Annotated in this window: 53 protein-coding genes and 1 tRNA gene (2 of these 54 cut by a window edge); 23 read left to right on the plus strand and 31 right to left on the minus strand. The window is 73.1% G+C overall.

Translation table 11 applies throughout. The annotated features are described in order from the left end of the window. On the minus strand, positions 1-914 hold the 5' portion of the coding sequence (locus CP967_RS03310; protein ID WP_150486479.1) for an MFS transporter. The gene continues 559 nt to the left of window position 1, outside the view; only the first 914 of its 1,473 coding nucleotides appear in the window; it begins with the start codon at positions 912-914; its stop codon lies off the left edge, out of view. Positions 915-1,072: 158 nt separating this feature from the next. Between CP967_RS03310 and CP967_RS03315 the strand changes: the two genes are divergently transcribed. Further along, a complete protein-coding gene (locus tag CP967_RS03315) occupies positions 1,073-1,852 on the plus strand; it encodes a helix-turn-helix transcriptional regulator (protein ID WP_150486480.1) in 780 nt (259 codons plus the stop codon). Between the two features lie 299 nt (positions 1,853-2,151). Beyond that, entirely contained in the window at positions 2,152-3,312 is a 1,161-nt protein-coding gene (locus CP967_RS03320) for a hypothetical protein (protein WP_150486481.1), read from the plus strand. Between the two features lie 57 nt (positions 3,313-3,369). On the opposite strand, the gene CP967_RS03325 is transcribed toward CP967_RS03320, so the two are convergent. From CP967_RS03325 to CP967_RS03340, 4 genes are all read right to left on the minus strand, one after another. After that, positions 3,370-3,669 carry a hypothetical protein gene (locus CP967_RS03325; protein ID WP_150486482.1) on the minus strand — a complete coding sequence of 100 codons (300 nt, stop codon included), beginning with the start codon at positions 3,667-3,669 and terminating at the stop codon, positions 3,370-3,372. A 206-nt stretch (positions 3,670-3,875) separates the two neighbouring features. Next, positions 3,876-4,124: a hypothetical protein gene (locus CP967_RS03330; RefSeq protein ID WP_150486483.1), complete on the minus strand. Its 249-nt coding sequence runs from the start codon at positions 4,122-4,124 to the stop codon at positions 3,876-3,878. A gap of 16 nt (positions 4,125-4,140) precedes the next feature. Continuing rightward, complete coding sequence (locus tag CP967_RS03335; protein ID WP_150486484.1) at positions 4,141-4,431, minus strand: hypothetical protein; 291 nt, start codon at positions 4,429-4,431, stop codon at positions 4,141-4,143. Between the two features lie 479 nt (positions 4,432-4,910). Beyond that, positions 4,911-6,323: a YVTN family beta-propeller repeat protein gene (locus CP967_RS03340; RefSeq protein ID WP_229888521.1), complete on the minus strand. Its 1,413-nt coding sequence runs from the start codon at positions 6,321-6,323 to the stop codon at positions 4,911-4,913. Positions 6,324-6,948: 625 nt separating this feature from the next. Here CP967_RS03340 and CP967_RS03345 point away from each other — a divergent pair. Beyond that, a complete protein-coding gene (locus CP967_RS03345; RefSeq protein WP_150486485.1) occupies positions 6,949-7,521 on the plus strand; it encodes a flavin reductase family protein in 573 nt (190 codons plus the stop codon). 106 nt (positions 7,522-7,627) lie between these two features. Here the strand turns inward: CP967_RS03345 and CP967_RS03350 are convergent, their stop codons facing one another. After that, a complete protein-coding gene (locus CP967_RS03350) occupies positions 7,628-8,494 on the minus strand; it encodes an IclR family transcriptional regulator (protein ID WP_208838894.1) in 867 nt (288 codons plus the stop codon). Positions 8,495-8,903: 409 nt separating this feature from the next. Here CP967_RS03350 and CP967_RS03355 point away from each other — a divergent pair, with 409 nt between their 5' ends. Further along, positions 8,904-9,401 carry a hypothetical protein gene (locus CP967_RS03355; protein ID WP_150486487.1) on the plus strand — a complete coding sequence of 166 codons (498 nt, stop codon included), beginning with the start codon at positions 8,904-8,906 and terminating at the stop codon, positions 9,399-9,401. A gap of 177 nt (positions 9,402-9,578) precedes the next feature. On the opposite strand, the gene CP967_RS03360 is transcribed toward CP967_RS03355, so the two are convergent. After that, positions 9,579-10,418, minus strand: coding sequence for an MHYT domain-containing protein (locus tag CP967_RS03360; protein ID WP_150486488.1), 840 nt, complete (start codon positions 10,416-10,418; stop codon positions 9,579-9,581). Between the two features lie 82 nt (positions 10,419-10,500). On the opposite strand from CP967_RS03360, the gene CP967_RS35070 reads away from it, so the two are divergent. Beyond that, positions 10,501-10,812 carry an SAM-dependent methyltransferase gene (locus tag CP967_RS35070; protein WP_341874679.1) on the plus strand — a complete coding sequence of 104 codons (312 nt, stop codon included), beginning with the start codon at positions 10,501-10,503 and terminating at the stop codon, positions 10,810-10,812. A gap of 461 nt (positions 10,813-11,273) precedes the next feature. Then, on the plus strand, positions 11,274-12,152 hold the full coding sequence (locus tag CP967_RS03370) for a septum formation family protein (protein ID WP_150486490.1): 879 nt from the start codon (positions 11,274-11,276) through the stop codon (positions 12,150-12,152). A gap of 94 nt (positions 12,153-12,246) precedes the next feature. Here CP967_RS03370 and CP967_RS03375 read toward each other — a convergent pair whose 3' ends face one another. Beyond that, a complete protein-coding gene (locus tag CP967_RS03375; RefSeq protein ID WP_150486491.1) occupies positions 12,247-13,068 on the minus strand; it encodes an SAM-dependent methyltransferase in 822 nt (273 codons plus the stop codon). A gap of 924 nt (positions 13,069-13,992) precedes the next feature. Next, positions 13,993-14,484 carry an anthrone oxygenase family protein gene (locus CP967_RS03385; protein ID WP_229888522.1) on the minus strand — a complete coding sequence of 164 codons (492 nt, stop codon included), beginning with the start codon at positions 14,482-14,484 and terminating at the stop codon, positions 13,993-13,995. A 319-nt stretch (positions 14,485-14,803) separates the two neighbouring features. On the opposite strand from CP967_RS03385, the gene CP967_RS03390 reads away from it, so the two are divergent. After that, positions 14,804-15,226, plus strand: coding sequence for a hypothetical protein (locus tag CP967_RS03390; RefSeq protein WP_150486492.1), 423 nt, complete (start codon positions 14,804-14,806; stop codon positions 15,224-15,226). Positions 15,227-15,289: 63 nt separating this feature from the next. On the opposite strand, the gene CP967_RS03395 is transcribed toward CP967_RS03390, so the two are convergent. The 3 genes from CP967_RS03395 to CP967_RS03405 form a co-directional block, all read right to left on the minus strand. After that, positions 15,290-16,909: a hypothetical protein gene (locus CP967_RS03395; protein ID WP_268253042.1), complete on the minus strand. Its 1,620-nt coding sequence runs from the start codon at positions 16,907-16,909 to the stop codon at positions 15,290-15,292. Positions 16,910-17,139: 230 nt separating this feature from the next. Next, entirely contained in the window at positions 17,140-18,069 is a 930-nt protein-coding gene (locus CP967_RS03400; RefSeq protein WP_150486493.1) for a hypothetical protein, read from the minus strand. A gap of 22 nt (positions 18,070-18,091) precedes the next feature. Then, on the minus strand, positions 18,092-18,484 hold the full coding sequence (locus CP967_RS03405; protein WP_150486494.1) for a hypothetical protein: 393 nt from the start codon (positions 18,482-18,484) through the stop codon (positions 18,092-18,094). A gap of 71 nt (positions 18,485-18,555) precedes the next feature. Between CP967_RS03405 and CP967_RS03410 the strand changes: the two genes are divergently transcribed. The 5 genes from CP967_RS03410 to CP967_RS03430 all read left to right on the plus strand — a co-directional run bounded on the left by CP967_RS03410 (position 18,556) and on the right by CP967_RS03430 (position 26,398). Beyond that, on the plus strand, positions 18,556-22,389 hold the full coding sequence (locus tag CP967_RS03410; protein ID WP_150486495.1) for a CHAT domain-containing protein: 3,834 nt from the start codon (positions 18,556-18,558) through the stop codon (positions 22,387-22,389). A gap of 67 nt (positions 22,390-22,456) precedes the next feature. After that, positions 22,457-23,191 carry a response regulator transcription factor gene (locus CP967_RS03415; protein WP_150491678.1) on the plus strand — a complete coding sequence of 245 codons (735 nt, stop codon included), beginning with the start codon at positions 22,457-22,459 and terminating at the stop codon, positions 23,189-23,191. Between the two features lie 85 nt (positions 23,192-23,276). After that, complete coding sequence (locus CP967_RS03420; RefSeq protein ID WP_150491679.1) at positions 23,277-25,223, plus strand: sensor histidine kinase; 1,947 nt, start codon at positions 23,277-23,279, stop codon at positions 25,221-25,223. A 101-nt stretch (positions 25,224-25,324) separates the two neighbouring features. Beyond that, positions 25,325-25,696 carry a hypothetical protein gene (locus CP967_RS03425; RefSeq protein WP_150486496.1) on the plus strand — a complete coding sequence of 124 codons (372 nt, stop codon included), beginning with the start codon at positions 25,325-25,327 and terminating at the stop codon, positions 25,694-25,696. 96 nt (positions 25,697-25,792) lie between these two features. Beyond that, a complete protein-coding gene (locus tag CP967_RS03430) occupies positions 25,793-26,398 on the plus strand; it encodes a class F sortase (protein ID WP_150486497.1) in 606 nt (201 codons plus the stop codon). Here CP967_RS03430 and CP967_RS03435 read toward each other — a convergent pair. From CP967_RS03435 to CP967_RS03465, 7 genes are all read right to left on the minus strand, one after another. After that, positions 26,391-27,332 carry a MerR family transcriptional regulator gene (locus tag CP967_RS03435; RefSeq protein WP_150486498.1) on the minus strand — a complete coding sequence of 314 codons (942 nt, stop codon included), beginning with the start codon at positions 27,330-27,332 and terminating at the stop codon, positions 26,391-26,393. The genes CP967_RS03430 and CP967_RS03435 overlap by 8 nt on opposite strands. Positions 27,333-27,376: 44 nt before the next feature. Further along, the gene (locus CP967_RS03440; RefSeq protein ID WP_150486499.1) at positions 27,377-28,390 is read right to left on the minus strand and encodes a questin oxidase family protein; all 1,014 of its coding nucleotides are present in this window, start codon (positions 28,388-28,390) and stop codon (positions 27,377-27,379) included. A gap of 127 nt (positions 28,391-28,517) precedes the next feature. Then, complete coding sequence (locus CP967_RS03445) at positions 28,518-29,399, minus strand: ABC transporter permease (RefSeq protein ID WP_150486500.1); 882 nt, start codon at positions 29,397-29,399, stop codon at positions 28,518-28,520. Then, complete coding sequence (locus tag CP967_RS03450; protein ID WP_150486501.1) at positions 29,396-30,175, minus strand: ABC transporter ATP-binding protein; 780 nt, start codon at positions 30,173-30,175, stop codon at positions 29,396-29,398. Before CP967_RS03450 ends, CP967_RS03445 begins: the two co-directional genes overlap by 4 nt. Then, on the minus strand, positions 30,169-30,972 hold the full coding sequence (locus CP967_RS03455) for a PIG-L deacetylase family protein (RefSeq protein ID WP_150486502.1): 804 nt from the start codon (positions 30,970-30,972) through the stop codon (positions 30,169-30,171). Before CP967_RS03455 ends, CP967_RS03450 begins: the two co-directional genes overlap by 7 nt. Positions 30,973-31,098: 126 nt before the next feature. Beyond that, positions 31,099-31,728: a DUF1796 family putative cysteine peptidase gene (locus CP967_RS03460; protein WP_150486503.1), complete on the minus strand. Its 630-nt coding sequence runs from the start codon at positions 31,726-31,728 to the stop codon at positions 31,099-31,101. Between the two features lie 54 nt (positions 31,729-31,782). Then, positions 31,783-33,012, minus strand: a complete 1,230-nt coding sequence (locus CP967_RS03465) for a class I SAM-dependent methyltransferase (protein ID WP_150486504.1) — start codon at positions 33,010-33,012, stop codon at positions 31,783-31,785. A 348-nt stretch (positions 33,013-33,360) separates the two neighbouring features. Here CP967_RS03465 and CP967_RS03470 point away from each other — a divergent pair, with 348 nt between their 5' ends. Further along, entirely contained in the window at positions 33,361-34,956 is a 1,596-nt protein-coding gene (locus tag CP967_RS03470; RefSeq protein ID WP_150486505.1) for an amidase family protein, read from the plus strand. Between the two features lie 156 nt (positions 34,957-35,112). Here CP967_RS03470 and CP967_RS03475 read toward each other — a convergent pair whose 3' ends face one another. From CP967_RS03475 to CP967_RS03500, 6 genes are all read right to left on the minus strand, one after another. Next, positions 35,113-36,636: a chitinase gene (locus tag CP967_RS03475; protein WP_150486506.1), complete on the minus strand. Its 1,524-nt coding sequence runs from the start codon at positions 36,634-36,636 to the stop codon at positions 35,113-35,115. A 323-nt stretch (positions 36,637-36,959) separates the two neighbouring features. Then, positions 36,960-37,349, minus strand: coding sequence for a D-ribose pyranase (gene rbsD / locus CP967_RS03480; RefSeq protein WP_150486507.1), 390 nt, complete (start codon positions 37,347-37,349; stop codon positions 36,960-36,962). Then, a complete protein-coding gene (locus CP967_RS03485) occupies positions 37,346-38,269 on the minus strand; it encodes a ribokinase (RefSeq protein ID WP_150486508.1) in 924 nt (307 codons plus the stop codon). Before CP967_RS03485 ends, rbsD begins: the two co-directional genes overlap by 4 nt. Positions 38,270-38,475: 206 nt before the next feature. Next, the gene (locus CP967_RS03490) at positions 38,476-40,440 is read right to left on the minus strand and encodes an ABC transporter permease/substrate-binding protein (RefSeq protein WP_150486509.1); all 1,965 of its coding nucleotides are present in this window, start codon (positions 40,438-40,440) and stop codon (positions 38,476-38,478) included. Then, complete coding sequence (locus CP967_RS03495) at positions 40,430-41,977, minus strand: sugar ABC transporter ATP-binding protein (RefSeq protein ID WP_150486510.1); 1,548 nt, start codon at positions 41,975-41,977, stop codon at positions 40,430-40,432. Before CP967_RS03495 ends, CP967_RS03490 begins: the two co-directional genes overlap by 11 nt. Next, positions 41,974-43,044, minus strand: coding sequence for a LacI family DNA-binding transcriptional regulator (locus tag CP967_RS03500; RefSeq protein ID WP_229888523.1), 1,071 nt, complete (start codon positions 43,042-43,044; stop codon positions 41,974-41,976). Before CP967_RS03500 ends, CP967_RS03495 begins: the two co-directional genes overlap by 4 nt. A gap of 396 nt (positions 43,045-43,440) precedes the next feature. Here CP967_RS03500 and CP967_RS03505 point away from each other — a divergent pair, with 396 nt between their 5' ends. Next, positions 43,441-44,163 (plus strand): class I SAM-dependent methyltransferase, encoded by a 723-nt coding sequence (locus CP967_RS03505; RefSeq protein WP_150486511.1) that lies wholly within the window; start codon positions 43,441-43,443, stop codon positions 44,161-44,163. Between the two features lie 131 nt (positions 44,164-44,294). On the opposite strand, the gene exaC is transcribed toward CP967_RS03505, so the two are convergent. The 3 genes from exaC to CP967_RS03520 form a co-directional block, all read right to left on the minus strand. Continuing rightward, a complete protein-coding gene (exaC, locus tag CP967_RS03510) occupies positions 44,295-45,818 on the minus strand; it encodes an acetaldehyde dehydrogenase ExaC (protein ID WP_150486512.1) in 1,524 nt (507 codons plus the stop codon). Between the two features lie 109 nt (positions 45,819-45,927). After that, on the minus strand, positions 45,928-47,181 hold the full coding sequence (locus CP967_RS03515; RefSeq protein ID WP_150486513.1) for a GAF domain-containing protein: 1,254 nt from the start codon (positions 47,179-47,181) through the stop codon (positions 45,928-45,930). A gap of 237 nt (positions 47,182-47,418) precedes the next feature. Next, on the minus strand, positions 47,419-48,246 hold the full coding sequence (locus CP967_RS03520; protein WP_150486514.1) for an SDR family oxidoreductase: 828 nt from the start codon (positions 48,244-48,246) through the stop codon (positions 47,419-47,421). A gap of 118 nt (positions 48,247-48,364) precedes the next feature. On the opposite strand from CP967_RS03520, the gene CP967_RS03525 reads away from it, so the two are divergent. The 7 genes from CP967_RS03525 to CP967_RS03555 all read left to right on the plus strand — a co-directional run bounded on the left by CP967_RS03525 (position 48,365) and on the right by CP967_RS03555 (position 52,140). Then, on the plus strand, positions 48,365-48,982 hold the full coding sequence (locus CP967_RS03525; RefSeq protein WP_150486515.1) for a TetR/AcrR family transcriptional regulator: 618 nt from the start codon (positions 48,365-48,367) through the stop codon (positions 48,980-48,982). 408 nt (positions 48,983-49,390) lie between these two features. After that, positions 49,391-49,597 carry a hypothetical protein gene (locus CP967_RS03530; protein ID WP_150486516.1) on the plus strand — a complete coding sequence of 69 codons (207 nt, stop codon included), beginning with the start codon at positions 49,391-49,393 and terminating at the stop codon, positions 49,595-49,597. After that, positions 49,581-50,114, plus strand: a complete 534-nt coding sequence (locus CP967_RS03535; RefSeq protein WP_150486517.1) for a DUF6879 family protein — start codon at positions 49,581-49,583, stop codon at positions 50,112-50,114. The genes CP967_RS03530 and CP967_RS03535 overlap by 17 nt, the downstream gene beginning before the upstream one ends. Next, a complete protein-coding gene (locus tag CP967_RS03540; protein WP_150486518.1) occupies positions 50,090-50,926 on the plus strand; it encodes a Scr1 family TA system antitoxin-like transcriptional regulator in 837 nt (278 codons plus the stop codon). Before CP967_RS03535 ends, CP967_RS03540 begins: the two co-directional genes overlap by 25 nt. Before the next feature lie 61 nt (positions 50,927-50,987). After that, positions 50,988-51,302, plus strand: a complete 315-nt coding sequence (locus CP967_RS03545; protein WP_150486519.1) for a hypothetical protein — start codon at positions 50,988-50,990, stop codon at positions 51,300-51,302. Positions 51,303-51,340: 38 nt separating this feature from the next. Further along, complete coding sequence (locus CP967_RS03550; protein WP_150486520.1) at positions 51,341-51,571, plus strand: DUF397 domain-containing protein; 231 nt, start codon at positions 51,341-51,343, stop codon at positions 51,569-51,571. Positions 51,572-51,663: 92 nt separating this feature from the next. Further along, positions 51,664-52,140 (plus strand): hypothetical protein, encoded by a 477-nt coding sequence (locus CP967_RS03555; RefSeq protein WP_150486521.1) that lies wholly within the window; start codon positions 51,664-51,666, stop codon positions 52,138-52,140. A 328-nt stretch (positions 52,141-52,468) separates the two neighbouring features. On the opposite strand, the gene CP967_RS03565 is transcribed toward CP967_RS03555, so the two are convergent. Beyond that, positions 52,469-52,556, minus strand: a tRNA-Leu gene (locus tag CP967_RS03565). A gap of 378 nt (positions 52,557-52,934) precedes the next feature. Here CP967_RS03565 and CP967_RS03570 point away from each other — a divergent pair. After that, positions 52,935-54,494 (plus strand): alpha/beta hydrolase, encoded by a 1,560-nt coding sequence (locus tag CP967_RS03570; protein WP_150486522.1) that lies wholly within the window; start codon positions 52,935-52,937, stop codon positions 54,492-54,494. Beyond that, positions 54,491-54,736, plus strand: coding sequence for a hypothetical protein (locus CP967_RS03575; RefSeq protein WP_190175165.1), 246 nt, complete (start codon positions 54,491-54,493; stop codon positions 54,734-54,736). The genes CP967_RS03570 and CP967_RS03575 overlap by 4 nt, the downstream gene beginning before the upstream one ends. A 100-nt stretch (positions 54,737-54,836) precedes the next feature. Here the strand turns inward: CP967_RS03575 and CP967_RS03580 are convergent, their stop codons facing one another. Together CP967_RS03580 and CP967_RS03585 are read right to left on the minus strand one after the other, a co-directional pair. Continuing rightward, a complete protein-coding gene (locus CP967_RS03580; protein WP_150486523.1) occupies positions 54,837-55,922 on the minus strand; it encodes a sugar phosphate isomerase/epimerase family protein in 1,086 nt (361 codons plus the stop codon). A gap of 53 nt (positions 55,923-55,975) precedes the next feature. Then, positions 55,976-56,537, minus strand: the 3' end of a protein-coding gene (locus CP967_RS03585) for an alkaline phosphatase family protein (protein WP_150486524.1). Its footprint extends 875 nt past the window's final position; only the last 562 of its 1,437 coding nucleotides appear in the window; its start codon lies beyond the right edge, outside the window — the gene reads right to left on this strand; it ends in the stop codon at positions 55,976-55,978.

A 56,537-nucleotide genomic window follows, 5' to 3' on the forward strand; every position in this document is an offset into this window, starting at 1 on the left:
CGGTAGCCCAGGACGGTCTGCAGGTGCACCATCAGCAGGAAGGCCATCGCGTACACGGCGGCGGAGAACAGCAGGGTCGCCCCGTTGGCAACCGCACGGAACCGGAAGGACAGGAACGGTAACGGCAGCAGCGGCTCGGCGGTTCGTGCCTCGACCACGACGAAGGCGACGGCCAGGAGCACGGCGAGAACCAGGGGCCCCACGGCGGCGGTGTCCCCCCAGCCCGACTCACCGGTCCGGAGCAGTCCGTAGACCAGGGACACCAGGGCGCCGGTGCCCAGCGCCGCACCGGGTACGTCAAGGCGTACCGCGTGTTCGGCCCGGCTCTCGGGGACCAGGCGCGGGAGCAGCACGACGGCCGCGAAGGCCACCGGCAGGTTGATCAGGAAGATCCAGCGCCAGGACGCGAGGCCGGTCAGCGCGCCGGAGATCACCAGGCCCATCGTGCCGCCCAGAGCCGCGATACCGCCCCAGATGCCGAATGCCCTGGCGCGCTCCTCGGCGCCGGGGAACAGGAGCGTGATCAGTGCCAGCGCGGCCGGGCTGGCCATGGCCGCGCCCGCGCCCTGGACGAACCGCCCGGCCACGAGCTGCCAAGGTTCCTGCGCGAGCCCGCAGACCAGACTCGCCGCACCGAACAGCGCCACACCGGTCAGGAAGACGCGTCTGCGGCCCAGCAGGTCGGCCATGCGACCGAACAGCAGCAACAGCCCGCCGAAGGCGAGGAAGTAGGCGTTGACGACCCAGGCCAGGCTCGCGGTACTGAAGCCGAGGTCATCGCGCATGCCGGGGAGCGCCACACTCACCACGTTGTCGTCCAGGACGAGCATGAACTGCACGAAACACAGCACCACCAGAGCCGGCCCGCGGCGCCCGGCCGGCTTGGCACCGGCCGTGGTCGATACCGGCGTCATGCTGAGCATCCTGTCCTCGTAGGCGGCTCGTTCACACTGCGGCAGCGCCCGTGGCGCGGATGACTGATTCGCATAAGGCGACGCTATGTACCCGCCGCGCGGGCCGCGATGCGCTACAGGGCCACGTCGTATCGCGTTGAGGACATACGCTGGGAGGCATGACCGACGCCGTCGTGGGGGCCGTTCCGGCAGGGGTGGGCGCCATCGTCGTCGGGAACTTTCCGCTGGCGTCCGGGCAGTGGTTCGTCCCGCACAGCCATCCGCAGCACCAGTTGGCCTGGGCGCGGCGCGGGGTGCTCGGCGTCGCCGTCGGCGATGCCTACTGGGTCCTGCCCCGGACACGGGCGTTGTGGCTGCCCGCGGGGGTCGTCCACCGGACCGGTGCGACCCGCGACGCGGTGCTGTGCAGCCTCTACTTCGAACCGGACAGATGTGATCAGGACTGGTCGGAACCCACGCCGGTCGGCGTCGACGGGCTGCTGGCCCACCTGATCACCTACCTCAGCCGCGAGAACCTCCACGACGACGCGCGTCTACGGGCCGAGGCGGTCGTCCTGGACCTGCTGCTCCCCCTGCCGGCCACGCCCATCGAGGTACCGAACCCCGCCGACGACCGCGTACGCGCCGTGGCCGACGCGCTGCTCGCCAACCCCGCAGACCCCCGGAGTCTCGAAGCGCACGCACGGGCCGTCGGGGTGAGCCGACGCACTCTGACCCGGCTGTTCGTCCACGACACCGGCGTGAACTTCGACCGCTGGCGCACCCGTGTACGCCTGCGTGCCGCCCTGCCCCTCCTTGCTGAAGGCCAGCCCGTCTCCCGGGTCGCGCACACCGTGGGATACGCGACACCGAGCGCCTTCCTCGCAGCGTTCCGGCGGACCGTCGGCACCTCCCCGGGGCGTTACCTCAGTGGCGACGCTTCGGATGGGTCCGTGTGAACGCTGCAACGCCCGGCAGCGGGGGCACGGTGTGCTCCCGCTGGGCGGCAGTTGATTCCTCGCAGAGGTAGGGACCGCGTACCTCGGAGACCGGGGAGGAACCGGGGCGTGCCCACCGTATGACGGCCGAAGTGGTCTGCGGAGCAGGTGCCACCGCCTCGTTCCGGGCGGGCTTCGCGGGATGCCCGGCAGGGACGATAAAGGCGGCGTATGCTCGGAATTGTAGTGCCATATCGGAAAGCGCGGCTCCGGCCCCGCCCCGAGAGGCCAGCGGGGCCGGGGGACCGGGAGGAATGGTCATGTCTGATCACTCGGGCAACAGCGAGGCACCGATCCACGCGGAAGAACCTCCGGCAGCACCCCCGGTACCCCCGGTAGTGCGTTCGCGGCGGGAGTTGGCCGAGCGCGGGGTGTCCTTCCCCGCTGCCGACGTCGCGCCCACCGTCCTCCCCATCACCTCCAGCGGCGCCACCTACCAGATGGCGCAGGCCCTGGCCTGGCTGGACGACCAGCACTTCGCGGTGGGCCGGTGGGACGGTTCACTGAGCATCTTCACGTACACCGGGACCGAGCCGTTCGCCGGGCCGCTCATCAGCAAAGCCGCGACGACCCCTTCCTTCCAGGGCGTACGCACGATCGTCCCCGTCGCGGGCAGGGCGTTCGTCACCTCCAACGACGACCGCTCCCTCTCGGTGTGGTCCGCCCACGAGGGTTCCTGGGCCGATCTCCGGCTGCGGGGGACCTTCACCTACGCACCCGCGCTCGGGGTCGCCACCGGCGGGCGCGCGGTCGCCGCCGCGGGCGGGACGGTGGTCATGGGGCACACGAGCGGGTTCCTGTCCGTCTGGAAGTACCAGGCCCAGCCGCCCCGGCTCTCTTTCGTACGTTCCGTCGACATCCGGAACCCGCAGCCGGTCAACCCCTGGGGGCTGCACGATGTGCACGCGGTCGAGGCGTTGAGCACGTCGGCGACGGCCGCCCGGGTCGTCACGGGCTCGGAGGACGGCTACGTCTGCGTGGTGGAGGTGCCGTCGGGCGATGTCCTTTCCCGGACGGTGTACAACCCCGGCGCCCAGCGCGGCATCAACGATCTCAACGTGCGGGGCGACTCGGTCCTCGTCGCGAACTGCTCGGTGGGCCCTGCGGACCACAACCTCTGGTACTTCACCGTCGACCGGAGCACCTGGGGAGTCACTCTCAAGGACAAGGCGAACCTGATCGCCGACAGCCAGAGGCCGCAGGTGTTCAACTTCAACACCGTCTGGGGGGAGTACTCCGGCGGACCGTGCTGGTTCGCCTCCACCGAGGAAGGCGCCCTCTGGATGGGCACCGCGGACGCTCAGCTGAACGTCATCGGCTACCAGGAGGTCACCAGCCCGCTCGGGTCCGCCCTGGGCTGGAACGACGGTCCCGGCCGGCTGGCGATGGTCGCGTACGACCTCTACGAATTCAACACCTGAGCCCGGGGGCGCCCGGGGTCTCGGCGGAACCGGGCTCCCTTCCGGACATGACAGGCGTTACACCTCCTGGAAGACGTCGATGTCCCCCAGGACCGTGATGGTCACGATCACGTCCAGGGGCGTCTCCCAGTCGACGTGGAGAAGGAACTCCACACCGCCGGTTCCGCCCTCGGGACCGTGCGGGCCGATGTTGGTCACATAGACGTTCGCAGCGCCCAGAAGCGGGCGGCAGTTGGCGACGCTGAATTCGGCTGCGGTGATCACCACTGCCGAATTCGCCTTGATGGGAGCCCAGTTGTGGTTCTTGCGGATCGTGCCTTTCTGTCCCCGGTACAGCAGACGAACAGACTGAGCCATGGCGATCTCCCGGTATGCCGATCGAACGGGCGGTGACGTCACGGCGAGAGCCGTGAATCGAGACGAAACGGTGGGCCGGCACGCGGTCATGGGCCGACGGGAAGGCACCGGCCGGCACACGGTCCTCACCGACGGGGGGCGCGGTCGGCGGGGTCCGGATCCGGTGTCCGCGCGGCCGGGCCGGTGACGGGCCCGCGTACCGCCTGTCAGCCCTGGTGGCCCTGGTGGCTCTGGTGGCCCTGCTCCAGCGGCACCAGGCTCCGGGACTCCATGTCCACCCTGTGCGTGAGCGGAAGGGCTTTGGCCTCGTCTTCCGAAATCACGGCCTCCACCACCCCGTGGGACTCCTTGGACACCAGCGGGATCACCTTGTCGCGGACGGATTCCTCAGGCTTCCCCACGGCGTAGATCCGCCCCTTCTCGTCATGCCATACGAACGACGTCGCGTCCTGCATGTTCTGTCACCTGCCTTCAGCTCTGCCTGAATCGGTGCAGTTTCACACTGATGAATGGTTGCGGTCCGACCGAGTTGTTCTTCACCCAGACGGTCCGGCCGATCGTTCCGTCCGGCGGGTGCGGCCCCGTGACGCCCAGTGTCATCTGGGCCTTCACGTCCACCGCCGCCGGTGGCACATTGCTACGGAGGCGGCAGGTGATGCTGTAGTTCACATACTCTTCCTCGCCGTAACCGTGGAGCCAGACCCCGACTTCTTCGTCCCAGAAGAGCTGTTGCCACTGGAAGACCCGCGCGACATCACCCATTCATCGCTCCTGACGGTGAGAGTGCCTGAGTTCACTTGGCCAGATATAACGCGCCTCACACCGGCCATGCGCAGCCGACGCCGGATTCCCCTGCATGGCCCAGCGGCCCGGCCCTTCCCGTGAAAGGGCCGCCCAAGGCTGTCCCGTGATCCCCGGCGGGCGTGCGACGGCAGTCACGGCACCTCGCGGCGCCGTCGGAACGTCCGCAGGCCGCAGGCCGTCGCCTGGCCGGCGGCCGTGAGGTCCTGGTGGCGGAAGAAGGCTTCCGGCGGGATCGGATCCGTCCGGCCGTGGCGGGTCGGGGCCGAACCGTCCGGCCGGTGCGCCGCGTCCGGCGCCGGTGCGCCCTCGTTCCCCGGCCCCGGGGTTCGCCTCCGCCCGGACGGAGGCGAACCGGAGTTCCGGCGGCGCACGGGATCACCGGGGATGCGGGGTCGCCGAGTGTGCGGGGTCGCCGGGGTGCGGGGTCGCCGCTCGGGTCAGGGGCAGGTGACGAGGATGACGGAGACGGCGTTGCAGGTGACGGTCGCGCTGTCGTCGGCGGGGTCGGGGTCGCTGGGGGCGGAGGCCGTGCGCAGGCCGGTGACCTTGACGGGGCCGAGGGTCAGCAGGTGGAGCGGGACGCGGAACGTCTTGCTCACACCGGAGTTGACGGCGATGGCTCCGTAGGAGCAGGTCACCGTGGTGCCGGCGGTGGTGCATCCGGCGGAGAGCCCGGTGGCGGAGGTGCCGGGCGGAAGTGTCGCCTTCAGCGTGGCCGAGGTGACGGCGGCAGGGCCTGTGTTGTGGGCCGTGAGGGTGTAGGTGAGGTAGGGCACCAGGAGGCCCAGGTTCGGCTGGGCGGTGAGGCCGACGGCGATGTCCGCCGCCGGCGGCGGCAGGGGGGCGAAGGCGATGCCGTACGGTTCGGCGAATCCGCTGATCGTGGCGGTGACGGCGTCGGTCGCGGTGTCGATCACCGAGACGGTGCCGTCGGTCTGGTTGGTCACGTAGACGTTCGCGCCGGACGGGGAGACCTCGGCCTTGGCAGGGCCCGCGCCGACCGGGACGGACGCGGTCACGGTGTTGCTCGCCGTGTCGATCACCTTCACGTCGCCACTGCCGGCGTCGGCGACGTAGGCCCGCGTGCCGCTCGGGCTGAACGCGACGCCGTTGGGGGCGGACCCGACCGCGATGGTGGCGCTGACCGTGTGGGTCGCGGTGTCGATCACCGAGACCGTGGTCCCCCCGTTGTTGGTGACGTAGACGGCCGCCCCCGAAGGGCTGACCGCGACCCCGGAGGGAGAACTCCCGACGGGGACGGTCGCGGTCACCGTGTCGGTCGCGGTGTCGATGACCGAGACCGTGGAGGTGGCGTTGTTCGTCACATAGGCGGTGGCTCCCGCCGGGTCCACCGCCACCCCGTTCGGGGCGCCTCCGACCGGGACCGTGGCACTGACCGTGTGGGTCGCGGTGTCGATCACCGAGACCGTGGAGTCCCCGATGTTCGTGACGTACGCGTCGGCCCCCGAGGGGGTGAGCGCCACCGTGAGGGGGCTGCTGCCGACGGGGACGGTCGTGGTGACGGTCTCGGTCGCCGTGTCGATGACCGAGACGGTGTTGTCGGCGAGGTTGGCGACGTAGGCGTACGTGCCGGCCGGGCTCACCGCTACGGTGGCGGGCTTGGCGCCGACGGTGATGCTGCCGGTGACGGTGTTCGTGCTCGTGTCGATGACCGAGACGGTGTTGCCCCCGAATTCGGCCACGTACGCCAGTGGGCCGGTCGCGGCGTGCGCGGGCTGAGCGAGCGCCACCACGCCCGTCAGCGTCAGGGCGCCGCCGGCCACGAGGGAGGTCAGCCGGCGTCCCCAGGCCGAAAGGGCCCGGCGCGGCCGGGAAGGTGCAGACGTCAAAAGGTTTCTCCTCCTTCGGGTCCGCACCCCGTCGGCGGATCCTGAGGACCCCGAGGACCGGCGGCGATGCGGTCACGCGGACCCCGGCCGGCGGCGGTCCGTCCCGCCCGCCGGACGACGGAGCCCTTCACCTCACGCGCCGTACCGTCAGCGGCCTCGCCCCTCGCCGCCGTGACGGTGCGCGTACCGTCACGGCGGACGAACAGGACGCAACAGCCTTCCCCTGTCCGGCCACCGGCGGTTCCGGCGGCGGCGGAGTCACCGGAATCATCCTGCTTCAGCGTCAGTTGTGGCATGAAACCGGGATAGCTGTCCGATATACAGCTAAAAGCTGACCTTCCAGCATCTTGACGCCACACCCTCCGAGGAAGCTGCGCGGACCGCGCGGCATCGGACCGGCTCCCGTCAACCGATGTCGCGGGGGCCGGAGTTCACGCCGGACGGTATACATCCCGGTGACCGGGACGTATACCGTCGCCCCGGTGCCGGCCGCGCCCGGCCGAGCGGGGCCGGACGGCGTTCCACTCATCGGGAGCCCGGCCCCGGGGGCCCTGGCGGGTGTCCTACTTTCGGCCCCTGCCCGAACCCCGGGCACACCGCCGCACCGTCCCCCGAGGTGAACCCGATGACCGCAGAGCCCCTGTCCGCGACCGAGACCCTCCTGGAGACCGAGCCGACGCCGCAGCTCATGCGCCGCACCATGGGGACCTTCGCGTCCGGTGTCACCGTGGTGACGGGTGTCGGCGCGGACGGCGTCCCGGTCGGTTTCGCCTGTCAGTCCTTCGCGTCGGTCTCCCTCGATCCCCCGCTGGTCCTGTTCTGTGCCGACCACCGGGGGCGCGCCTGGCCGAGGATCCGGGAGACGGGCCGGTTCGCCGTGAACATCCTGGCCGCCGAACAGACCGATCTCTGCGGCCGGTTCGGTTCGGGCAAGGGCCGTAAGTACGAGGGGCTGGACTGGGAGCTCTCCCGCTGGGGCACTCCCTCGCTGCCCGGTGTCCTGACCCGGGTGCACGCCGATGTGCACGACGTCCACGGCGCGGGCGACCACGACGTGGTGGTGGGCCGGGTCCTGGGGCTGGAGGCGGTGACGGACCGGGAACCGATGCTGTTCTTCCGGGGCGGGTTCGGTGTCCAGTCCCTGGCGCCGGCCGCGACGTCCCTCGACCCGTGGGGCTGGGGTGACAACTGGGGGTGACGGGCCGGTCCGGGCGGCGGGCCCGTCCCCGCTCCCGGCGGTGGTCCCGGCCGCCGCGTCCCGCCCCTCCTCGCAGGCGCCGCCCCTCCCCGCGGGCGCCGTCCGGCTACTGCCAGTCGCCGTACTGGCCCGCCGCGAGCAGCCGGTCCATCGCCTCCGGCGACCAGTTCTCCTCCGGGGCCGGGGCCGGGGTCCGGCCCATGGACCGTCCCGCCGCCGCCCGGCGCGGGGCCCTGGCCGGCGGTGCCTCCTGACCTCCGGGGAACAGTTCCAGGGAGACCTGCCGTGCCGCGTCCACGACCAGCGGCGCGACCTTCTCCAGCGGCGACCAGGCGTCGCCCACCAGGGAGATCGCGGCGACGGGCCCCTCGGGGCCGCGTACGGCGGTGGCCACGCACGCGATGCCGGGGAAGCACTCGCCGCGTTCGAAGGCGAGCCCGTGCCGGCGCCGGATGCGGTTGAGCTCCTGGTGCAGGGTGCCGATGTCGGAGATCGTGCGCTGGGTCAGCCGGCTGATGGATCCGGCCGCCCGCGCCTCGACGTCCTCCGGTTCGAGCCAGGCCAGCATGGCCTTGCCGAGCGCGGTCGAATGGGCCGGCGCCCGGCCGCCGACCCGCGAGGGGACGGTGGTGGCGAAGCGGCCGCCCGCCTTGTCGAGGTAGTAGACCTCCGCCCCGTCGAGGACGGCCAGGTGGACGACCAGGCCGGTCTTCATCTGCAGGTGGTGCAGCCGGGCGGCCGCGGCCTCGCGGATCCTGCTGTGCGCTCCGTCGCCCCCGCCGAGCCCGAGGGCACGGCGCCCGAGGGCGTAGCCGAGGCCGGTGTGTTCGAGCCAGCGCAGCCGCACCAGCTGGTCGAGTATGCGGTGGGCCGTGGACCTGGGCAGGTGCGTGGAGCGGGCTACTTCCTCCAGGGACAGCCGAGCCGTCCGGCCCTCGAACACGTCCATGATGAGCGTCATCCGCTCGACCATCGACGGCGGCAGCTCTCGACGGGCCGGTGCCTGCACGGCGTGAACACCCTCGTCGACAACCGTCATGGGAGCCTCCAGTCGCAGACTGAAATGAATTCTTGTTTTCCGGAATGTAACAGCGCCCCCCGAGCCCGGAGAAGAGATGTGCGGCAGGACTTTTCGGCCGCCCTCCCCCGCCACCCGGCGCGAGCGGCAGCCGTTTCGGGTGGGTAGGGCCATGTCTGCCCGTTACAGGGAGGCTGATCGCCTCGGCTTCCTCGTCGGCGTCCGTACCGGGGTACCGGGCCCTCGCCGGGCCCCTTCTGGCGGCGGACCGCCGGGAACGGGAAGCCGCACGGGCGCCGAACCTGCCGCATCACAGCCTTGAGCAGGCGGATCCCCCCGGCGCGGACTCCTTCCGAGCGGGTTCGTGGTCTCCGAAGGGGCGGACAAGGGCGAGCTGTACTCGCTGGAGGAGGACGGCGGGCGCAGGGACGAACGCATCCAGCTCTCCGACACCCTGGTGGTCCTCGGTCTGCTCCCGACGGGCATCGGCCTGACCGGCGGGAACGTCCGCGCGGCGTTCCGGCTGCGCGGTGTACGGCCCCGTCCTGTCCGCCGCGCGCACCTGCTCGCCCGTTCCGCCGCACTGGTCGCCGAGGACTACGCCCGGGCGGTACAGGCCGTACGGGATACCTGGGTCCCGGTGCACGACGCGCGCGTACAGGAGGAACTGGTCCGGACGCCGGCGGCGCGGGCGCTCCCGGAGAACACCGGGTGCCTGCGGGCCGGACCGCTGCGGCGCCGCTGCGCCCGCGCGTGCGTGCGTGGACGAGCTGCGGGTCCTGCTGGCCGAGGCCGAACGCCGGGACACCGCGCTCCGGTTCGCTCAGGGCTCGGTGGATCTGCTGCGCGGAGCGGACGATGACTCGGCCGGTCCGGCGGCCCGGGTGGACTTCGGGTCACGCTCCGGGGACTACCGGGCCCTGCTGGCCGGCGTCGCCCCGGAGCCCGGCGTGGCAGGCGGCCCGCCACGCCGGCCGGAGGTCCTCACGGGCCCGGTGAGAGGCCCGTCGCCCCCGCGCGATGAGCGGCCCGAGGGCTGTCAGTACCCGCCCGGACCGCCGTCCGGGCGGTGTCCGGCGTCCACGGGGTACCCGGCGGCCGGCGCCGGCCCGGAGGGAGCGGCCGGGTACGGGCGGCCCTCCTCCGTTCCCGCGAGCATCAGGTCCGGGTCGAACATCACCACGGCCGAGGCGAGTACGAGGAAAACGGCCGGCCCCAGCAGCATGGGGACGATCATGTCCGTGGCGGGAGTGCCGGAGGCGTGCGAGACGTGCCCGCCGTCCACTTCGAGCGCCGCCATGCCCGTGTAGTGCATCGCCGCGACGGCGGCACCGAAGATCAGGCTGGAGACCACACTCGCCCGGACTCCCGGGGCCGAGACCGCGGCCCGCAGGGCGACGGTGGCCGCGACGACCGCGATCACGACGGAGACGGCCACCAGGGGGAAGGAGTAGCGGAGTTCCGTCCCCACGTGCATTCCGGCCATGCCCACGTAGTGCATGCCCGCGATGCCGAGCCCCATCAGCGTGCCCGCCGGCAGCAGGGCCGCCCGGCCCACCCCCCGGTAGCCGACGACGAACACACCGATGCCGACGACCGAAACCGCCACCGCCAGGCTCGCCAGGGTGAGCCCCACGTCGTAGGAGACGCGTGCGCCGACGACTTCGAAGCCGAGCATGGCGACGAAATGCATCGTCCAGATCCCGACACCGATGCTGCCGGCTCCGAGTGCGAGCCAGCCCGCCTTCGGCCCCCCTGCCGAGCGCCTCGCCCGGTTCGTACAGCGCAGGCCCAGCGCCCCGCCGAGCCAGGCGACGAGGAACCCCGCGGCGGGGGTGACGAAGCCATGACTGAAACCTTCAATGGTCACGGACGGCATCGCCCGTTCCTCCTTAGATCAGCGCAGCACCATGTCCCCTTGTCTGCTGCCCACCGACCTTAACCAGCCACAATGGCCAGAAATGGCGGATGATCACAACGATGCAGTTACGAAGGGGTGTGCGTGCGCTGCGGACAGTAGCCCCGCGGACCGCCCCCGTTCCGGGGCCGGCGGCCGCCCCGTCCTCAACGACGGCTCGCGCGGGATCGGCGCCGCCCACGAGCGGGCCCAGGACGCGTGCAACGGCACCGGCGCGATCCCATACTTCCTGCGTCCCGTCGACCGGATCGCGGCCTTCTTCGACGGCCTCGAACTCTTGGAGCCCGGAGTCGCGCCGGTCCCCTTCCGGTGGCCCCGGACATCCGGCAAGAGCCGTGAGCCTGCGGCTTCCTGACGCCGGAGGACCCGGAGGACCCGGAGGACCCGGAGGACCCGGAGGGCCGGCGGCCGGCCCGGCGCGTCGGGCCGGCACCGCGTCGTAGGTCACGCCGCTCGCGAGGGTGTGCGGTGCGTCGCGGCCGGGCCGGCCGGTGCGCGGGCCGGAGACGGCCGGATCCTCGGCGGCGGCCACCGGCGGTGCCCTGAACCGGAACCCATCGCGGTTCCGCGGCCCGTGGCGCGGTCCGGCCGCCGCGCCTTCTCCGGGAACGCGACCGGCACGCGTGCCGCGGGGGCCGGGAAACGTGCCGCAGGGGCCTGGGCACGACTACACGTGCCACAAGAGGGCCGGGCCCAGGGCGTGCGGGCGCCCCGCCGGCCGGCCGCGCCCTCACCTTCCATGCACATGACTGTCACTGACGTGCCTTACGATGCGCACACCTGTTCACAACCTTTCCGCTTGAGGATGCATAAACCATGCGTTTCAGTACCAAGTCCCGCTCCCTGACCGGCATAGCAGCCGCAGTCGTCGTCCTCTCCGTCGGAGCGGCCGGGTGCGGCGACATCGTCGAGGAGGCCAAGTCCGGGGTGAAGAAGGCGGCGCGCACCCGGTCGGTCTTCTCGCTGGACACCGGCGACTGCTACAACCCGAGCAGCGGGAAGACGGAGGGTGAGGAGGTCAGCGTCGAGATCGTGCCCTGCGACGAGGCCCACGAGGGACAGGTCGTCGGCGGGTTCAAGATCGAGGGCGAGACCGCCTACCCCGGTGACGACGGTGCCGCCGCGATCGCCGAGAAGCGGTGCCCGGCCGAGTCGCTCACCTACGTCTCCGACACCTGGGCCGTCCCGGAAGGCGTCAGCCTCTTCTACTACTACCCCACCGCCGCGAGCTGGGCGACCGGCGACCGGTCCGTGAGCTGCACGTACGCCAAGGAGTCGGGCACCTTCAGCGGTTCGCTGAAGAACGAGTCCCTGAACGCCGACCAGCTCGCGTACCTGAAGGGCGCGAACAACCTCTACGAGATCCTCTGGGCGAACCAGCCGGAGGACTCGGACGTCGAGAAGGACTTCGACGGGTACAAGAAGCAGGCCGGGGAGGTCGCCACCGCGCTGGACGCCCACATCACGTCCCTGAAGGCCATCGACCAGCCGGAGACCGCCAAGCTCCGCGGTGAACTGGAGAAGGCCGCCGAGGCGTGGGCGGACGCGGCCGCGGCCAAGGACACCGACTCCTTCTACGTGGCCTACGACGTGGCGTTCACCGGGATCGACCCGAACAAAACGGTCGCGGCCCGCACCGAACTGAAGCTGGCCACCACCGTCCCGGCCGACGACGCCGAGGTCTGGGCCGGCTGATCCGGTCCGCCGCGGCTTCCCGGATCCGCGCGGCGGGGCGCGGGCCCGGTGTTCTCCCGCCCCGGCGGTGGACACCGGGGCGGGGGAGGCGGGTTCACGGCTTGCGGGCCACCCCCGCGTAGATCGGGACCGGACCGTTCCCGGCCGGCGGAGTGTCGTCCGTGCCGGGCTCCGGATGCCAGTCGCCCAGCGGCACCACCCCCGGGTCCATCAGCTCCAGGCCGTCGAAGAACCGGCTGACCTCGGCGTGGGTACGCGGGACGAAGGCCGCGCCCCGGGCCGCGTACTCCGCCACCCCTTCGGCCATGGCCGCGGGGTCGAAGTCGCCGGTGGCCTGGGAGAGGACGAGGTGACTGCCCGGGGCGAGCGCCCCGACGTAACGGGTGATCAGGTCGTGGACGTGGTCCTCGTCGGGCAGGAAGTGGGTCAGCGCGATCAGCGAGAGGGCGACGGGCCGGGTGAGGTCCAGGTGCTCCGCGGCCTGTTCGAGCAGCTTCCCGGGATCGCGTACGTCCCCGTCGAGGTACCGCGTCACGCCTTCGGGCGTGCCCCGCAGGAGAGCGCCGGAGTGGGCCAGCACGATCGGGTCGTTGTCGGCGTACACGACGCGTGCGCCGGGGGCCTCGGCCTGGGCGATCTGGTGGAGGTTGGGCTCGGTCGGGATGCCGGAGCCGATGTCGAGGAACTGCCGTATCCCCGCGTGCCGGGCGAGACGGCGTACGGCACGCTGCATGAAGAAGCGGTTCTGCCGGGCGAATTGCTTGATCTCGGGCTGCAGCCTGAGCAGTTGCCTGCCGAGTTCCTCGTCGACCGGGTAGTTGTCCTTGCCTCCGAGGAACCAGTCGTACATACGGGCCGGATGGGGCCGGGTGGTGTCGATGCGGTGCGCGGTGGAATCGGTGCCGGTCCCGGGCATGCGGCGCTCTCCTCTTGCTGTCCGTACGAGCTCGTACAACCTTTCACGCCGCCGTGGTCCGGCGCCCTGCGGTTTTCGGCCAGGCTGCGGGGCGGGAGACGGGGGCGCCGTGTGCGGACCCGGGGCGGTCCCGGGGCGGTCCCGGGGGCCCACTGGGGGTAACCCCCTAGAGAATTCGGGGACTTCCCCCGCCGTCCGGACGATGCCGCGTCGGCGGGTTCCGGGGTGGGATGGCATCACCGTCCCCGCCCCTGTTTTGACCGGAGGAACCCGTGACCGTCCCCGCGCCACACCGGTCCGACCGGCGACCGCACACGGTCGCCGGTACCGGCACCGCCCCTGCCGGGCCGACGACCGTGGCCGCCCCTTCGGCGGTCGCCGCCTTCCTGCGGTTCGTGGTGTGCGGCGGCGGGGTGGGGCTGGCCGCCGGCGGCGCGTTGATGCTGCTGAGCGGACCGATGCCGATGGTGGTCGCCAACATCCTGGTGACCGTGGTCTCCACGGTGATCGCGACCGAACTCCACAGCCGGATCTCCTTCCGCAGTGCGCGCCGGGGCTGGCGTGTGCATCTCCAGTCGGGGCTGACCGTGGCGGTCAGTTACGTCTTCACCACCGGCGCGCTGCTGGTCCTGCACGCGGCCCACTCCGCTCCTTCGGCGGCGGTCGAGCAGGGTGTCTATCTGTCGGCCTCGGCGCTCGCCGGTGTCGGGCGGTTCGCACTGCTCCGGCTGGTGGTGTTCGCCCGCCCCGCCGCCGGACCCCCCGGGCCGCCGGTCACGGCGGCCCGGGGAGCGGAAGGGCGCTCTCCCGCTCCCTGCCCCCTGGCGTCCGCTCCCCGCCCTCCGGCGCCCGCTTCCCGCCCTCCGGTATCCGCTTCCCGCCCCCTGCCGCCCGTCACCTGTCGTCCGCCCCGCCGGAGCGGTGTCATCCGCCCCATCCGAACAGTGCCTGGAGCAGGCAGCCGAACGCCCCGGCGTGGAGCACGGCCCGGACCGTGTTCCACCGGACCCAGCTCTCCTCGAACGCCGTACGCGCGGCCCGCAGCCCCTGGGCGTCGGCGTCGGACGGCACCTTGGCGAGTGCGTCGTTGAGCGGGACGTTGCGGACACCGGTGACCAGGAACGCCGCGCCGTACAGCACCAGAGCCGCGGTGACCGGGAGAAGGCCCGCCCGGTCCTCATCCGTCGCGGAGAGAACGGCCGCCAGGACGAGGAGGGGCAGCGGGAGCAGGAACGGTACGAGGAACCAGGCGTTGATGATCGCGCCGTTGATGTGGCGCATGGCCTGGACGAAGGTGTGGTCGTCAAAACGGGCCAGGCCGGGCATCACCGCGTAGGCGAACCCGGCGAACAGCCCCGCCATCAGCCCGGATCCGAGCGCCGACACGATCAGTGACGCGATGTGCAGTGTTCTCACGCGTGCTCCGTTTCCGGGGCGGTGGCCCGCTCGGCGAACTGGTCGGTCGCACCGTCAGGACCGGTGGACCGGAAGAGTCTCCCCTTTCCCGGCACCCCGCGCGGCCATATGCCGGTACCGGTGTACCCGGCCCACGGGACCGCCGCCCGCCCGATACCCGGGAGCAGGGGCCCCGACGCGGCGTCCGGGTGTCCTCGCCGTCCCGGCCGGAAGAGTGATGACACACCCATCATGACAGGTCAGGCGGCATTTTCGTAGGACGAACAGCACGTCGTACAAGCCTTGTTGGCGTACCCCGGCACCTCACAGAATCGCCGTCATGAATCACGTGGAGCACGTCGGTCATGACGCGGTACTGCGGGCCCGGACCCTGCTGCTGGGATCCGGGACGATCAATGTCCATGAGGAGATCGACGCCTACCGGGTGCTCACCCGGGTGAGTCCGGCGGTGTATCTGCCGCGCCTGGCCCAGGCGTTGCTGGAGTACGGCGACGTGAACCCGCGGGACCCGGGCACGCGTCTGGCGGTCGTCACCGAGGCCGCCGACGCGGCCCGGCGGATGGACGCCACCGAGCCGAGGCGCCAGGGGCTGCTGGCCTGGGCGCTCCACGCCTGCCGCGAGGAGCTCCACGCCCTCGGGAAGGAGAAGGAAGCCCTGCTCGTGGACGAGGAACTGGCCCGGATACCGGGCGGGGAGGAAGCGGCGCGCCGTATCCGGCTGCGGACCACCGGCCGGGGTTAGGGCCCGTCCGACCCGGCCCGGCCCCCGCGGACGGTCCGTGTGCGGGGCCGGGCCGTCGCGGGTCTACGGCAGCGTCCGGGCCGGGGAGGGGTCCGCCGGTGTGAGCAGGTAGCCGCTGTACGGCCCGGCGCCGCGGGTGTGCGCCAGGAAGACGGGCCGTCCCGCACGGGCGTGGGCCGGCGGGTCCCCGTCGGTGACGAGGACGGCGGTCGGAATCCGGCGGGCGGTGTCCTTCAGGGCGGCGGGCGAGACGACGGCGTCGTGGCCGGCGGTCTGCCGTGAGGCGCATCCGGCGTAGTAGGCGATGGGTACGGCCTGTTCGCCGCTGACCACGCACGGCGGGCGCACACCGGCGCGGTGGAGGGCGGCGGCGACGGCCGCGTGGTCGGCACTGGTCGAGTGGCTGCTGGCGGAGACCCGGCTGAGGACCTGGAGCTGCACGGCGAGGTGCGCGGCGAGGACGGCGGCGAGCGCGAGGGTGCGCCACGGCCGGCCGGCGCCCCGGCGCGCCCTCGCCCACAGGTGGACCAGGCACTCGGCGGCGGGCACGGCCAGCACGGCGTACGCGGGGAGGAGGAAGCGCGGTGCCGCGTACTCGATCAGGAAGAGGTACGGGACCGCCAGTGACACCGCTGTGACGGTCGCCGTCACGGCAACCGGCCTCCGGCCGGCCCGCCGCGCGAGTACCACCCCCGCGGCGGTCAGGACCGGCAGGGCCACCCACCAGACGGCTGTGCCGGGGTGTTTCCAGGGGATGTCGCAGGGCCGGCACAGGGTGCGCCCCTCCAGCGCCTTCAGCTGGTCGTCCACGGCGACGGCCCAGCCCAGTCCGCCCTGGATCTCACTGGCGCGGTGGAGCCGCGCCACCGGACCGCCGTGGTGCGCGAACGCCTCCACGACCCAGGGCGCCGCCCCCGCCAGCAGTCCCACCGCCAGCGCGGCCAGCACCTTCGGCCGTCGCACCGCGATCAGCAGCAACGGCAGTGCCAGCCACACCCCGTCGGCCGGGCGCATCAGTACGACGCCGGCCAGCGCCGCCCCGGAACCGAGCAGTTCCGCGCGCCCCGCGCCCCGGAGCACCCCGCGCGCGACCCATCCGGTGGCGGCCAGTGCCCCGAGGGCGCACCAGAGGTTCGGCATGGCCATCGAGCCGTAGAACAGGGCCGGCCACAGCGTGGCGGACAACGCGCCCGCGCAGACCAGGACCGGGGTGGGCAGCAGGGTGCGCCAGACCCACAGGGCGCCGACGAGCGCGCCGGCCGAGAGGAGGGCGAGGTAGACCCGCAGAACGGCCGTGGAGGCGCTGAGGGCGGCCACCGGCGCGACCAGGTAGGAGGTGCCACGGGCCCTGGGCGCGCTGAAGAAGGCCGGCGGGGCGTTGCCGCCGGCCTGGCTGACGTAGACGACTTCGTCCCAGGAGAGCCCCGACCCCGGTACGACCACGGCGAGTTGGACGATGACCGAGAGCAGGGCCACCGCCACGAGCCAGGGCAGGAGCCGTGGCGCCGGTCCGCCGGGCGGCCGGGCGGCCGTGGCGGACGCGGTGGCCGTGGCGGACGCGGTGGCCGTGGCGGACGCGGTGGCCGTGGTGGTGGCAGCCTCGGTGGCCGTGGTGGCCACGGCGGACGTGGTGGCCGTGGTCGCGGCCACCGGTCGTGGGCCCGGGGCCCGGCACTCGTACATGGCCGCTCCTCGGCAGCACGGCGGAAACAGTCGGAACGGCCAGAACCGCCGGGACCGCCGAAGTGACCGGCGGTCCGGCGGCGGGGGCGGCCGTGCCGGGAGCCACCCTGCCCGAACGGCGGGGCGCGGTGGCGCCGGACGCGCCGTCGGAGCCGTGGAAGGGCGGTCCGTCCCCCGTGGTCGGACCGGCTGTTCCACGGCCGGACCGGCCGCCCCGTGGCCGGACGGGTTCAGCCGGCCTTCCGGAAGAGTTCCGACATCCGCTCCCCCGTGCCACGGCTCAGCGGCTCCGCGTCCGTGTCCGGGGCGATCAGGCCGGCCCGGCCGGCGAGTTCCCGCCCGTGTACGTCGACGGCGGCCTCGATGAGGTGGGCGAGCGTGTCCAGGGCGGTCCGGGCGCGGGAGCGGGCCACCGCCCCGCAGCAGACGGCGACCGGGGCGGCCGGCCACCACCAGCAGGCGAGCAGGGCGTAGCCCGCGGCCCAGGCCGCGAGGCGGCCCGCCGCCGCGAAGGAGTCGTGGGCGGAGCGGATCTGCCGTTCGGCGGATTCGGGGAGGATCAGCCAGAGTCTCGGCCACAGGGCGGCGAGGTCGGCGCCGTAGGCGTCCTCCACGCGGTCGGCCGCCGTCTGCATGCGGTCGCCGTACCAGGTGGGGCGGGCGGGTTCGCGGAGCGCGATGCGGTCCCGGGCCTCCACGAGGGCCTGGATCCGGTCCCAGGTGCTCCTCGGGACCGTCACGGTGCCGTTCGGTCCGCTGCCGGTGGGGCCCAGTCGTGCGAGGGCGTCCTCGACCCGGGCGTCCCTCGCCCTCCACCGCCGGGCACGCCGGGCGGTGAGGGCGTGGGCGAGCGGGTCGCGGCCGAAGCGCAGCCAGTAGCGCTCGAACCCGCCGCCGAGGAACTGCGCGGCCAGTGAGGCCGCCGCGGCGGTGAGCAGGACGAGCGCGACCAGGAGCGCGGCGGTGCCGGTCCGGTCGAGCGCGGGGCGGGCGGCCAGTTCGTCGAGAGTGGCGCGCAGCCGGTCGGCGTCGTGCCAGTGGCGGTGCCCCAGGGTGGTTCCCACCGCGGCGGCCGCGAGGAACAGCGCGCCGGGAAGGATCAGCAGGTTCAGCCAGCGTTCGGTGAGTTTGCCGCCCAGGGTGGCGAGGAGCGGGTTCACGGGGTCCGGGGGGCGGGCGCGGTCACCGGCCGGGGCCCAGCCTGCTCTTGCGCATGCGTGCGCCGTGGACCGCGCAGAGCGGGGCGGGCAGCAGGTCGCGGGCGCGTTCGAGGCGGTTGCAGGGCACGGGCCCCGGGCACACGGCCACCTTGATGTGGGCGGCGACACCACGGGCCGTGGCTCCCCGGGAGGCGTTGAGCAGTCCTCCCGCGGCACCGGCCTGGCGCAGCACGTGGTCCAGGACCCCGAAGCACTCGGTGAGTTCGTCGGCACCGGCACCGCCGCGCACCAGGTCACGCGCGCGTTCCGCGTTCTCCCGGACGCCGGGGTGCCGCAGGTCTTCCGGGGAGCCGAGCAGGGAGCACAGCGCCGCTGTCCGGTGAGCCGTCACGGACGGATCAGGCGATACGGTCATGGCACAAGTGTGCAACATCGTAAGGTAGTTGGGCGCGGTAACCATGTGTTCGGGCGAGCGGGGGCAGCGGGGTGAGGAGCGACCGGGACCGGTTTCTGGAAGCGCTCCGGACGCGGCTGGCGTCCGCCTGGGACGCGGACGGGAAGGTGTCCGGTGACGTGGTGACCGGCCCCCGGGCGGACGCCGAACTGTCGGGTCTGCTCCGCGCGTCCGACGCCACCGTCGATCTGGAGGCCCGGCATGCGGCCGGCTGGCTGTGTGTCGCCCGCGCGCAGGCCTGTTCCGGCCCGGCGGCACGCGTCCACGGGGCCATGGCCGGGACGCTGCTCTTCCCGGTGTGGGTGGCCGATCCGGAGGCGGTCCCCCCGGAGCTGGCCGGGTCCTACGCGCTCGCGGACCCCGCGAGCCTGCCGGACCCGGCGCACGCCGACGGTCCGCCCGAGTGGTCCGCGCAGTGCGCCGCGGCGGTGATCGCGGTCCGGGGCGGGGAGCAGCGGCCCCCGCCGGGCGCCTCCGAGGAGTTCCTCCTGCTGCACCGGGCCGCAGAGCAGGTGCGCGCCGTGGCGCCCACACGGGAGGTGATGCTGAGCATGGCGGTCGGATCGGGCCGGCTGGCCGTCCTGAGCAGTTCCGGGAACGATCCGGCGTACGGGACGCGGATCTCCGATCTCGCCCTCGCGCTGTTCCTCGCGGCCGAGCACGAACCGGCTCTCGGTGTGGACCGTGACGCGGCACTGAGGCTGACCCTCCGTGCGCTCAAGCGCCTCCCGGACGGGTCCGCCGACCAGCTGTCGCTGCTCAGCGATCTGGGCGGCCGTTTCCTGGACCGCTACCGGTGGTCGCACGATCCCGAGGACCTCTACGAGGCGGTCGGTACCGCCCGGGAGGTGCTGGGCCGGCTGCCCGCGCACAGCCCCCTGCTGCCCTCCTGCCGCAATGCCCTGGGCAGGGCGCTGCTGGCGCTGCGGCTGCGGGAGGGCAGTACGCCCGAGGAGTGCGACGAGGTGGTCGCCCTGTTCCGCGAGGCGGCGCCCGGGGATCCCCGGGGGCCCGCGGCGGCGGCTCTGGATCTGGCGGTGGGGCTGACCCTGCGCCATCAGCGCACCGGGCGGCCGGAGGATCTGCACGAGGCGGTCGGGGTCCTGACCGGGGCGTCGGCCGCCGCCCGGGATCCGCAGGAGCGCGCCGGTCTCGCCGTCGTCCTGGGCAACGCCCTGCGGGCCCGTTTCCCGCTGTCCGGTGACCCGGCCGACCTGGACGCGGCGGTCGCCCATCTGTCCACGGCCGCCGCCCTGTCCGCGGAGACCTCCGGCCCGTCCCCCCGCGCCGCGACGCGGCTGCTTCCCGAGGCGATGGCCCGGCACGCCCGGTACCTTCTCGATCCCGAGGGCAACAGCGCCGATCTCACCGAGGCGCTGCGGCTGCTGCGGCGGGCCGTGCGTCTCCTGCCCGCCGGGCACCCCGAACGGCCGGTGGCCCTGGACGATCTGGGCACGGTGCTGAGCACCGGTTACCAGCGCACGGGGGACGCCGAGGAGCTGAACGAGGCGGTCCGTTTCCTCCGGGAGTCCGTGGCGCTCACCGTGCCGGGGCACGAGATGCTCGGGGTGCGGCTCCTCAACCTCGGCACGGCGTTGGGCCTGCGCCACCGGCTGACGGAGGACGGCGAGGACCTGCGGGAGGCGCGGGAGTGCCGGCGCCGGGCCGCGGAACTGCCCGGCGCGGGGACCGCGCACCGGGCGACCCTGCTCGCTTCGACGGCCATCGGCCTGATGACCGGTCAGTCCAGGGCGGCCGACCCGGGAGCGGAACTGGACGAGGCGGTCGGCCTCTTCAGGGAGGCGCTCGCCCTGACTCCGGCGGACTCCCCGCGCTTCACGCCCCGCCGTCTCAACCTGGCCATGGCGCTCCTGGTCCGCCACGGGGGGAAGGGCCGGGCCAGGGACGCCCGGGAGGCGCGCAGGCTGGCCGACGCGGTGGTCGCGGCGCTGCCCGAGGACGCCCCCGATCTGCCCGGCGCCCTGGTGGTGGCCGCCTCCGCCCGTATGGCGGCCCCCGGTTTCCCGGTGTCCCCGTCGCTCCTCGACGAGGCGATCGCCCTGTTCGGCCGGGCCGTCGGCCTCACCCCGCCCGGTCATGCGAAGCGGGCGCTGCGGCTGTCGAACCTCGCCCGGTGCGTACAGGGCCGCGGGGTCCGCCGGGGAAGGCGTGCCGACCTCGTGGAGGCGGCCGGGCTGTACCGTGCCGCCGCCCTGGAGGAGCAGTGCCCGCCCTTCGAACGTCTGGACTCCGCCCGGTCGTGGGGCGATGTCTGGGCGGAGCTCGGGGTCTGGGACCGGGCTCTGGAAGGGTATGTGACCGCGGTCGACCTGCTGCACTCCGTCGCGCCCCGCCATCTGGTCCGCGACGACCAGGAGTTCCTGCTGGGCCGGACCGTGGGGCTCGGGGCCGTGGCGGCCGCGGCCGCGGTCCGCTGCGGGCAGCCCGTGCTGGCCGTGGGGCTCCTCGAACAGGCCAGGGGTGTGCTGCTGTCGCACGCCTTCGACGCCGACAGCGATCTGTCCCGGCTCCGGGAGGCCGACCCGGCCCTCGCGGACCGTTTCGAGGAACTCCGCGGGGCCCTCGACTCGGCGACCGGGACCTTCGAGGAGATGAGTGACGAGCCCACGGGGGCGGACGGCCCCGCGGCCCGGACCCGGACAGCCGGGGCGCGCGCCGACCGGCGCCAGCGGCTGGCCGCCGAGTGGCGGGAGCTCACCGCCCGGATCCGTGCCGAACACCCCGGGCTCGGCCTGCTGCGTCCGGTACGGGAGTGGCACGAGCGGGAGCTGTTCGCGACCGCCGCGCGGGGTCCGGTGGTCCTGGTCAACGTCTCCTCGTACGGCAGTGACGCGCTGGTCGTCACCGGGCGTTCCGTCGAGGTGGTGCCGCTCCCGGAGCTCGATCCGCACACGGTGTCGGTGCGCGGGCAGGCGTTCCGGGAGGCGTTGCTCACGACGGATTCGCCGGGGGTGTCCCTGCGGCGGTCCAGGCAGGCCCAGCAGGTGGTGCGGGAGACACTGGCGTGGCTGTGGCGGTCGGCCACCGGGCCGGTCCTCGGCCGTCTGTCCGTCCCGGCCCGGTCCACCGGGCCCTGGCCGCGGATGTGGTGGGTACCCGCCGGGGCCCTGGGCACCCTGCCGCTGCACGCGGCGGCCCCCGCCGACGGCGGGCCCGGCGCACTGGACCATGTGGTCTCCTCCTACACCCCGACCCTGCGGGCCCTGCACCACTCCAGACAGCGGGTCGCCCGCCCGGCCGGCCGTTCCGGGGCACTCGTCGTCGCCCTCGGCGGGACGCCCGGTCTCCCGCCGCTGTCCGGGGTGCTCGGTGAGGCCGAGCACGTCGCCCGTCTGCTGCCCGCGCCGACGGCGCTGACCGGTGCGTCCGCGACCCGCGCCGCCGTCCTCGCCGCTCTGCCCCGCCACGCGTACGCGCACTTCGCCTGCCACGCCCTGGGCGATCTCGAACAGCCCTCCCGCAGCCGGCTCGTCCTGCACGACCACGCCGAACGCCCGCTGACCGTCCGGGACATCGCCCGGCTGCGGCTCCCGTCGGCCCGGCTCGCCTACCTCTCCGCCTGCGACACCCTGCGTACCAGTCCCGGACTCGCCGACGAGGCCGTGCACATGGTCAGCGCCCTGCAGATCGCCGGTTTCCCCCACGTGGTCGGTGCGCTGTGGCATGTGGACGACACGATCGGCGCGGCGGTGGCCCGGTCGGTGTACGAGGCCCTGGGGACGGCCGGCGGCGGGCTGGACGCCGGCCGGACGGCCGAGGCGCTGCACACCGCCGTACGCGGACTGCGCGACACCTATCCGCTGACCCCGGGCCTCTGGGCGTGCCAGGTGCACGCCGGCCCCTGATCCCGCGCCCCGCCTGCGGAAGGAGCCGGACGCGGGCTCCTCTACGATCGTCCGGGTGTGCGCACACGTGATGGTCGCCGAAGACGACGAGAAGCAGGCCGAGCTGATACGCCGGTACCTCGAACGCGAAGGGCACACGGTGACGGTGGTCGCCGACGGCCTGAGCGCTCTGGAGGTGGCCCGCCAGGGGGCGCCGGACCTCATCGTCCTGGATGTGATGATGCCGAAGGCCGACGGGCTGGACGTGGTGCGCGTCCTGCGCGCCGAGGGGCGGGAGCCGGCGGTCCTCATGCTGACCGCCCGGACCACGGAGGACGATCTGCTGCTCGGTCTCGACCTGGGCGCCGACGACTACATGACCAAGCCGTACAGCCCGCGTGAACTCATGGCGCGGGTGCGTACGTTGCTGCGGCGCACCCGGCGCGGGGCGGGACGCGGCGCACCGGGGGGCGGGGAGGGCGGTGGCGGCCGGACCCTGCGGGTGGGGTCCCTCACCGTCGATCCGCCCCGCCACGAGGTGGCGGTCGAGGGGCTGCGGGTCGAGTGCACCCCGGGTGAGTTCCGGCTGCTGGCGGCGATGGCGGCCGAGCCCGGGCGGGTCTTCACCAGGGAGCAGCTCCTCGCGGAACTGCACGGGTTCGACCGGTACATCAGCAGTCGCACCGTCGATGTGCACATCATGAACCTCCGCAAGAAGATCGAGCGGGCTCCCCGCCGGCCGGTCCGGCTGCTGACCGTCTTCGGCGTCGGTTACAAGCTGGTGGACCCGGCGAAGGACGCCTCACGTGCGCACGCCCGCTGATCCCGGCGCCGGGCCTGACGGGTCCGCCGGTGCCCGCGGGGGCGGGCGGGGGCGGGACGCCTCGGAGGTCCGGCGGCGGCTGCCGCTGCGCAGGAGCCTGCTGGGGCGGCTGCTGGCCGTGGCCGCGCTCGTCGCGTCCTGTTCGGTGGCCGCCACCGCCTGGCTGGCCGTGCAGACCACGTCCGGTGCGATCGAGCAGGAACAGGGCCGCAACCTCACCGCCGACACCCGGGTCCTGGACACCCTGCTCGGTTACGCGGCGACGCACCCCGCCTGGGACGGTGTCGGTGCGACCGTCCGGGAACTGGCCGGCGCCTCGGACCGCCGGATCACCCTCACGACGCGGGACCGGCGGGTCATCGCCGACTCCGCCGGGGCCTCGGACACTCCCCCGGCGCTGCCTCCGCAGGCCTCGGCGGTCGTGGACCCGCTGTCCGTGACCGCGCTGGCCTCCGAGTCCGGGACCGCCGGCATCGGTGGGGCCTCCCTCGTGGGCGGTGACCGGATCGACCCCCGGGCCGTGGGACCGTTCCGGCTGCCCGAGGCGGAACGCGCCTTTCTGCGGCGCGCCGCAGAGGAGGCCGTGCGGTGCCTGGGCCTGTCCGGGATCGCGTCGGACGTCGTCGAGGGTCCGAGCGGGCGGCCGCGGGTCCAGGTCGTCGGCAACGATCCCGACCGGCTGCGGAGCAGCAGCTGCCCGACGGACGACCTGGACCGTGCCACCGCGACGGAGCGGGAGGCGCTGGCCGCGCTCAACGACCTGGTCGACGCGTGCCTGGACCGGCAGGGGCGCGAGGCGGTACGGCTCGGTCTCGACCTGTCGTGGGACTCGGGTGTGTCCTTCCCCTCGCCCGCCCCCGCCGAGCCGCCGTTCCCGGGGCCGGTCCCCCAGCCGAGTGTCAGCGTTCCCGTGGACGCCCTGCCCACGCCCGCCCCCACCGCCTCCCCCGGTGACAGCGAGGTCGACCGGGACATCGCCTCCTGTGTCGGCATCGCCCGCCAGGAGCAGCTCAGCTCCCATGTCGCCTCGCCCGCACTGCTGTTCATCACCGACCCGGGCGGCGGGACGGTACCCGGGTTCGAGCTGTCCACCGCCAACACCGCGAAGATCATCGGGGTCGCGGCCCTCGTCCTCGCCCTCACCGTCGGCGCGTCGGTCCTCGCGGGGGTCAGGCTGGTGCGTCCGCTGCACGCGCTGACGGGGGCGGCGCAGCGGATGCGGGACGGCGAGGGCGTCGAGCGGGTCGAGGTGGCGGGGGACAACGAGATCGGCCGGCTGGCCACCGCCTTCAACGACATGGCGGCGCACCGCGCCCGGCTGGAGGAACAGCGCAAGGTGATGGTCAGCGACGTCGCGCACGAACTGCGTACGCCGTTGAGCAACATCAGGGGCTGGCTGGAGGGCGCCCAGGACGGTGTCGCCGATCCCGACGCGGCGTTCGTCTCCTCACTGCTGGAGGAGGCGGTGCAGTTGCAGCACATCATCGACGACCTCCAGGACCTGTCGGCGGCCGACGCCGGGGCCCTGCGGCTGCATCCCGGCCCGGTGCGGATCCGGGAGCTGCTGGCCCAGGTCGCGGCGGCCCATCAGGCGCGGGCCGAGGAGGCGGGGGTCCGCCTGGCCGTGGCCGGCGCGCCGGAGGGGGCCTTGCCGCCCGTGCTCGTCGCGGACCCGGTCCGGCTGCGCCAGGCGGTCGGGAACCTGGTGTCGAACGCCGTACGGCACACCCCGGAGGGCGGGCGTGTGACGCTGCGCGCCCGCGCCGCCGGGGAGACGGTGGTGGTGGAGGTCGCCGACACCGGGAGCGGTATCGCGCCCGAGGACCTTCCTCACGTCTTCGACCGGTTCTGGCGCGCCGAGAAGTCCCGTAACCGCCGCACCGGGGGCAGCGGGCTGGGGCTCGCCATCGTCCGCAAGCTGGTCGAGGCGCACGGCGGGACGACCGGGGTGGCCTCCACGGTGGGAGAGGGGTCGGTCTTCACCCTGCGGCTGCCGGCCGCCGGCCCTGATGCGACGGACACGGCGTCCTGACAGGTTTCTCACAACTCCGTACCAGGGTGGGGGCACGCCCGGCACCCGACGCGTGCGATCGCGCGGAGAACACCGACGCCGGGCGGGAATCGGAGTCATCCATGTCCCTGCGTCCGACCCTGCGCACCGCACTCCTCGCCGCCGTCGCGGCCGGTGCGGTGCTGTTCCCGGCGACCGCGGCCGTCGCCGACGGTTCGCCCGCCCCGGCGCCCGCCGCCGACGGCGATGCCACCCCGGCCCCCGCGCCCGAACCGGCCGAGCCGACCGCGCCGTCCGAGCCGACCGCGGTCCCGGAACCGTCGGTGTCCGTCCCGGCGGGCACCGTGCCGCGCGGCGGTGTGGACGCCGGTGAGCGTCCGGCCGAACGGTCCGGGACGACCGCGCTGTACGGCTCCGCGGCGGGCGCGGCCCTGCTGGCGGGTGCGGGCACCTTCGTGCTGCGCCGCCGCTCCGCCGCCCGGCGCGAGGGCTGACCCTCACGACGGCGCCGCTCCGCGTGCGGGGCGGCGCCGTCCCCGTGCCCGCCCCGCCGGGCCCCCTTCCCGCCCGTCCGACGTACCGGAGTCCCCATGTCCCTCGTCCCGTACCCGTTCTCCCGCGCGGTCCTCTCCGCGGCGGCCGCCGGTCTGGTGCTCGTCACCGTCGCCGGCTGCGCCGGGACCGGTACGCCCGGGCCGTCCACCGGCTCCTCCTCGTCGTCGCCCGCCGCGCGGCCCGCCGAAGCGTCCGAGGCGCCGGCTCCGGCCCGCCTCAGGGTGCCGTCCCTGGGGATCGACAGCGCGCTGATGCGGCTGGGCCTCAACAAGGACGGCACGGTGGAGGTGCCGCCCGCCGAGCGGGGCATGACGGCGGGCTGGTACACGGGCGGGGCGGTGCCCGGCGAACCGGGGGCGGCGGTCCTCATCGGGCACAACGACACACGCTTCGGACGGGCCGTCTTCCACGACCTGAAGGACATCGCCGAGGGTGCGGAGATCACGGTGACCGGCGCGACGGGCGAGGAGGCCCGCTTCACGGTGGACTCGACCCGGACCGTACGCAAGGACGCCTTCCCCAGCCAGGAGGTCTACGGCCCCTCCCCCGCCCCCGTGCTCCGGCTGGTCACCTGTGACGGCGCCTTCGACGCCGAGGGCCATCCCGTGGACAACCTCATCGTGTTCGCCACGCTCAGCTGACCGGCGCGCCCTCCAGCGCCGCGGCCAGCCACGGGTGCACGGGGGCCAGAGAGGGGAGCACCTGCCAGCCGTTGACCACCCAGACCAGTTCCCAGTAGCGCTCCACCCGGGGATCGACGACCGCGGCCCGGTACTCCGCGGCCATCCACCGGCGGAACTCCGCGCCCGGTTCACGGCTGTACGCCAGGGCGAACCGGCGCACCAGGTCGTCGGCGAGGAGCGCGCCCTGCGGGCTGTGCGGGCCGTGGCCCGCCTCACGCGCCTCGGTGACCCGCTGCCGGGCGTACGCCGTGAGTTCCTCGCCGGCCCCGGTCTCCACGGCGAGCGGGGCCCCGCCGGCCGAGGACGCCGTGGTGCCGCTCATGCACCGGCGGAAGTCCTCGTCGCCGAGGAGCCCGGCGAGTTCCACCCAGGCGGCGATCTGGTCGCCGGTGGGGTCGTCGGGGAGTTCGGGGGCGGCGGCGCGGACCATGTCGCGGACGGCCGGGTCCGCGCCGGTCCCGGCGAACGCGGCGTCGGTGAACTCCTCGACCAGGCGCCTGCGTTCCTCGCCGGACAGCTGGGTGAAGCGGTGCATCAGTGTGGTCTCCTCGGGTCCTGATCCGCGTGCGGCCACCGCTCGCAGAACGCTCCGGCGCATCCTCAGCGTCCGGATCTGTATGTCCACGGCGTCCGCGTGCACGGCCGCGGCCCGGGCCACGGTGAGCGTGCGGTCCAGCACGCGGCGCACCGTGGCGAGGTCCATGCCGAGTTCGCGCAGGGTACGGACGAGTTCCAGCCGGAGGAGGGCGTCGAGGTCGTAGAGCCGGTAGCCGGCGGGGCTCCGGCCGGCCGGTACGAGCACCCCCTCGTCGGAGTAGAAGCGAATGGTCCGCACCGGCACACCGGTGCGCCGTGCGAGTTCACCGATCGGATAAAGGCTCGTACCGTCCATGGCTCCACCCTGCACCCTCCAGTCACTGGAGACTCAAGGGCGGGTCATTCCAGCGGTTCGCCGAGTTCGACGGCGCGCAGGGCCGCCGTGAGGGCCTGTCCGTCGCCGACGTCGCGGGCCGTGTCGGTGAACTTGAGGACGTGTTCGTCGCCGTGGGCCACGGCGAGTTCGACGGCCTCCTCCCAGGTGAGGGCGGTGGGGGGCGGGGGGCAGGGGGCGGGGGCGCCGGGGGCGTACATCGCGGTCACCGCGGCGGAGGCCGCCCAGGCGGCGTGCAGGCTGGGGATCCACAGGGTGTCCGGCAGGGCGGGCAGGGTGCGCAGGACCGCGTTGGGGGCGGTGGCCGCGTGGACGAGCATGACCGCGTCGCCGTGGCCGTGGGTGGTGTACCGGTGGGTGGCCGCCGCGACCAGTTCGGTGAGCAGACGGTGTGCGTCCCGGGGGCCGGTGACCGTGGCGGGCCACACGGGCAGGGCGGTGACCCGGCCGAGCCGTGCGGGGAAACCGCCCTCCGGGGCGTCGACCGGTTCCACCGCCTCGAGCGCGTCCGCGGCGCGTTCGGCGCCGGGCAGTCCGCGGAGTTCTCCCAGGGGGTGGTGGCGGGCGGCCCAGTAGCCGAGGCCGTGCGCGAGTTCGGTCAGGCGCGGTGCGGTCTCCTCCCCGGACGTCAGGGTGCGTACGGCGTGGCCGACCCGGATCACGGGGTGTGTCGACCCCCCGTACATGCCCGGCAGGAGCCGGGGCCACCACCGGGCGAGCACCTCCCGCCAGGGGTGCTCGGCGAGTTCGCGGCGGAAGTACCCGATCCAGTCGCCGGCCCGGCGCGGATCGCCCAGGGCGGCCCGCCGGTTCGCGTCGGTGATGCGTTCGACGGTCCGGGGGAAGTCCTCCAGCCGGGGGGCGTAACGGTCGATCCAGCGGTGCAGCGCTCCGCCGTGGCCCCGGGCGGCGAGCGCCTCGACGGCCATCGGGGCGTGGTTGGTGAGCCGTCCGAGCCGCTCGGGCCCGTGGCCGTGCAGGCGCTCCAGCGCCTCGTCGAGGGTGTCTGTCCTGTCCATGGACGGCACGCTAGGAGGGAGGTACGCGAAGCGGATCGGGCCCGGGGCCCAGGACCGGGCGGAGTTCCGCCCGGTCACCGGTCCTAGGACGGAAGGGGGTCCCGGGCGGGTCCTTTGGGCGGCGGGCTCAGGAGTAGCGGGTGACCAGCCCCCTGCGGCGGAAGACGCGGAGCATCCGGGAGAGGGCGAAGAGGCTGACGGCCAGCAGTACCAGGGTCCCGGCCGTGGCGGCGCCGAGCTGCCCCCAGGGGATCGCGTGGCCGGCGGCCAGTTCGCGTCCCGCGGCGAACGCGTGGGTGGTGGGCAGGAGTTCGGCGACCGGACGCAGGACCGCGGGCAGGGTGGAGACCGGGTAGAAGACCCCGGAGAGCGGCATCACCACGGACAGGGCGCCCCAGACGAGCGCTTCGGCCCCGCTGCCGTAGCGCAGTACGAGGCCGACGACCAGCAGCGCCACCGACCAGCCGCAGACGAGCAGCAGGGCGGCGACGGGGATCAGTCCGATGCCCAGGGCGGTGACGTCGAAGGCGTAGGCGGCGTAGGCGAGCACGGCGACGGCGAGGGTGCTGGCGGCGGTGCGTACGAGGGCGAACAGCCCGACGCCCGCGAGGTACTCCCAGTCACGCATCGGGGTGGCGAGCAGTCCCAGGATGTTCCGGGACCAGGTCTCCTCCAGGAAGCCGGTGGCCAGGGAGATCTGGGTCTGGTGGACCAGGTGCCACAGGACGGTTCCGCCGAGCAGGTAGACGGTGAAGGCGGCCGTCGCGTCCGGTGCGCCGCCCGCCTTCTCGGCCGCCTGCGCGGCGAACAGGCCGATGGAGCCGTAGAGCAGGGTGTCCACGAGCGGCCAGACCAGCACGTCGAAGAACCGGTGCGGGCTGCGCCGGAGGACGAGCCACTGCCGGCGGGCGATCGCCAGCATCCGGTGGACGGACGCCTGGGCGGGGGACCGCAGGGCCGGGCCGGCGGGGGCGGGCGGTGCCGGGGCGGGGGTGCTTGCGGATGTCATGCGGTGGCGTTCCTCTCACGGTCGCGTTCTTCGGCGAGGTGCAGGAACACGCCTTCCAGGTCCTGCCGGCCGAAGCGTTCGGCGACGGCTCCGGGGGTGCCGTCGGCGGCGATGCGTCCGGCGTGCAGGAAGACGACCCGTTCGCAGAGCCGTTCCACCTCCACCATGTCGTGGCTGGTGACCAGGAGCGCCGTGCCCTGTTCCTCGCAGAGCGCGAGCAGGGCGGTACGTACCCGCAGGGCGATGTCGGGGTCGAGCGACGCGGTGGGCTCGTCGAGGACCATCACCCTGGGGTGGTGCAGCGCGGCCTTGGCGATGCCCACCAGCGTCCGCTGCCCGCTGGACAGTTCGGTTCCGATGGCGGCCGCGATGTGTCCGATGCCGAAGCGTTCGAGGGCCGCGTCGACGGCGGCGCGCGGCTCCCGCAGGCCGTACAGGTCGGCGTAGAGGCGCAGGTACTCGCGGACCCTGATCCGGTCCGGCAGCGGCAGGTACCCCGCGACGAATCCGAGGCCGCGCATGGCTTCGGCGCGGTGGCGGGGCAGGCGGTGGCCGAGGATCTCCACCCGGCCGGCGTCGGGCTCGACGGCTCCGAGGCACATGAGGAGCGTCGTGGTCTTGCCCGCGCCGTTGGGGCCGAGCAGTCCGAGGCGTTCGCCGGCGTGCAGGGTGAGGTCGATGCCGTCGACCGCTCGTCCCCGGCGGTACTCCTTGACCAGGCCCGTCGCCCGCAGGACGACGGGCCGGCGGGGTGCGGGGGCGTGGGGGGTCAGCATGCGGGGGCCTCAAGGCCCGTGCCGGGGGCGGGCCGGGGGGCCGGGGGTTCCTGGCCGGCCGGGCGGCTCTCCAGGGACCAGATCGTCTCGGTGCGCAGCGGCCCGGTGCGGGCGAGGAAGTTGCCGTGGTCGGCGGCGAGCGGGGCGAGCTGGGAGCCGTGGCGGAGTACGGCGGCGCGTTTCGCCGCCCAGCGGGTGTCGTCCAGGGTCAGGGTGTGCCGGACGGTGAGCTGATGGGTGGTCAGCAGGCCCTGGTAGGCGGTTCCGTAGTCGGGGTCGCGGGTCAGCGCCTGGTCCGCCTCAGGCGTGCCCCATTCGGGCAGGTGTCCGGTGTAGGGGAGGTCGGCGTACACCCAGGGCGGCGGCGCGCCCTGTTCGGCGAGGACGTCGACGGCGAGGCGGCGTACGGCCTCGTGGTCGGGCTGGTTGGTGCCGAGGGGGGCCAGGACCAGGGTGTCGGGCGGCAGTTCGCGCAGCAGCGCCTCCAGGTGGTGGAGGGTGGCGCCCTCGGGCGCGTACGGGCCGTCGGGGTGGTCGAGCACGGTCTGCCCGACGCCCAGCAGGGCGCAGGAGGCGGCGTCCTCGGCGCGGCGTTCGCGGTGGGCCTCGGCCGCGGAGGAGAAGCCGCACTGGGCGTCCCACCAGGAGACGGGGGCGTCGGGGGCGGGCGCGCCGCCGTGGACGGTGACGACGTCGACGGGGCCGGGGAGGTCGGGCAGGAGCCCGGCGAGGGAGAGCGCCGCGTCGTCGTAGTGCGGTGAGAGGACGACGGTACGGGCAACAGGGCGGGGAGACAAGGTCGTTCGGGTCCTTCGGGTCGGGGGTGGCGGAATCGGGGAGCCGGCGGGGGCCGCCGGTCCCGGGGCTCCGGGCGGAAGGGAGGTCCGCGGGCGCGAGCCGGGCGCCCCTTCCGCCCGGAGCTCTCAGCCGGGGCGGTGGAGGCGGGAGGCGAGTGCGCGGTCCCAGGCGGCGTCGTCCCCCTGCCAGTGCCCGGGGACGTGCGGGACGGTGTCCCAGGCGACGGAGTCCGGCAGCAGGGCCGCCTCCTCGGGGGAGGGCGGTGTGCGGCGCAGCCACAGGAGGTCGAAGCGGTGCCCCGCGTCCTGCTGCCCGAGGGCGGTGTGGAGGCGGCGCAGATCGTCCGCGCCCGCCTGGTCGAAGGCGTCGTGGTGGACGTACAGCACCCGGGCGCCGGATGCGGTCATGGTCCGCCAGCGTTCGGCGAGGTGGAGGAACTTTTCTCGTACCGAAGGGAGTTGACGGTCCACGTCGGCCTGGGTCAGGCGTCCGTCACCGGCTTCGGCCCGGAACTCGTGGTAGAAGCGGATGTCGGAGCCCCGGTCGAGCACACAGGAGCCGTCGTCGAAGGGTTCGCACCGTCCGGGCCCCAGGACGTCCCGGAATCCGGTGCCGAGGGCCTCGACGACGGCGGGGAGCGGGAGGTCGAGCCAGTCGAAGTAGTGGGCGCGGGGGTCCGCGGTGATCCGCCGGATCTGATGGGTCGACTCGCAGTGGTGGCCGAGTCCGACGCAGTGGCCGTGGTCGGGGGTCATGGGGTGCTCCGGTGGGGACGTGCGGCGCGCGGTGGGGGTGCCGGGCCGGGCCGCTCACGCGGCGGGGGGCCTGCGGCGCAGGAGGACTCCGGTGCTGCCGCGCTTGCGGAGGTGGGCCCGGCCGCCGCAGACGGTCTCCAGGGCGGGGCGTACCAGCACGGTCTCGTCGATCTGCTCCCAGTGGGGCGAGGCGGCCAGCCAGGGGCGCAGCGAGGTGTCCAGCGCCTCGGGTTCCAGGGCGACGAAGACCAGGTCGGCGGGGAGCGCGGTGAGCAGCTCCGGGTCCTGTCCGTAGTAGAGCATCTCGATCAGCAGGTAGGCCGATCCCGTCAGGCGCGGTGCGCGGGCGAGCTCTTCGAGGCCCTGGGGGTGGACACGTACGGTGTCCACGCTGCCGGGCCCCTCGGCCAGCCGGGTACGGAAGACGGGGTTGGGTTCGGTGGCCTCGACGGTGTAGCCCTTGCCGGCGAGCCGGCCGGTGAGGGCCCCTTCGCAGGCGCCGACCTCGACCAGGGGGCCGGCGCCGGGGTCGCGGAACCGGGCGATCCAGGCGGTGGTGGCGTCCAGCCGCTCGGTCTCGTACGGGGAGGAGGCGAACTCCCAGGGGTCGGGTACCGCGGCGGCCTCGTCGTCGAGGCTGGCGAGCAGGGCGAACAGCCGGAGCCGTTCGCCGGGTCCGGCCGTGAAGTAGCGCTCGGTGGTGGGCACCCGGCCGGTTTCGACCAGGTGCTGCGGCGAGTCGGATTCCAGCAGGTGCCGGGCGTGGCGGTTGACGAAGTCCAGCTTGGCCGCGACGGGGCCGCGGCCCAGGGGGCGGTCCAGTTCGCTGACGAACTGGAGGTAGGGCGAGTAGCCGACGGCGTGCCACACGGTGGCGCCCCCGGCGGGGGGCGCGGTGTCCAGGGCGGTGGCGAGGTCGTGGCCGACGCGGCCCCGGCTGCGGCGGTTGTCGGCGGGCGAGTGCGTCCAGACCCGGACGGGCCGCCCGGCCGCGGCCCGTGCGAGGGCGTCGCCGAGCGCGCCGGGTCCGGGCGACGCGGCGCTCTCGTCGGCTTCCCGCACCTGGCCGGCGAGCAGGGCGAGGCGTTCGGCCAGGGGCATCGCGGGCGGCATGAGGAGGTGCTCGCCCCGGTCGGCGAGCAGTACGTGCACCTCGGGCGGATCGTCCGGAGCGGCGTCGCCGCCGGGGCGGGCGCTGTCGTCCCCGGGCGGGGGCGGGGTGAGTACGGAGAGGAAGTCGAGGACGGCGTCCTCGGCCCTGAGTACCACCACGATGTCGGTCACAAGCGGTTCCCATCAGCAGGTGCGGCGCGAAGGCGGGCTCGACGCGGGCAGGGCGGAGCCGGCCGGGACGACACACGCCGCCCGGACCGGGTGGGGTGCCGGCCGGGCCGCGTGTGATCGCGGAGTCGACGATAGGAGCCCTCACCACAATTGGTCTAGACCGGTTCTCCGGCCGGATTGGGGCAAGATCCGGCCATTCTTCGGCGTTCGCGCAACGCGCGCGGCGAAGTTCCCCTCCAGGTGGCGGGCTCCGCGCCGGAGGAGGTACCGGACACGGATCCCGGCAGGCCCGCGGACTCCCCCGGCCCGCCCTTGCGCCCGGGCCGGGGCCTGTAGTGCCCTGGCCCCATGAACAGAAGAAGCATCGCGGCACTGGCCGCCGCCCTGGCCGTGACGCCCCTCCTGCTGAGCGCGCCCCACGAGAGCGCCGAGGCCGCCGAGGGGCATGGCGGCGCCCTGCCGCCGTCCGTCCGCTCGTCCCGCGTCCTGGGCGTGGACCTCGGCACGGTGACCATCCCGGAGTTACAGGCGCGCATGGACCGCGGGGCGCTGACCTCGTCGGCGCTGACCCGGGCGTACCTGCGGCGCATCGAGGCCGTCGACCCGGCGATCGGCGCCGTCCTGCGCACCGACCCCACGGCGCTGCGGCAGGCCGCCGCCAGCGATCTCCGGCACCGGCGCGGCACCACCCGGGGGCCGCTCGACGGAATCCCCGTCCTGCTCAAGGACAACATCGGCACCCGCGGCCTGGCGACGACGGCCGGATCGCTGGCGCTGGCCGGGAAGCCGCCGGCCGAAGACGCCGCCCTGGTGACCAGGCTGCGGGCTGCGGGCGCGGTGGTACTCGGCAAGACCAACATGTCGGAGTGGGCGAACTTCCGTGCCGCCAGGCCCACATCGGGCTGGTCCGCGGTGGGGGGCCAGACCCGCAACCCGTACGTGCTGGACCGGAACCCGTGCGGTTCCTCGTCCGGGTCGGCGGCGGCGCTCGCCGCCTCGCTGGCCCAGGTGGCCGTCGGCACCGAGACGGACGGCTCGATCGTCTGTCCGGCGGGGATGAACGGTGTCGTCGGCCACAAACCGAGCCTGGGACTGGTCAGCGGCTCCGGTGTGGTGCCGATCTCCGCCGAGCAGGACACCGCGGGCCCCATGGCCCGCAACGTGACCGACGCCGCGCTCACCTTCGCGGTGCTCAGCGGCACCGGCCCCGCCGGGGTGTCCGCCCACACCGGGACCGAAGGGCTGCGGGGGAAGCGGATCGGCCTGTGGCGGCTCCCGTCGCTGGGGCCGGAGGTGGACGCCCTGATGGTCCGTACGGCGCAGAGGCTGCGCGGGGCGGGCGCCGAGGTCGTGGAGGTGGCCCTGCCGTACCAGGAGCGGCTCGCGGAGCTGGAGTTCCCGGCGCTGCTGAGCGAGTTCCACCGGGACATCGACGCCTATCTGGAGACCCGCGACGGGCCCCGCGACCTCGCCGGACTGATCCGGTTCAACCGCGCCCACCCGGCCGAGCGGACCTGCTTCGCCGGCCAGGAGCTGTTCGAGCAGGCGCTCGCGGCGCCCCCGGTCACCGACCCGGCCTACCGGGCGATGCGCGCGGAGCTGACCGATCTGTCCCGGCGGTCCGTCGACGAGACCATGGCCGCCCACGGCCTGGACGCCATCGCCTCCCCCGCCAACCCGCCGGCCTGGACGACGGACTGCGCGCGGGGCGACAACGACGTGATCCCCTCGTCCACCCCGGCGGCCGTGGCGGGTTATCCGTCGCTGTCCGTGCCCGCCGGGCGGGTGGGTGAACTGCCCGTCGGCCTGCTCCTGATGGCCGGTGACCGCCAGGACGCGGCCCTGCTGTCGCTGGGGGCCGCGGTGGAGCGCCGGCTGGACGCCTGGCGGGCGCCGCGTTATCTGCGGACCGCGCCGGGCGGGGGGCCGGTCGCGTCCGGCTGAACTGGGCGGGGGCCCGGTCACGTCCGGCTGAACCGGGCCCCTGCTCCGGGGTGCCGCGGGCGGTCCGGGGACCTCGCCGCCCGCGGCGTCCTGCGTACGCCGTCACACGTACACCGGCACCCGGGCCCCGGGCCCCGGGAGCCGGCCGTCCGGGGCTCAGCAGGCGCCGAGGTCCTGCCAGACGCCCCACTGGCCGGTGGTGCCGGGCTCCTCGCCCGTCGTCCACCACTTGGCCTTCCAGGTGTGGCCCTTGTGCGAGACCTGCTGGCCGCCGGTGTAGACCGTTCCGGCGGACCAGGGGCCGGCCGTGCACCGGCCGCCGGTCCCGCCGGTGACGGTCAGGGTGTAGTCCGCCGTGTGCGCCCCGGACGCGCCGGCACCGGTGACGGTGATCCGGTAGGTGCCCGACGCCACCGCGCCGGTGGTGGCGAGAGTCAGTGTCGAGGTGCCCCCGGCCGTGACGGTGGCGGGGCTGAGCGACGCGGTGACACCGGCCGGCGCCCCGCCGACGGTCAGCTTCACCTCCTGCGCCTCGCCCCTGGTCACGGCGGTCCTCACCGTGGCGGTGGCCGTGCCGCCCGCCGCGACCGTCCCGGCGGCCGGTGCGGCCGTCACGGAGAAGTCGTCGGCCGGCTGCCCGCTCCCGCTGGTGAACGGGGCGAAGATCCGGCTGAAGTCCCAGGTGTTCTGTTCGATGCCGGAGCAGTGGTCGGCCGCGGGGCCGCCGGGGCAGCCGCCGTTGTCCCGCTGGAGCGCCCAGAACGACAGGGTGTCGATGCCCTTGTCCACCGCCCAGGCGTACACCTGGCGGGCGTTGTCCAGGGTGAAGGTCTCGGCCGGGCCGAAGTCGTCGACGCCGGGCATCTCGGTGACGCCGACCATGCCCCACAGCTGGCTGTCCGTCTTGCCCGGGTAGAGCCGGGCGAGCTGGTCGTGAAGGCCCTGCGCGGCCGTCTCCGTGTCGTCGGCCATGTCGTGGGAGGCGTTGTCGTAGTAGTCGAACGTCATGATGTTCACGACGTCGACGCGCGTCCCGTTGGCCACCGCGTTCCGCAGCAGCGCGTAACCGCTGTCGGCCAGGCCCCGGGTGGTCGTCGGCAGGGTGTAGGAGATCTCCAGGGTGCGGCCGTTCGCCGCCGCCCAGTCCTGGAGCTTCTTGATCGCCTTGTTCCGCCGGTCGATCCCGGCCGTGTTGTCGAGCGCGTCGACCTCGATGTCCATGTCGAGCCGGGTGACGTCGTAGGTCGTGACGACCTTCTGGTAGGCCGCGGCGATCTGGTCGACGTCGGTGCAGCTGTCGGCGATCTCCGTGCCGGTGGTGTCGGCGGTGTAGCCGCCGAACGACGGGATGACGTCGCCGCCCCTGGCCTGGATGGTGCGGATGTCGTCGCCGAAGCCGGCGGCGGAGATCGGCAGGCCGGTGTCACCGTTCCAGTAGGGGGTGCAGGAACCTCGGGTCGCGGTCTGCAGGAAGGCCATGGTCAGGTGCTTCGTGCCGGACGCGGCGGCCAGGTCCGCGGGGCTCTCGCCGGTCCAGGACTCGAAGTACGGGGCGAAGACGTGGTCGGGCAGCGGGGTCGCCGCCTCGGCGGAACCGGCTCCCAGCACGGCCATGCCTGCGGCCGCCACCGTGGTGACGGCCGCGGTCACCAGCGCGCGGACGGATCGTGAACGTCTCATGTCTGTCCCAGCTGTCAGGCGTCACACCGGCAACTCCGGTGTGACGCAAGGGCGTTGGGAAGGGGATATCGATCTCGTCGGTGACATGTCAATGGTCTGGACCAAGTAAGGACTAGACCATTACCGAGGCTTGGGAACGCCTTTTCCTCCGGGCGTCGGGAAGGCGTCCGGGAGCCGTCACGCCGCCGGGCGCCCCATCCGGGCGGGGGCCGGAAGGAGAGCCCGGCGGGACCCTTGGAGGAGAGCCGGGCGGGGGCGGGGAGGAGACCCTGTCGGGGCCTGGGAGGAGACCCGGGCGTGGCCCCGGGCGGAGGGCGCCACGCTCAGAAGAAGACCCCGCAGCGCAGCAGCACGTTCGCGTAGGGCCGGGCCTCACCGGTCCGTACCACCAGCCGGGCGTGAGAGGTGCGCCGCTTCAGTTCCTCGTGGGTGACATGGGTCAGGCCGTCGAGGCGGGCCGCGAGCAGCGCGGCGGTCTCCGGGTTGGCCTCCCGTACCTCCTCCGCGGCCGTGGCGCCCTCCACCACCAGTTCGTCCAGCAGCCCGTCGAGCACCTCGGCGAACGCGGGGACGCCGGCCCGGAAGGCCAGGTCGACGACGCGCGGGCCCGGCGGGACGGGCATCCCCGCGTCGCAGACCAGCACCTCGTCCCCGTGGCCCAGTTCGGCCAGCGCCCCGGCGAGGTGGCGGTTGAGGATCCCGGCCTTCTTCACGGTGCGGCGACCTCTCCGGCGGTGGGGAACGACGCCTGCGCGCCTTCCCGCGTCACGGCCGCGGCCCCCACCCGTACGGCGAACGCGGTGGCCTCGGCGAGTGGTTCACCCAGGCCGAGGCGCCAGGCCAGGGCGGCGGTGAAGGCGTCGCCCGCCCCGGTGGTGTCCACGGCGTGGACCTTCGGGCTCGGTACGCGTACGTGGCCGCCGGTACGGCTGTCCGCGACCAGCGCGCCCTCCGCGCCCAGGGTGACGACCACCGAGCGCGGGCCCTGGGCGAGCAGGGCCGCCGCCCAGTCCTGCGGGGCGGGGCCCGCCGCCTCACCCAGGATGGAGCGGGCCTCGTGTTCGTTGACGACCAGCGGGTCGCAGGCCGCGAGCACCCCGTCGGGCAGCGGGGCGGGCGGGGACGGGTTGAGGACGAGCCGGGTGCCGGGGGCGAGGACGCGGGCCGTCTCGGCGACCGTGGCGAGGGGGATCTCCAGTTGCACCGACACCACCCGGGCGGCGGCGAACAGCGGGGCCGCCGCCCGGATGTCCTCGGGGGTCAGCCGGGCGTTCGCCCCCGGGGAGACCACGATGCTGTTGTCGCCCGAGGGATCGACGGTGATCAGGGCGACGCCGGTGGGCGCCCCGCCGACGAGGATCCCGCCGGTGTCGACGCCCGCCTCACGCTGCGAGTCCAGCAGCAGACGGCCGTGGGCGTCGTCGCCGACCCGGGCCAGCAGGGCCGTGCGGGCCCCGAGGCGGGCGGCGGCCACGGCCTGGTTGGCCCCCTTGCCTCCGGGGTGGACGACGAGGTCGGAGCCGAGCACCGTCTCCCCCGGTGCGGGGCGGCGTTCGACGCCGACGACCAGGTCGGCGTTGGCCGAGCCGACGACCAGCAGGTCGTACGGGAGGGGCGCGGGGTCCTCGTGCATGGTGCTGTGCTGCCTTCCGTGGGGCGGGCGGGCCGCCCTCTTCCCGGGAGGGGGGGCGGGTTCGGAGCGCTGGGGCCGTTCGGAACCCCGGGGCTGTTCGGGCCCTGGGGCCGTTCGGGCCCTGGGCCGGGTGCGGGGTTCGGTCCGGGCCCGGAGTGGGGTCCGGGCCCGGGGGCCGCCGGGTGGGGCCGGCGGCCCGGGCGGGGTCAGGAGAAGTCGGCGACGTTCTCCCTGGTGACGACCTTGACCGGGACCTTCACCGTACCGGCGACCTTCTCGCCGTCGGCGGCCTTGACCGCGTTCTGCACGGCGATCCTGCCCAGTTCCTTCGGCTGCTGGGCGACGGACGCGTAGAGGGTGCCCGCCTCGACGGCCTTCAGCCCGTCCGGGGTGCCGTCGAAGCCGACGACCTGGACGGACTTCCCGGCCTTGGACCCCAGGGCCTTGGCCGCGCCGAGCGCCATCTCGTCGTTCTCCGCGAAGACGCCGGTGATGCCGGGGTGGGACTGGAGGAGGTTGGTCATGACGTCCAGGCCCTTGGTGCGGTCGAAGTCGGCCGGCTGGGTGGCGACGACCTCGATGCCCGGGTACGCCTTGATGCCTTCGGCGAAGCCCGCGCCGCGTTCCCGGCTGGCGGAGGTGCCCGCGGTGCCCTGGAGGACGACGATGCCGCCCTTGCCGCCGAGCTTCTCGGCCAGCGCCTTCGCGGCCAGCTTGCCGCCGGCCACGTTGTCGGAGGCGACGAGGGTGGCGGTATCGGCCTTGTTGACGCCCCGGTCCGCGGCGATCACGGGGATGCCGGCCTTGTTGGCGCTGCGGACGCCGGGACCGACCGCGTCGGAGTCCACCGGATTGACGATGATCGAGGTCGCTCCGGAGCTGGTGAAGTTCTGGAGCTGGTTGGCCTGCTGGGAGGCGTCGTTCTGGGCGTCGGTGACGGTGAGGTCGATCCCGGCCTTCTCGGCCTCCGCCTGGGCACCGGCCTTCATCTGCACGAAGAACGGGTTGTTCAGGGTGGAGAGCGACATGCCCACCTTGGTGGTGGTGCCGGAGGAACCGGAGTTGAAGAAGGACACCGCCGCCACGACGGCGGCCACACAGACCACCGCGATGCCGGCCTTCAGGGCGCCCTTGCGCCCTGATCCGGGAGCTCCCGGGGCCGCCGGGGCCCCGCTCGCCGGGGTGGATCCGGCCTTGCGGCGCACCGTGTCCAGCAGCACGGCCAGCGCGATGACGACACCGATGACGACCTGCTGCCAGAACGCGGAGACCGACAGGAGGTTGAGCCCGTTGCGGAGCACGGCGAGGATCAGCGCGCCGATGAGGGTGCCGGACGCCTTGCCGACGCCGCCGGCGAGGCTGGCACCGCCGATGACGACGGCGGCGATCGCGTCGAGCTCGTAGCCCTGTGCGGCCTGCGGCTGCGCGGAGACGAGACGGGAGGCGAGGACGATGCCCGCGACGGCGGCGAACAGGCCGGACAGGGCGTAGATGGCCAGCTTCTGCTTCTTGACCCGCAGTCCGGAGAGCCGGGCCGCCTCCTCGTTGCCGCCGATGGCGTACATGGAGCGGCCGATGTAGGTGCGGCCCAGGATCAGCGCGGTCAGCAGCCCCATCGCGATCATGACGAGGACGGGGACGGGCAGCCAGCCGCCGAGCGTGTCACCGAGCACGGAGACGGAGTCGGGGAAGGGGATCGGGCTGCCCTGGGAGATCACCAGGGACAGGCCGCGGGCGACCGAGAGCATGGCCAGTGTCGCGATGAACGGCGGCAGCTTCCCGTACGCGACGAGGGCGCCGTTGACGAAGCCGCAGGCGATGCCGGTGGCCACCGCGAGGACGACCGCCAGCCAGACGGGTACGCCCGCCGAGGTCGCGGACCAGGCGCAGACCGTCGCCGACAGTGCCGCGACCGAGCCGACGGAGAGGTCGATGCCGGCGGCGACGATGACGAAGGTGACGCCGAACGCGAGGATGGCGGTCACGGCCGCCTGGACGCCGACGTTCAGCAGGTTCTGGGTGGTGAGGAAGTCCGCGGACAGCAGCGACATCGCCACCAGCAGGACGACCAGGGCGCTGAGGGCTCCGTTGTCGAGCAGCAGCCGGCGCAGGGTGTGCGCCGCGCCGGCGCCCGCCGCGCCTGTCTTGCCCGTATGCGTGTCAGTGGCCACGGGGGCCCTCCTTGCCGGTCTCTGCGTCGTCTGTGGGGGTGGGGGCGGACACGTTGCTGACGGCGAGGGCCATCACGGTGTCCTGGGTGGCCTCGTCGGCCGGGAGTTCACCGGCGATCCGGCCCTGTGCCATGACCAGGACCCGGTCGCTCATGCCGAGGACCTCGGGCAGGTCGCTGGAGATCATCAGCACCGCGTGGCCGGAGGCGGTCAGCTCGTTGACGAGCTGGTAGATCTCGACCTTGGCGCCGACGTCGATGCCCCGGGTGGGTTCGTCCAGGATCAGCACCCGGGTGTCGGCGAGCAGCCACTTGCCGATGACGACCTTCTGCTGGTTGCCGCCGGAGAGCGTGCGCACGTGCTGGCCGAGGCCCGCCATGCGCACGCCGAGCTGTTCGGCGATCCGGGCGGCGGCGGTGCGCTGCCCCTTGAGGTCGACGATCCCGGAACGGGTGGCCGAGCGCAGGGTGACCAGGCCGAGGTTCTCCTGGACGGAGGCGTCGAGGACCAGCCCCTGGCCCTTGCGGTCCTCGGGGACGAGGCCGAGGCCCGCCCCCATCGCCGCGGTCACGTCGTGCCTGCCGAGCCGTTCGCCGCGCACCTCGACGGTGCCCGTGTCGTACGGGTCCGCGCCGAACACGGCCCGGGCCACCTCGGTGCGGCCGGCGCCGACGAGTCCGGCGAGGCCGACGACCTCTCCGGCGTGCACGTCGAAGCTGATGTCGTGGAACACGCCGTGCCGGGTGAGGCCGCGCACCGACAGCAACGGCTCGCCGGTCTCCGGGCGTTCACGCGGGTACTGCTGGTCGATGCTGCGGCCCACCATCAGCTGGACGAGCTCTGCCTCCGGGGTGGAGGCGGGCACCTGGCCGACGCTGCGGCCGTCGCGGATCACGGTGACGCGGTCGCCGAGGGCGGCGATCTCGTCCAGGTGGTGGGTGATGAAGACGATCCCGACGCCGTCCTCGCGCAGCTGCCGCACGATACGGAACAGCTTCTCGACCTCCTCGGAGGTCAGCACGGCGGTCGGCTCGTCCATGATCAGGACGCGGGCGTCCAGGCTCAGGGCCTTCGCGATCTCGACCATCTGGAGCCTGGCGATGCCGAGTTCACGCACCCGGGTGCGGGGCGGGACGCTCAGGCCGACACGTTCGAGCAGCACTTCGGCGTCGGCGTCCATCCGCCGCCGGTCGATCATGCCGAAGCGGCGCGGCTGACGGCCCAGGAAGATGTTCTCGGCGACCGTCAGATCGGGTACCAGGTTGAACTCCTGGTAGATCGTGGCGATCTTGAGCTTCTCGGCGTCCTCGGCCCCGTGGATGCGGACCTCTTCGCCCCGGGCGAAGATCCTGCCGCTGTCGGGCCGGTAGGCGCCGGAGAGCATCTTGATGAGGGTGCTCTTGCCGGCCCCGTTCTCGCCGAGCAGCACATGCACCTCGCCGGCGCGCAGGTCGAAGTCGACGCTGTCCAGGGCGACGACGCCGGGGAAGGTCTTGCGTACGCCTTCGATGCGCAGCAACTCCACTGACTCGCTCACGCGTTGCTCCTCGGTGTGGACGTGCGCCCGTCACCCTCGACGGTTACGCCGGCTTCACGGGTTTCGCCGGTTTCACCGGTTTCACCGCAGGAACTGCGGATGACGAGCCGGGCGGGCAGGGTGACGGACTGCGGGGGGCGGCCCTCGACGATGTCGACGAGCGCGCGCACGGCGGCCCGGCCGAGTTCGCCGGTCGGCTGGGCGATCGCGGTGATCGGCGGGGCGGTGTGCAGGAACCACGGGATGTCGTCGAAGGCGGCGATCCCGATGTCCTCGGGGACCCTGAGGCCGTGCGCGCGGATGGCGTCGAGTGCGCCGAGCGCCATCAGGTTGTCGGCGGCGAACACGACCTCGGGCGGTTCGGGCAGGGCCAGGAAGTGCTCGGTGGCGCGGCGCCCGCTGTCGGCCTGGAAGTCGCCCTGGCCGATGTAGGCGTCGGGCAGGGCCAGTCCATGGGCGCGCATCGCGTCGCGGAACGCCCCGACGCGTTCGTCACCGGTGGTGGTGGCGGCGGGCCCGGCGATGATGGCGAGCCTGCGGTGACCCAGCGCGTGGAGGTGCGCGACCAGGTCCCGCACGGCCCGGTGCCCGTCGGCGCGTACGACGGGCACGTCGACGCCCGGCATCCAGCGGTCCACGAAGACCATCGGGGTACCGCTACGGGCGACGTCGCGCAGGAGCGGGGAGTCCCCGTCCGCGGGTGAGACGAGCAGTCCGTCGATCCGGCGGTCCAGCAGGGTCCGTACATGGTGGTCCTGCTGCTCGGGCCGCTCGTCCGCGTTCCCGATGATCACGCTGTACCCGAGCGCCCGGGCCTCCTCCTCGACGGAACGGGCCAGCGCGGTGAAGTACGGGTTGAGCACGTCGCTGATGACCAGGCCGAGCGTGCGCGTCTGGTCGGTGCGCAGCGAACGGGCCACGGCGTTGGGCCGGTAGCCGAGGGCCTCGACGGCGGCGAGCACCCGTCCGCGCGCGTCCGGGCTGACGGAGGGATGGCTGTTCAGGACGCGGGAGACCGTGGCGACAGAGACTCCCGCCCGGGCCGCGACATCCTTGATGCTCGCCATTTCCGGACCACCTCCTTGTGGTTTCGGTATGTCGTCGAGACCAGCGGAACCAGCCGTGGAATCGATTACACGGACGATTGGAATCGATTACATGGCGGAAAACAACCCCCTGGGGCGGGGCCGAGACCGGATCGTGACGATCGCGCCGCCCGAGGGGCCGGGGGGACGGAGACCGGGCGGGAGGGACTTCCGGCCCGCCCCTCCCGACCGACGCCCGGCCCCTCTCGCCCGACGCCCGGCCCCTTCCCGGCCGCCTCTTCCGGTCGGCCGCCCAGGTTCCTCCCGCCCGGCGCCCGGCCCCTTCCCGGCCGCCTCTTCCGGCCGGTGCCCGTCCGCCCCTCCCACCCGGAGCCCACCCGGAGCCCGCCCGGCACCCGCCCGGAGGACAATGACCGGATGACGATGTCCGAGCTGGTCCCGGCAGCCGATCTGGAACGGCTCGCCGTGGTCGCCAACAACACGATGAACCGCGAGCGGGGCCTGAACGGCGTGAACAGTTACGCCCGTGAACTCGGCCTGGATCCGCTCCGCCACCTGGCCGGGCTCTCCCCGGCCCCGTCCTGGCTCGACCTGTGCAGCGGCGAGGGCCGCGCGCTGTGCGAGGCGGCGTCCGCCCTGCCGGCGGGCGCGGTGCTCACCGGCGTGGACCTCGTGGGACCGCTCGGCGCCGTGCCGGGACCGCCCGCGCCGGAACTCGTCGTCGCCTCCGTCACGCGCTGGGCACCGGACCGTACGTACGACCTGATCACCTGTGTCCACGGGCTGCACTACGTCGGGGACCAGCTCGGCCTGCTCTCCCGGGCCGCCTCCTGGCTGGCCCCCGGCGGCCTGCTGCTCGCGCACTTCGACCCGGACTCGGTGCGCGGCCCCGACGGCGCACCGGCCGGGCGCGCCGCTGTGAGGGCGTTGCGCGCGGCGGGGTTCCGGTACAGCGCCCGGCACCACCGGCTGAGCCTCCGCGGTGCCCGTGAGGTGCGGCTGCCGTTCCGCTACCTGGGCGCCGACCCCGCCGCCGGCCCGAACTACACGGGCCAGCCGGCCGTCGGCTCGTACTACTCGTCCGTGGCGGCGGACGGGCCTTCGAAAGGCACCGGAACGGAACTGGCCGACAGCCGCTGATCACCCCGCCGGCCGCGCGGGGTACGTCCGGGCCCTCGCCGCCGCCCCGGTCCCCGCCCGGCCCGAAGGCGGGACGCGGAAGGGCGCCCGGCCCGCGTTTCCGCGGGCCGGGCGCCCTTCCGCTTCATCCGTCAGAAGAAGCCGAGCTTCTTCGGCGAGTACGACACCAGGAGGTTCTTCGTCTGCTGGTAGTGCTCCAGCATCATCTTGTGGTTCTCCCTGCCGATACCCGACTGCTTGTACCCGCCGAACGCGGCGTGGGCCGGGTAGGCGTGGTAGCAGTTCGTCCAGACCCGGCCCGCCTTGATGGCCCGGCCCGCCCGGTAGGCGGTGTTGGCGTCCCGGGTCCATACGCCCGCGCCGAGCCCGTACAGCGTGTCGTTCGCCGTCCTGATGCCTTCGTCGAAGTCCGAGAAGGACGTCACCGCGACCACGGGCCCGAAGATCTCCTCCTGGAAGATCCGCATCCGGTTGTCGCCCTCGAAGACCGTCGGCTGGACGTAGTAACCGCCCGCCAGGTCGCCCCCGTGCTCGATCCGCTGGCCCCCGGTGAGGATCTTCGCGCCCTCCTGCTGACCGATCTCCAGGTACGAGAGGATCTTCTTCAGCTGTTCCTCGGACGCCTGGGCGCCGATCATCGTCTCGGTGTCCAACGGGTGTCCGGGCACGATCTGTTCGGTACGGGCGATGCCCGCTTCCAGGAACTCGTTGTAGTGCCCGCGCTGGATCAGCGCCCGTGACGGGCACGTGCAGACCTCGCCCTGGTTGAGGGCGAACATGGTGAAGCCCTCCAGCGCCTTGTCGCGGAAGTCGTCGTCCAGCGCCCATACGTCGTCGAAGAAGAGGTTGGGCGACTTGCCGCCCAGCTCCAGCGTGACGGGCTTGAGGTTCTCCGAGGCGTACCGCATGATCAGGCGCCCCGTCGTGGTCTCGCCGGTGAAGGCGATCTTCGCGACCCGCGGGCTGGAGGCCAGTGGCCTGCCCGCCTCCGTGCCGAAGCCGTTGAGGATGTTGACGACCCCGGGGGGAAGCAGGTCCGCGACCAGGCTCATCCACACGTGGATCGACGCGGGGGTCTGCTCGGCCGGCTTGAGGACCACCGCGTTCCCGGCGGCCAGCGCGGGGGCGAGCTTCCAGACCGCCATCAGGAGGGGGAAGTTCCACGGGATGATCTGGGCCACCACCCCCAGGGGTTCGTGGAAGTGGTACGCGACGGTGTCGTCGTCGATCTCGCTGAGCGAGCCCTCCTGAGCGCGCAGCGCACCCGCGAAGTACCGGAAGTGGTCGATGGCCAGCGGGATGTCGGCGGCCAGCGTCTCGCGCACCGGCTTGCCGTTCTCCCAGCTCTCCGCGACCGCCAGCTCCTCCAGATGCTCTTCCATCCGGTCGGCGATCCGGTTCAGTACGGTCGCACGGTCACCCGCGGACACCGCCCCCCAGGCGGGAGCGGCCGCATGGGCCGCGTCCAGGGCGCGCTCGACGTCCTCCTCGGTGCCGCGGGCGATCTCCGTGAAGGGGCGGCCGTCGACAGGGCTCGGGTTCTCGAAGTACCGGCCGCGGGCCGGCGGGACGTAGGCGCCGCCGATCCAGTGGTCGTAACGGGACTCGTACGAGACGATGGCGCCCTCGGTACCCGGCGCGGCGTAGCGGGTCAACTCTGTGGCCTCCCTGCTCCGGTGCCGTCCGCCGTCGGACGGCCCTCGACGCGAGGCTAGACAGCGGGACGTTGCAACTCCGTTGCACCGGCCGGTCGTTCCCGCGGGGCTATGCGCGCTGCTCCGCGTCGAGCCCCCGCACCCTGGCCAGCAGGGCCGCCCGCCGCTCCGGGGGTGCCGCCGCGGCGAGCGCCCGCCAGACGGGGAGGTCCTCCGCCCCCCACGGGCTGTACGCCCAGTCGGCGAGCAGACCCGGATCGCCCCGTGCGATCAGCGCGGCCCGCAGCTGCCCCGCGATCCGGTGCCGGAGCCGGACGGCCGCCGGCGCCTGCGAACGCGGCAGCAGGGGGCCCGCGTACGCGCCGAGCGCCGCCGCCACCGAACCGGACTCCAGCCTGCGTGTGACGGTGTCGAAGTCGGTGTCGAGCGGTACGCCCAGCCGGTACGGGCGCGAGCACAGCAGTCCGGGCCCCAGGAGCCGCCGCAGCCGCGTGAGTTCGGCGCGCAGGGTCACCGGGTGGGCGGACTCGTCCTCGTACAGCTCGATCAGCAGTCCGTCACCGCCGAGGCCCTCCGGGTGGAGGGCCAGCGCCACCAGGATCTCGCTGTGGCGCCTGCTGAGCCGGATCCTGCGCCCGCCCAGGGTCAGGAGCGCCTCGTCACGGCCGAGCGCGCAGAGCCGTGCCGCCCCGTCGTCCGGCCGCGGCGCGAGGAGCGCGAGCTGGGACTCGGCGGCGCGTGCCACGGCCTGTACGAACGCCAGGCTGTGCGGATGGGCGAGCTCGTTCCCGCCGGTGATGTCGACCGCGCCCAGGACCCGGCCCGTGTGCGGGTCGTGCAGCGGGGCGGCCGCGCACGTCCACTGCTGGACCGGCCGGAGGAAGTGCTCGGCCGCGAACACCTGGACCGGGCGGCCGACGGCGAGCGCCGTGCCGGGCGCGTTCGTCCCGGCCTCCGTCTCGGCCCAGCGGGCGCCCTCCACGAAGTTCATCCGTTCCGCGCGCCTCCGGGCCCGCGCGTGCCCCTCCACCCAGAGCAGCCTGCCGTGCGCGTCGCAGACCGCGAGCAGGTGTCCGCCGTCCATGGCGTAGGGGCCCATGAGCTCGCGGACCGTCGGCATGACACGGGCCAGCGGGTGGGTGTCCCGGTACGGTCCGAGCTCGTCCGCACGGAGGTCGACCGGCGCCGTGCCGTCCGGGCTGACCCGCGCCCTGGCGGAGCGCCGCCACGACTGGCCCACCACCGGGCGCACCGGTGCGTCCAGCCGTCCGCCGGAGGTGAACGCCTCATGTGCGCGGTGCAGCCGGCCGAGCCGGGCGCCGGGGTCCGCGTCGGCTGCCGGAGCCGCCCAGGGGTCCGTCAACTCGCCCTCCCGTCCGCGGCGACGTGCCACCCCATCATCGGGGCAACGGACGTGTGCGACAACCGTCGGGCACGGGGCGATCCCTCCGCTCACCCCGGAGTGCGTGATCACCGGTCAGGAAGCCCCGCGGAAGCGGCACTCGGCGGGGCGGGGGCCGGGCGGCGGGGCGCTGCGCGAGGGCGCGCCCGCCCGGCGCGCGGGCGCGGTGCCCACCGGTGTGGGCACCGCGGCGCGGGGTCAGCGCGGCATGGGGGCGGGCTGGGCGTCCGTGCGCATCGCGGCGTCGGTGCCGCCGTCGACGTAGAGGATCGCGCCGGTGGTGAAGCGGGCCTCGGGGCGCAGGAACTGCTCGACCCAGAACGCGATGTCCTCGGGCTGCCCGAAGATCCCCAGGGGCATCGGCGTCGGGAAGGAGTCGGGGTCGGGAGTGGCCGTCACGTCGGTGGACCCGGTCATCAGCGGGGTGATCACCGCGCCGGGCGCGATCGCGTTGAGGAGGACGCCGCGGCGCCCCCACTCCGGGGTCACCGCGGTACGGCGGACCCAGCGGGCGAGGGCCAGCTTCGACGTCGCGTAGGCGGAGATGCTGGGGGCGGACTTCACGAGCGCCGCGGGCAGGGCGCTCTGCGCCGCCGCGGCGTGGTCGCGGGCGGCTTCCTCCTCGCCGTCCAGCAGCAGTTCCAGCAGGGTGTCGTCGGTCAGCGGGACGGTCGAGGCCGAGTTCGAACTGATCACGACGGCGCGGCCCGCCCCGGAGCGTTCCAGGGCGGGGCGCAGCCCCTCCAGCAGGGCCACGGGCCCGAAGTAGTTGATCGACGCGACCGCGGAGGCGCTCGGCATGTTCGGGCCGACGCCCGCGACCGCGGCCACCCCGTCCAGGGTGCCGTCACAGAGGCGGAGCACCTCCTGGACCGCGTGCCGGCGGCCGTCCCCGGTCCCGAGGTCGGCGATCACGTCGGCGTCCCGCAGGTCCACCCCGATGACCCGGTGGCCCGCGGCGCGCAGCCGTTCGGCGCTCGCGGCGCCCATGCCCGAGGCGGAACCGGTGACGGCGTAGGTACTCATACAGCTCTCCTTCGGCGGGCCGCGGTGACGGCCCGCATCGATCCGATGGAACCCATCATAATTCAATCAATGATTGGACAACGTCAGTGACGTCTGCGCCTGTGATGAAATGGAACGCATGAGCCAGCCAGAGGCCCCCACCCGCGACCGCCTCCTCGACGCAGCCAAGCGGCTGTTCCTGGAGAAGGGGGCCGACCAGGTCTCCCTGCGCTCGGTCAACACGGCGGCCGGGCTGAACCCGGGGGCGGTCCACTACCACTTCGGTTCACGCGAGGGGCTGGTGTCGGCGCTGCTGGAGCGGGAGCTGCGGCCGATGTGGAGCGGACGGCTGCAAGCCCTGTCGGGGCCGGCCGGCCAGGACCTTTGCGTACGCGACCTGGTGGCCGCCCTCGTCGAGCCGTTCGCCGAACTCGTCACCACCCGCGACGGCCGGGTGCTCTGCCACCTACTGGCCCGCACGGCCCTGCCCACGGGCCAGGTCCTCAACGTCTCCCCCCTCTTCGCCCCGGCGCCCTTCGAGGTGCTCCTCGGGCGGGCGCTGCCGGAGCTGTCACCCCAGGAGGTCACCGAGCGCTGCCGGCTCGCCTTCGGCCTGGTGATGGAGTCCTACGGCCGTCCGCTGGTCAAGATGCCCGCGGAGCCGTCACCGTTTCCGCACACGGGGACGGTGATCGCGTTCCTCGTCGCCGGACTGACCGCGCCGTCGTGCCACACGGCGGACACCGGCACCGCCTGACCGGCCGGCGGTCATCGGCCGGCTGTCGGTACACGTCCGCACCCCGCAGAAGGCCCGGACCGGCCGGGACCTTCGCCGGTGTCCGAGGGAGGGCTCGGCCCGGGCGCCCGGGCGCCGGCCCCGACTCTTCCGGCCGGGGAGGATCTACCTCATGAGCCCCGTCCTGTCGCTTCGGACCGGTCACGCACACCCAGGGTGTCGTGCCGCTGCCGGTCATGCGTCGGTCATGTGGCCAGCCTTCCTTCACCCCAGGCCCGGTGACGCTCCCATGCCTCCTGCTCGCCGCCCCGGCCAGGACTTTATGCAATGACGCGCATAGTCGCGTTCCTGCATGGACGACACACCCGCCCCGCTCGTACGGTCGTGACGACCGGCCCGCAAAGGGCCCGCAGCAGGGGGTTCGTAGCCATGGCTCGTGAGGAACTGTCCCGGCTTACCGGCAACGGGAACGGCAACTGCAACAACGACGACTGCCCGAACGTGTACCGGGCTGCTGACGGCTCCATCGTGGTGCAGGGGGACACCGACGCCACCTTCCAGCCTCCGGCCGGGGAAGCCCTCGTCCGTATCCCTGAGAGCGTGCTGAAGGAGGCCGTACGTGCTCTTGGATGGTGAGGACTGGACCGCCAAGGTCCAAGGCTTTGAGCAGGAAGCATGGAGGCTCGAAACGCTTCCGTGGTACCGAGTCCCGAGCGAGGACGGAGATATCCGGGACTTCCTTGCCGGGCACCGGATCGACCCACAGGGCTATTCCTCCGGATATACGGAGGGCCTACGGAGAATCCGGGCGGCGGGAAGGTCCAAGGGGCGTGTCCACATCGTCACCCGGCCTCTGACGGACTATCTGCGGTTTGAGTTCATGTATTACGACGTGCACGAAGCGGCCGGAGACGACATCCGCATCCTCGATGTGACAGACCGGCCCAACCCTCTCGAAGGGGTTCAGGACTTCTGGCTTTTCGATCGGTCTGAAGTCGTCCTCATGAACTATGAGGAGAACGGGACACAGATCGGCCGGGAACTGTACGAGGGAGATCCCGCACCGTACGTCGAGTACCAGAGAATTGCGCTGGCGGAGTCGGTGCCGTTCAGGGAGTACGTGAACCGGTGGCCATCGAACCTGACCAGCTAGACCAGTCGGGTCGTGAACTAGCGGCCATGCTCAAGCAGCTACGCAAACAAGCCGGGCTCTCAGGGGTCCGGCTTGCTGCGCGTTGCAATATGAGCCAATCCAAGATCAGCCGGATCGAGGGCAACAAATCTCGCCCGTCACTACTGGACGTTGAACAACTCCTCCGGGGCCTTGAATCTTCTCCTGCTATAGCTGCTGAGGTTATGGCCTTGGCCAGGATCGCTCAGACCGAATGGCAGGGCGGTAGAGCTCTCCGAAGGAAGGGGATCGACAAGAAGCAGGTACAGCTAGCCGGCCTCGAAGCGTCATCAAGTACGTTTCGGTACTTCTTGCTTTCGATGGTCACGGGGCTCTTGGCCACACCTGAGTACGTCAGTGCCAGCCTCGCCCAGGCTCCTCCGGAGCAGCAAGCTAAAGCTGTTGCCATGAAGCTGGACAGGCAACGAGTGCTGTTCGACCGATCCAAGCACTTCACATTCATTCTGACCGAGCAGGCCGTCAGGTACCCGCTCATCCCGCCTGATGAACTAGCGATACAGATTGATCGCCTGGCGTCTTTGACTCACCAGCCGAACGTTCGACTCGGCGTGATCCCCAGGGGAGTTCAATTCACGTCCGGGGCCTTGAACACGTTCACGATCTACGATGAGGCGCTTGCGACCGCTGAACTTGACCTTGGAGCCATCGCATTCCGTGACAGTCGCGATGTGCATGATTTGATTCGCCGCTTCAGCCAATATGAGGAACACGCACTCTTCGGAGAACAAGCTAGGGAGCAGCTAGCGGCCTGGGCGGCGTACTGCCGTCGATGATCTTTATTCGACAACGCGCATAGAGCTGGAGGTCCCCCGTCGGCGGCCCGAGGATGTACTCATGCCGACCGAACCGAAGAAGGACCGCCAGAAGGCCCCGCAGAGTTGGCGGATGGACCCGATCCCGAGCCGTCCGGCATGCCGGGGCGATGAGGGGAAAATTCGCGTCCCCATGCGGCTGACGAAGGACGGTCGGCATATGGCAGACACGGAAATGATTCTGCTCCCGTCTGAGGCCGCCTTACTGGCCGACAACCCGACCAACGCGATGCGCGACAACGCCAGGCCGATACTGCACGAGATCTTTCGGAAGAGCGCACCGGCTCTTGGCCCGGGCGTCGTATCCGTGTCGAAGTCGGATCAGTACCAGCTCTGAGTCTGCCCCCGTCACTGATCTCACAGGAAGGCACACCCATGCCCGGAACCGACCTGTACAGCCTGCCCATCGACGGCGCCACGTTCCTCAAGGCGTGCGGGGGCAACACACACCCCGACGGCGAGTCCTGCGCCACGCTGGCGAAGATCGGCCCCGACGCGTGGGCGTTGGGCGACAGCAAGCGGCCCGGTGCGGAGCCGTTGCGCTTCACCACCAAGGAACTGGACGCGGCCGGAATCGACCCGGCCCGCTTCGGCCTGTCTGCCTGACGGCCGTCTCTGGCGCCCCCGGCCCTGGCTCACCCCCGAGAGGCAGGGCCGGTTGGGCGCTCCTCTTCCTCCTGCTCTGAACGGGACGACAGTTGCACCACCACGGCTACCTGTGGACCGGCTCCAAGCAACGGTTCGATGACGAGGCACTGAGGCGGCCTCCGCACCCTGATCCGCCACCGGCCGACAAGCCGGATCCGATCCAGCGGTACAGGGAAGTGAAGGCGGAGTTCCCGACCGTGGACCTGCCACCACTGGAAACGGCCCACTGGCTGATCAAGCCCGCGAAGCTCGTGCGCGGCACCTGGGAGGAGCCGGAGGAAGCGGCGGAATGGCTCGGGCAACAACTGGCTGAGTACGCACCCCGGTTCTCCTCCGAGTCGGACCGCGACAGTACGCGGCTGGCACTGCTGGTCTGCTCCGCTGTCGAACGGGTGGGCCGGGGTGGAGACGTGTCCCACGGCTTCTACCTGTTGAGACCCGCATTTCTGTCCGTAGCCCTGGTGACGTGCTCCCCGAACCGAGCCGCACCGGACCTGGCCTGCCCGACCGCTGTCCACACCCGATGAGGAGAGCACACCACGATGCCCTGTTCGATCCTGCGGTATACGAAGCACCGGATCACTCAGCAGCGGGACACAGAGGTGGCGTGGGAAGCAGGTCGCCACCAACGAACCTTCCCGAGAGAACGGCCCGACTTGAAGCGGCCCGGCTTCCGCACGTCCATGCACGGGATGCCACGCTCCACAGCGTCCCTCAGCTTGTGGCTGCTGCGCTCTCCGCCCTCACCCAGGATCAGAAGCACGGTGGCGCTGTCAGCGCGGCCTACCTGATCACGCGGCTGGTCACGCCACTGCCCAGAAAAGCAGAAAACCCCAGGTGAACTGGGGTCTTCACTGGTGTCCGAGGGGGGACTTGAACCCCCACGCCCGATAAAGGGCACTAGCACCTCAAGCTAGCGCGTCTGCCATTCCGCCACCCGGACAAGGTGTCTGCCGTTCGCGGTGTTCCCCGCGGCGACATGGAAAACAATACCAGGGGTTCGAGGCGCCTTTCACCCACGTTTCCCGTGGTCAGTGCGGTGCGGAGGGGTGGCGGCGGTTTACGGCACCGGCCCTGTCACCTTGCGTGGTGCGGCGCGTACGCAAGGTGATGTAGCCCTGGGGTGCCCGGTGGTCCCCTCCCCTGTCCGGCCCCCGGGCCGCCCGTCCGGCAGGAGCCGCGAGCGGGCCCGGTCCGGGGACAGGCCCGGGCGGGGTGCGGGGGCTGCCCCCAGCTCCCTTCGGCCGGGTGGCCCGATGTTCCCGGGGCGTGCGGGTCCTTAGCGTCCTGTGGGTACCTCCCGCCCGATCCGAGGAGCACGATGCGCGTCGTCCGTCCGGTCACCACAGGTCTCGGCCTGGTCTGCCTGCTCGTGGGTGCCGTGCCCGCGTCCGCCTTACCCGTCCCGTCGTCCGTCTCCGCCGGGCCGTCGCGCCAGCCGCTCGTCTGGAAGTCCTGTTCGCCGCAGCAGGAGGAGCTGCGTGCCGCGGGCGCGCGCTGTACGGAGGTGACCGTGCCGCTCGACTACGCCGACCCCGGCGGCCCGACGATCCGGATCGCCGTCTCACGGGTCGCCGCGACGGGGGCGCCCGGGAAGCGCCGGGGCATCCTGCTGTCCAACCCGGGCGGCCCCGGCGGCACGGGCCTCTCCCACACGCTGGGGCTGCGGTCCGCGCTGAAGGACGCGGCGGACCGTTACGACCTGATCGGCTTCGACCCGCGCTTCCTCGGCGAGTCCACGCCCGTCGTCTGCGCCCCGGCGGCTTCGAAGCCCGCCCCCGGGCCCACGACGACCCCCCGCGCGGACTTCGACCGGTCGGTGCGCGACGCCCGCGACACCGCGCGCCGCTGCCGGGACCACGGGGACAACGCCCGGCTCCTGCCGCACGCCACGTCCCGGAACGTCGCCCGTGACATGGACGCGATCCGCGCGGCGCTGGGCGAGTCCAGGCTCTCGTACTACGGCGTCTCGTACGGCGCCGACCTGGGCGCCGTCTACACCCAGATGTTCCCCCGCCGGGCCGGCCGGATCGTCCTCGACTCGTCCACGGACCCGGCCGCCACCCAGTACGAGCTGTTCCAGCGGGCCGGCAGGCCCCTGGAAGAGGCACTGGACTCCTGGGCCGGGTGGGCCGCCCGGCACGACGCGGCCTACCGTCTCGGCAGCACGCCCGCCCGTGTCCGCGCGAGTGTCCAGGAGCTGCTCGACGGGGCCGAGCGGCGCCCGGTCGTCGTCTCCGGCGTCCGCCTCGACGCACCGTTGCTGCGCCTGGTGCTGCGGCAGCTCATCCAGCACGAGGAGTACGACCCCGCGCTCGCCTCCACGGTGCGCGACCTGGCCGGCGCCGCCGCGGGCCGGCCGGTCGAGCCCGGCCCGGAACTCGCCGCCATGCTGGAGCTGCTGGCCTCCCCCGAACTGGCGGACAGCATGCTGGGCGGGGCGCTCTTCATGTGCGGGGACAGCGGCTGGCCCGCCGGGGGCTGGCCGAAGAATCCGGAGACGTACTGGCGCAACATGGAGCGCAGCCGGGTGGACCTGCCCGTCTTCGGTCCTCTCGTCAACGGCATGACCGCGCCATGTGCGTTCTGGACGCACACGTCCCGCGAACCGGCGACGGCGGTCGGCAACGGCGTGCCCGTGCTGATGCTCCAGGCCCGGCTCGACAACAACGTCCCGTACGAGGGGGCGCTGGCCCTGCACCGCCGTCTGACCGGTTCGCGCCTGGTGACGTCGGACATCCGGGCGCACGGGGTGTTCGGGCGGGCGCTGAGCGGTCTCACCCCCGATCCCTGCGCCGACCGGGCCGTCGTCGGCTACCTGCGGGACGGCACGCTCCCCGCCGCCGACCTGGCCTGCGGCCGCGCCGGGGAGGCCCGGTGATCAGCAGATGCGCGGGCCTCGCGGCCCCCGGGGTCCGTTACGGCCCTGGGATCGCCTGGCGCCCGGTGGCCGGGAGCGGGGGCGGCGTCCGGTTCCACGGCGGCACCCCTGGGGGGACCGTCTCCGGGAGCGGGGTGGGACCGGACGGTTCACGGGCCGTGGCCGGTGCGCTCTTCACCCTGCGGATGGACCCGGCGCAGGAGGTTCAGGACGCCGCCGGGCGGCGCATGGCCGGGCGTTGACGGAGGGGTGCTCCCCGGGGGAGGGCCCGCCCATCGGACGGCGGGTGCTCCCCGGGGGAGGGCCCGCCCATCGGACGGCGGTTCCTCCCCCGGTCCTGTGTCAGTCGCCGCAGCGGCCCTCGCGGAGTGAGTGGAGGTGTTCGCTGGACCTGCGGGCGAAGGCCAGGGAGTCGGCCGGGCTGTCGTGCTCGGTCTGCCAGTGGTGGTAGGAGCGGCCCCGGGGCGTGCGGGCGGTGACACGGCTCAGGAAGTCCTTGTAGTCGATGTCGCCGTCCCCCACGTCCGACATGCGGTAGCCGTCGCGGGTGGTCTCGTCCCGGACGCCGTCCTTGACGTGGAAGAGCGGGTAGCGGCCGGGCTGCCTGAGCACGTAGTCGAGGGGGTCGAAGGGGGCGGGGGTCCCGTCGGCCCGCTTGCCGAAGCGGAATCGGGCGCAGAAGGCCCAGTAGATGTCCATCTCCAGGTGGACCAGGCCGGGGTCGGTCTCGGCGAGCAGGACGTCGTAGAGGCGGACCTCCGGCCGGTCGGTGGCGAAGGAGAACTCCTCGGCGTGGTTGTGCTGGTAGAACCTCATGCCGCGCTCGCGGGCGGCCGCTCCGTAGGTGTTGAAGTCCTCGGCGGCGCGCTTCCAGCCGTCCACGGTCGCGCCGTAGCGGAACGGGCCGGAGGCGGTGCCGATGTGCTTCAGGCCCAGGGCCTCGGCGTCGTCCAGGACCTTGGTGAGGTTCTGGGCGAAGGAGTAGGCGCCGGGGTTGTTGTCGTCGTAGTAGTTGACGTGGCTGCCGATGGGGTTGAGCCCGTGGTCCTTCGCCAGCCGCCTGAGCCGGGCGAGGGTGAGCGGGCCGGCCGATCCCTGGGTGTAGCCGGCGAACTCGATCTCGTCGTAACCGTACTTCTCCAGTTCGGCGAAGACGGGGGCGAAACCGAGGGTGGAGATCTTGTCACGGAGGCTGTAGAGCTGGATGCCGAGCCGGCCGGGGGGCAGGACGGCACGGCCCTCGCCGTGCCCGTGTCCGTGGTCCTTGCCGTGCCCGTGGCCCCCGCCGTGGCCCTGTCCCGGGCGGGCGGCGGCCTCGGCGCCCGCCGCGCCTATGAGGGTGGCCGCCGTGGCGCCGGCGGCGACGCCCAGGACGTTGCGGCGGCTGAGTCTGCGGGTGAGCTCGGGGTCCTTCGGGGTGCGGCTCATGGTGGTGTGTCTCCTGTGTGGGTGGCTGTGCGGGGTGCGGGCGAAGGAGGCTGTCAGTGCGGTCCGGCGAGCTGGAGCAGCAGGGACTTCACGTCGGTGGCCCGGACCCGGCCGCCGTACGCGTCGAACGCCCGGGGGACGGAGCAGAGGATGAGCGGGCCCTCGTCGTCGCTCTCGGGGAGCCGGCCGTGGCTGCCGCGGACCGGTGAGGGGTCCAGGGGGACCACCGCCATCCGGTAGCGCATGCCGAGTTTCTTCCGGGCGAGTGCCGTGGCCGCCTTGACCCGGACATAGGGGTCCTGGGGGTCCATGAAGAGTTCGACGGGGTCGTAGCCGGGTTTGCGGTGGATCTCCACGAGCTGCGCGAAGTCGGGGGCGCGGGCGTCGTCGAGCCAGTAGTAGTACGTGAACCAGGCGTCCTTCTCCGCGACGGCGACGAGTTCGCCCGCGCGCGGGTGGTCCAGGTGGTGGGCCTTCTTGCCCTCGTCGCCGAGCAGCAGGTCGATGCCGGGCAGGTCCGCGAGGGCCGCCCTGGTGGCGTCCAGGTCCTCGGGGCGGCGTACGTAGACGTGGGCGATCTGGTGGTCGGCGACGGCGAAGGCCCGGGAGGCCATC

The organism is Streptomyces nitrosporeus (genome assembly GCF_008704555.1).
Lineage (GTDB): Bacteria > Actinomycetota > Actinomycetes > Streptomycetales > Streptomycetaceae > Streptomyces > Streptomyces nitrosporeus.

Coding starts and splice junctions, on each gene's coding strand:
- CP967_RS03550 (WP_150486520.1), top strand. CDS start 51,341: ATGCCCGGAACCGACCTGTACAGCCTGCCCATCGACGGCGCCACGTTC.
- CP967_RS03505 (WP_150486511.1), top strand. CDS start 43,441: ATGACGATGTCCGAGCTGGTCCCGGCAGCCGATCTGGAACGGCTCGCC.
- CP967_RS03445 (WP_150486500.1), bottom strand. CDS start 29,399: ATGACATCCGCAAGCACCCCCGCCCCGGCACCGCCCGCCCCCGCCGGC.
- CP967_RS03500 (WP_229888523.1), bottom strand. CDS start 43,044: ATGGCGAGCATCAAGGATGTCGCGGCCCGGGCGGGAGTCTCTGTCGCC.
- CP967_RS03425 (WP_150486496.1), top strand. CDS start 25,325: ATGTCCCTGCGTCCGACCCTGCGCACCGCACTCCTCGCCGCCGTCGCG.
- CP967_RS03475 (WP_150486506.1), bottom strand. CDS start 36,636: ATGAGACGTTCACGATCCGTCCGCGCGCTGGTGACCGCGGCCGTCACC.
- CP967_RS03570 (WP_150486522.1), top strand. CDS start 52,935: ATGCGCGTCGTCCGTCCGGTCACCACAGGTCTCGGCCTGGTCTGCCTG.
- CP967_RS03470 (WP_150486505.1), top strand. CDS start 33,361: ATGAACAGAAGAAGCATCGCGGCACTGGCCGCCGCCCTGGCCGTGACG.
- CP967_RS35070 (WP_341874679.1), top strand. CDS start 10,501: ATGGCGGATGATCACAACGATGCAGTTACGAAGGGGTGTGCGTGCGCT.
- CP967_RS03545 (WP_150486519.1), top strand. CDS start 50,988: ATGCCGACCGAACCGAAGAAGGACCGCCAGAAGGCCCCGCAGAGTTGG.
- CP967_RS03520 (WP_150486514.1), bottom strand. CDS start 48,246: ATGAGTACCTACGCCGTCACCGGTTCCGCCTCGGGCATGGGCGCCGCG.
- CP967_RS03530 (WP_150486516.1), top strand. CDS start 49,391: ATGGCTCGTGAGGAACTGTCCCGGCTTACCGGCAACGGGAACGGCAAC.
- CP967_RS03360 (WP_150486488.1), bottom strand. CDS start 10,418: ATGCCGTCCGTGACCATTGAAGGTTTCAGTCATGGCTTCGTCACCCCC.
- CP967_RS03525 (WP_150486515.1), top strand. CDS start 48,365: ATGAGCCAGCCAGAGGCCCCCACCCGCGACCGCCTCCTCGACGCAGCC.
- CP967_RS03440 (WP_150486499.1), bottom strand. CDS start 28,390: ATGGACAGGACAGACACCCTCGACGAGGCGCTGGAGCGCCTGCACGGC.
- CP967_RS03435 (WP_150486498.1), bottom strand. CDS start 27,332: ATGGACGGTACGAGCCTTTATCCGATCGGTGAACTCGCACGGCGCACC.
- CP967_RS03350 (WP_208838894.1), bottom strand. CDS start 8,494: ATGGTCGAGCGGATGACGCTCATCATGGACGTGTTCGAGGGCCGGACG.
- CP967_RS03450 (WP_150486501.1), bottom strand. CDS start 30,175: ATGCTGACCCCCCACGCCCCCGCACCCCGCCGGCCCGTCGTCCTGCGG.
- CP967_RS03430 (WP_150486497.1), top strand. CDS start 25,793: ATGTCCCTCGTCCCGTACCCGTTCTCCCGCGCGGTCCTCTCCGCGGCG.
- CP967_RS03315 (WP_150486480.1), top strand. CDS start 1,073: ATGACCGACGCCGTCGTGGGGGCCGTTCCGGCAGGGGTGGGCGCCATC.
- CP967_RS03345 (WP_150486485.1), top strand. CDS start 6,949: ATGACCGCAGAGCCCCTGTCCGCGACCGAGACCCTCCTGGAGACCGAG.
- CP967_RS03320 (WP_150486481.1), top strand. CDS start 2,152: ATGTCTGATCACTCGGGCAACAGCGAGGCACCGATCCACGCGGAAGAA.
- CP967_RS03405 (WP_150486494.1), bottom strand. CDS start 18,484: ATGACCGTATCGCCTGATCCGTCCGTGACGGCTCACCGGACAGCGGCG.
- CP967_RS03485 (WP_150486508.1), bottom strand. CDS start 38,269: ATGCACGAGGACCCCGCGCCCCTCCCGTACGACCTGCTGGTCGTCGGC.
- CP967_RS03330 (WP_150486483.1), bottom strand. CDS start 4,124: ATGCAGGACGCGACGTCGTTCGTATGGCATGACGAGAAGGGGCGGATC.
- CP967_RS03375 (WP_150486491.1), bottom strand. CDS start 13,068: ATGCCCGGGACCGGCACCGATTCCACCGCGCACCGCATCGACACCACC.
- CP967_RS03390 (WP_150486492.1), top strand. CDS start 14,804: ATGAATCACGTGGAGCACGTCGGTCATGACGCGGTACTGCGGGCCCGG.
- CP967_RS03370 (WP_150486490.1), top strand. CDS start 11,274: ATGCGTTTCAGTACCAAGTCCCGCTCCCTGACCGGCATAGCAGCCGCA.
- CP967_RS03460 (WP_150486503.1), bottom strand. CDS start 31,728: ATGACCCCCGACCACGGCCACTGCGTCGGACTCGGCCACCACTGCGAG.
- CP967_RS03325 (WP_150486482.1), bottom strand. CDS start 3,669: ATGGCTCAGTCTGTTCGTCTGCTGTACCGGGGACAGAAAGGCACGATC.
- CP967_RS03395 (WP_268253042.1), bottom strand. CDS start 16,909: ATGTACGAGTGCCGGGCCCCGGGCCCACGACCGGTGGCCGCGACCACG.
- CP967_RS03580 (WP_150486523.1), bottom strand. CDS start 55,922: ATGAGCCGCACCCCGAAGGACCCCGAGCTCACCCGCAGACTCAGCCGC.
- CP967_RS03335 (WP_150486484.1), bottom strand. CDS start 4,431: ATGGGTGATGTCGCGCGGGTCTTCCAGTGGCAACAGCTCTTCTGGGAC.